55 protein-coding genes are annotated in these 57,671 nt (G+C 45.8%); 31 read left to right on the forward strand and 24 right to left on the reverse strand.

Going from position 1 to position 57,671, the window contains the following annotated elements; genetic code table 11:
* Positions 1-474: 474 nt before the first annotated feature.
* Positions 475-3,345 (reverse strand): diguanylate cyclase domain-containing protein, encoded by a 2,871-nt coding sequence (locus tag QUA24_RS05910; protein WP_333227993.1) that lies wholly within the window; start codon positions 3,343-3,345, stop codon positions 475-477.
* A gap of 516 nt (positions 3,346-3,861) precedes the next feature.
* On the opposite strand from QUA24_RS05910, the gene QUA24_RS05915 reads away from it, so the two are divergent.
* The 14 genes from QUA24_RS05915 to gmk all read left to right on the forward strand — a co-directional run bounded on the left by QUA24_RS05915 (position 3,862) and on the right by gmk (position 17,879).
* Positions 3,862-4,545: a methyltransferase domain-containing protein gene (locus QUA24_RS05915; protein ID WP_333227996.1), complete on the forward strand. Its 684-nt coding sequence runs from the start codon at positions 3,862-3,864 to the stop codon at positions 4,543-4,545.
* A 321-nt stretch (positions 4,546-4,866) separates the two neighbouring features.
* Entirely contained in the window at positions 4,867-5,412 is a 546-nt protein-coding gene (locus QUA24_RS05920) for an RNA 2'-phosphotransferase (protein WP_333227998.1), read from the forward strand.
* A gap of 71 nt (positions 5,413-5,483) precedes the next feature.
* Entirely contained in the window at positions 5,484-6,692 is a 1,209-nt protein-coding gene (locus QUA24_RS05925) for an AAA family ATPase (RefSeq protein ID WP_333228000.1), read from the forward strand.
* Positions 6,667-6,852, forward strand: coding sequence for a hypothetical protein (locus QUA24_RS05930; RefSeq protein WP_333228002.1), 186 nt, complete (start codon positions 6,667-6,669; stop codon positions 6,850-6,852). The genes QUA24_RS05925 and QUA24_RS05930 overlap by 26 nt, the downstream gene beginning before the upstream one ends.
* Positions 6,853-7,275: 423 nt before the next feature.
* Positions 7,276-9,486 carry a PAS domain S-box protein gene (locus tag QUA24_RS05935; RefSeq protein ID WP_333228004.1) on the forward strand — a complete coding sequence of 737 codons (2,211 nt, stop codon included), beginning with the start codon at positions 7,276-7,278 and terminating at the stop codon, positions 9,484-9,486.
* A 26-nt stretch (positions 9,487-9,512) separates the two neighbouring features.
* Positions 9,513-9,806, forward strand: coding sequence for a TIGR03792 family protein (locus QUA24_RS05940; protein ID WP_333228006.1), 294 nt, complete (start codon positions 9,513-9,515; stop codon positions 9,804-9,806).
* Positions 9,807-9,968: 162 nt separating this feature from the next.
* Positions 9,969-10,250 (forward strand): hypothetical protein, encoded by a 282-nt coding sequence (locus QUA24_RS05945; RefSeq protein WP_333228008.1) that lies wholly within the window; start codon positions 9,969-9,971, stop codon positions 10,248-10,250.
* A gap of 234 nt (positions 10,251-10,484) precedes the next feature.
* Complete coding sequence (locus QUA24_RS05950; protein ID WP_333228010.1) at positions 10,485-10,805, forward strand: hypothetical protein; 321 nt, start codon at positions 10,485-10,487, stop codon at positions 10,803-10,805.
* Between the two features lie 333 nt (positions 10,806-11,138).
* The gene (locus QUA24_RS05955) at positions 11,139-11,615 is read left to right on the forward strand and encodes a type II toxin-antitoxin system antitoxin SocA domain-containing protein (RefSeq protein WP_333228012.1); all 477 of its coding nucleotides are present in this window, start codon (positions 11,139-11,141) and stop codon (positions 11,613-11,615) included.
* Positions 11,596-11,919, forward strand: coding sequence for a hypothetical protein (locus tag QUA24_RS05960; RefSeq protein ID WP_333228014.1), 324 nt, complete (start codon positions 11,596-11,598; stop codon positions 11,917-11,919). The genes QUA24_RS05955 and QUA24_RS05960 overlap by 20 nt, the downstream gene beginning before the upstream one ends.
* Positions 11,920-12,858: 939 nt before the next feature.
* On the forward strand, positions 12,859-13,695 hold the full coding sequence (locus QUA24_RS05965; protein WP_333228016.1) for a hypothetical protein: 837 nt from the start codon (positions 12,859-12,861) through the stop codon (positions 13,693-13,695).
* A 180-nt stretch (positions 13,696-13,875) separates the two neighbouring features.
* Entirely contained in the window at positions 13,876-15,978 is a 2,103-nt protein-coding gene (locus tag QUA24_RS05970; protein WP_333228018.1) for a M3 family metallopeptidase, read from the forward strand.
* Between the two features lie 986 nt (positions 15,979-16,964).
* Positions 16,965-17,231, forward strand: a complete 267-nt coding sequence (remA, locus tag QUA24_RS05975; RefSeq protein ID WP_333046047.1) for an extracellular matrix/biofilm regulator RemA — start codon at positions 16,965-16,967, stop codon at positions 17,229-17,231.
* Between the two features lie 78 nt (positions 17,232-17,309).
* Positions 17,310-17,879, forward strand: a complete 570-nt coding sequence (gmk, locus tag QUA24_RS05980; protein ID WP_333228020.1) for a guanylate kinase — start codon at positions 17,310-17,312, stop codon at positions 17,877-17,879.
* On the opposite strand, the gene QUA24_RS05985 is transcribed toward gmk, so the two are convergent.
* A complete protein-coding gene (locus tag QUA24_RS05985; protein ID WP_333228022.1) occupies positions 17,876-18,610 on the reverse strand; it encodes a hypothetical protein in 735 nt (244 codons plus the stop codon). The two genes, gmk and QUA24_RS05985, sit on opposite strands and share 4 nt — an antisense overlap.
* A 229-nt stretch (positions 18,611-18,839) precedes the next feature.
* Here QUA24_RS05985 and xseA point away from each other — a divergent pair, with 229 nt between their 5' ends.
* The gene (xseA, locus tag QUA24_RS05990; RefSeq protein ID WP_333228024.1) at positions 18,840-20,009 is read left to right on the forward strand and encodes an exodeoxyribonuclease VII large subunit; all 1,170 of its coding nucleotides are present in this window, start codon (positions 18,840-18,842) and stop codon (positions 20,007-20,009) included.
* Complete coding sequence (gene xseB, locus QUA24_RS05995) at positions 20,006-20,233, forward strand: exodeoxyribonuclease VII small subunit (RefSeq protein WP_333228026.1); 228 nt, start codon at positions 20,006-20,008, stop codon at positions 20,231-20,233. The genes xseA and xseB overlap by 4 nt, the downstream gene beginning before the upstream one ends.
* A 228-nt stretch (positions 20,234-20,461) precedes the next feature.
* Here the strand turns inward: xseB and QUA24_RS06000 are convergent, their stop codons facing one another.
* The 7 genes from QUA24_RS06000 to QUA24_RS06030 all read right to left on the reverse strand — a co-directional run bounded on the left by QUA24_RS06000 (position 20,462) and on the right by QUA24_RS06030 (position 25,455).
* Positions 20,462-20,749, reverse strand: coding sequence for a DUF5615 family PIN-like protein (locus QUA24_RS06000; RefSeq protein ID WP_333228028.1), 288 nt, complete (start codon positions 20,747-20,749; stop codon positions 20,462-20,464).
* Positions 20,750-20,846: 97 nt separating this feature from the next.
* On the reverse strand, positions 20,847-21,107 hold the full coding sequence (locus QUA24_RS06005) for a DUF433 domain-containing protein (RefSeq protein WP_332943370.1): 261 nt from the start codon (positions 21,105-21,107) through the stop codon (positions 20,847-20,849).
* Between the two features lie 237 nt (positions 21,108-21,344).
* Positions 21,345-22,199 (reverse strand): DUF1822 family protein, encoded by an 855-nt coding sequence (locus tag QUA24_RS06010; protein WP_333210978.1) that lies wholly within the window; start codon positions 22,197-22,199, stop codon positions 21,345-21,347.
* Complete coding sequence (locus QUA24_RS06015; RefSeq protein ID WP_333228030.1) at positions 22,199-23,167, reverse strand: hypothetical protein; 969 nt, start codon at positions 23,165-23,167, stop codon at positions 22,199-22,201. Before QUA24_RS06015 ends, QUA24_RS06010 begins: the two co-directional genes overlap by 1 nt.
* A gap of 294 nt (positions 23,168-23,461) precedes the next feature.
* Positions 23,462-23,671 carry a CsbD family protein gene (locus QUA24_RS06020; RefSeq protein ID WP_333164882.1) on the reverse strand — a complete coding sequence of 70 codons (210 nt, stop codon included), beginning with the start codon at positions 23,669-23,671 and terminating at the stop codon, positions 23,462-23,464.
* A 328-nt stretch (positions 23,672-23,999) separates the two neighbouring features.
* Complete coding sequence (locus QUA24_RS06025; protein WP_333228032.1) at positions 24,000-24,827, reverse strand: PHP domain-containing protein; 828 nt, start codon at positions 24,825-24,827, stop codon at positions 24,000-24,002.
* 346 nt (positions 24,828-25,173) lie between these two features.
* Positions 25,174-25,455 carry a hypothetical protein gene (locus QUA24_RS06030; RefSeq protein ID WP_333164886.1) on the reverse strand — a complete coding sequence of 94 codons (282 nt, stop codon included), beginning with the start codon at positions 25,453-25,455 and terminating at the stop codon, positions 25,174-25,176.
* Between the two features lie 472 nt (positions 25,456-25,927).
* Between QUA24_RS06030 and QUA24_RS06035 the strand changes: the two genes are divergently transcribed.
* Positions 25,928-26,254, forward strand: coding sequence for a hypothetical protein (locus tag QUA24_RS06035; protein ID WP_333228034.1), 327 nt, complete (start codon positions 25,928-25,930; stop codon positions 26,252-26,254).
* Positions 26,255-26,400: 146 nt separating this feature from the next.
* On the opposite strand, the gene QUA24_RS06040 is transcribed toward QUA24_RS06035, so the two are convergent.
* Positions 26,401-26,868, reverse strand: a complete 468-nt coding sequence (locus tag QUA24_RS06040; RefSeq protein ID WP_333164894.1) for a hypothetical protein — start codon at positions 26,866-26,868, stop codon at positions 26,401-26,403.
* A gap of 55 nt (positions 26,869-26,923) precedes the next feature.
* Between QUA24_RS06040 and QUA24_RS06045 the strand changes: the two genes are divergently transcribed.
* Positions 26,924-27,544: a histidine phosphatase family protein gene (locus tag QUA24_RS06045; RefSeq protein ID WP_333228036.1), complete on the forward strand. Its 621-nt coding sequence runs from the start codon at positions 26,924-26,926 to the stop codon at positions 27,542-27,544.
* A gap of 60 nt (positions 27,545-27,604) precedes the next feature.
* Positions 27,605-27,988: a VOC family protein gene (locus tag QUA24_RS06050; RefSeq protein WP_333164900.1), complete on the forward strand. Its 384-nt coding sequence runs from the start codon at positions 27,605-27,607 to the stop codon at positions 27,986-27,988.
* 172 nt (positions 27,989-28,160) lie between these two features.
* Here QUA24_RS06050 and QUA24_RS06055 read toward each other — a convergent pair whose 3' ends face one another.
* Together QUA24_RS06055 and QUA24_RS06060 are read right to left on the reverse strand one after the other, a co-directional pair.
* Positions 28,161-28,451 (reverse strand): hypothetical protein, encoded by a 291-nt coding sequence (locus QUA24_RS06055; protein WP_333164903.1) that lies wholly within the window; start codon positions 28,449-28,451, stop codon positions 28,161-28,163.
* A gap of 42 nt (positions 28,452-28,493) precedes the next feature.
* The gene (locus QUA24_RS06060) at positions 28,494-29,165 is read right to left on the reverse strand and encodes a phosphoribosyltransferase family protein (protein ID WP_333062723.1); all 672 of its coding nucleotides are present in this window, start codon (positions 29,163-29,165) and stop codon (positions 28,494-28,496) included.
* Between the two features lie 167 nt (positions 29,166-29,332).
* Here QUA24_RS06060 and QUA24_RS06065 point away from each other — a divergent pair, with 167 nt between their 5' ends.
* Positions 29,333-30,019, forward strand: coding sequence for a uracil-DNA glycosylase (locus QUA24_RS06065; RefSeq protein WP_333228038.1), 687 nt, complete (start codon positions 29,333-29,335; stop codon positions 30,017-30,019).
* Between the two features lie 337 nt (positions 30,020-30,356).
* Entirely contained in the window at positions 30,357-30,803 is a 447-nt protein-coding gene (locus tag QUA24_RS06070; RefSeq protein ID WP_333228040.1) for a hypothetical protein, read from the forward strand.
* 442 nt (positions 30,804-31,245) lie between these two features.
* Here QUA24_RS06070 and QUA24_RS06075 read toward each other — a convergent pair whose 3' ends face one another.
* The 3 genes from QUA24_RS06075 to tyrS are packed head-to-tail and all read right to left on the reverse strand — an operon-like array spanning position 31,246 to position 33,864.
* Positions 31,246-31,842, reverse strand: a complete 597-nt coding sequence (locus QUA24_RS06075; RefSeq protein WP_333228042.1) for a hypothetical protein — start codon at positions 31,840-31,842, stop codon at positions 31,246-31,248.
* 36 nt (positions 31,843-31,878) lie between these two features.
* Positions 31,879-32,589, reverse strand: a complete 711-nt coding sequence (pyrF, locus tag QUA24_RS06080; protein WP_333228045.1) for an orotidine-5'-phosphate decarboxylase — start codon at positions 32,587-32,589, stop codon at positions 31,879-31,881.
* A gap of 42 nt (positions 32,590-32,631) precedes the next feature.
* Positions 32,632-33,864, reverse strand: a complete 1,233-nt coding sequence (gene tyrS / locus QUA24_RS06085) for a tyrosine--tRNA ligase (protein WP_333228211.1) — start codon at positions 33,862-33,864, stop codon at positions 32,632-32,634.
* Positions 33,865-34,164: 300 nt separating this feature from the next.
* Here tyrS and QUA24_RS06090 point away from each other — a divergent pair, with 300 nt between their 5' ends.
* Entirely contained in the window at positions 34,165-36,084 is a 1,920-nt protein-coding gene (locus QUA24_RS06090; RefSeq protein WP_333228047.1) for a transglycosylase domain-containing protein, read from the forward strand.
* 10 nt (positions 36,085-36,094) lie between these two features.
* Here QUA24_RS06090 and QUA24_RS06095 read toward each other — a convergent pair whose 3' ends face one another.
* The 4 genes from QUA24_RS06095 to QUA24_RS06110 form a co-directional block, all read right to left on the reverse strand.
* Positions 36,095-36,226: a hypothetical protein gene (locus tag QUA24_RS06095; RefSeq protein ID WP_333228049.1), complete on the reverse strand. Its 132-nt coding sequence runs from the start codon at positions 36,224-36,226 to the stop codon at positions 36,095-36,097.
* Positions 36,227-36,233: 7 nt separating this feature from the next.
* A complete protein-coding gene (locus QUA24_RS06100; RefSeq protein WP_006632589.1) occupies positions 36,234-36,557 on the reverse strand; it encodes a DUF1825 family protein in 324 nt (107 codons plus the stop codon).
* 224 nt (positions 36,558-36,781) lie between these two features.
* Positions 36,782-37,375, reverse strand: coding sequence for a signal peptidase I (gene lepB / locus QUA24_RS06105; RefSeq protein WP_333228051.1), 594 nt, complete (start codon positions 37,373-37,375; stop codon positions 36,782-36,784).
* A gap of 396 nt (positions 37,376-37,771) precedes the next feature.
* Positions 37,772-40,249, reverse strand: a complete 2,478-nt coding sequence (locus QUA24_RS06110; RefSeq protein WP_190733781.1) for an ATP-dependent Clp protease ATP-binding subunit — start codon at positions 40,247-40,249, stop codon at positions 37,772-37,774.
* Positions 40,250-41,014: 765 nt separating this feature from the next.
* On the opposite strand from QUA24_RS06110, the gene QUA24_RS06115 reads away from it, so the two are divergent.
* The 6 genes from QUA24_RS06115 (at position 41,015) to QUA24_RS06140 (ending at position 48,531) form a co-directional block, all read left to right on the forward strand.
* Entirely contained in the window at positions 41,015-42,409 is a 1,395-nt protein-coding gene (locus tag QUA24_RS06115) for a hypothetical protein (protein ID WP_333228053.1), read from the forward strand.
* A gap of 56 nt (positions 42,410-42,465) precedes the next feature.
* Positions 42,466-43,455 carry a DMT family transporter gene (locus QUA24_RS06120; protein WP_333228055.1) on the forward strand — a complete coding sequence of 330 codons (990 nt, stop codon included), beginning with the start codon at positions 42,466-42,468 and terminating at the stop codon, positions 43,453-43,455.
* A 51-nt stretch (positions 43,456-43,506) separates the two neighbouring features.
* Entirely contained in the window at positions 43,507-44,652 is a 1,146-nt protein-coding gene (locus tag QUA24_RS06125) for a mechanosensitive ion channel domain-containing protein (RefSeq protein WP_333228057.1), read from the forward strand.
* Positions 44,653-44,884: 232 nt separating this feature from the next.
* Positions 44,885-45,826, forward strand: coding sequence for a bestrophin family ion channel (locus tag QUA24_RS06130; protein ID WP_333228059.1), 942 nt, complete (start codon positions 44,885-44,887; stop codon positions 45,824-45,826).
* Positions 45,827-46,034: 208 nt separating this feature from the next.
* Positions 46,035-46,352 carry a hypothetical protein gene (locus QUA24_RS06135; protein ID WP_333228061.1) on the forward strand — a complete coding sequence of 106 codons (318 nt, stop codon included), beginning with the start codon at positions 46,035-46,037 and terminating at the stop codon, positions 46,350-46,352.
* Positions 46,353-46,611: 259 nt separating this feature from the next.
* Positions 46,612-48,531, forward strand: coding sequence for a pentapeptide repeat-containing protein (locus QUA24_RS06140; protein ID WP_333228063.1), 1,920 nt, complete (start codon positions 46,612-46,614; stop codon positions 48,529-48,531).
* Positions 48,532-49,696: 1,165 nt separating this feature from the next.
* Here the strand turns inward: QUA24_RS06140 and rimI are convergent.
* Positions 49,697-50,377 carry a ribosomal protein S18-alanine N-acetyltransferase gene (rimI, locus tag QUA24_RS06145; RefSeq protein ID WP_333228065.1) on the reverse strand — a complete coding sequence of 227 codons (681 nt, stop codon included), beginning with the start codon at positions 50,375-50,377 and terminating at the stop codon, positions 49,697-49,699.
* 176 nt (positions 50,378-50,553) lie between these two features.
* Between rimI and lysA the strand changes: the two genes are divergently transcribed.
* From lysA to QUA24_RS06160, 3 genes are all read left to right on the forward strand, one after another.
* Positions 50,554-51,972, forward strand: coding sequence for a diaminopimelate decarboxylase (gene lysA, locus QUA24_RS06150; protein WP_333228067.1), 1,419 nt, complete (start codon positions 50,554-50,556; stop codon positions 51,970-51,972).
* A 223-nt stretch (positions 51,973-52,195) separates the two neighbouring features.
* A complete protein-coding gene (cdaA, locus tag QUA24_RS06155; RefSeq protein WP_333055496.1) occupies positions 52,196-53,089 on the forward strand; it encodes a diadenylate cyclase CdaA in 894 nt (297 codons plus the stop codon).
* Positions 53,090-53,109: 20 nt separating this feature from the next.
* Complete coding sequence (locus QUA24_RS06160) at positions 53,110-53,856, forward strand: isoprenyl transferase (protein ID WP_333228069.1); 747 nt, start codon at positions 53,110-53,112, stop codon at positions 53,854-53,856.
* Between the two features lie 138 nt (positions 53,857-53,994).
* Here QUA24_RS06160 and QUA24_RS06165 read toward each other — a convergent pair whose 3' ends face one another.
* The 4 genes from QUA24_RS06165 to QUA24_RS06180 all read right to left on the reverse strand — a co-directional run bounded on the left by QUA24_RS06165 (position 53,995) and on the right by QUA24_RS06180 (position 57,475).
* Positions 53,995-54,267: a DUF3143 domain-containing protein gene (locus tag QUA24_RS06165; protein ID WP_333228071.1), complete on the reverse strand. Its 273-nt coding sequence runs from the start codon at positions 54,265-54,267 to the stop codon at positions 53,995-53,997.
* A 90-nt stretch (positions 54,268-54,357) separates the two neighbouring features.
* The gene (locus QUA24_RS06170) at positions 54,358-54,837 is read right to left on the reverse strand and encodes a J domain-containing protein (protein ID WP_333228073.1); all 480 of its coding nucleotides are present in this window, start codon (positions 54,835-54,837) and stop codon (positions 54,358-54,360) included.
* Between the two features lie 128 nt (positions 54,838-54,965).
* The gene (locus QUA24_RS06175; protein ID WP_333164945.1) at positions 54,966-55,829 is read right to left on the reverse strand and encodes an Rpn family recombination-promoting nuclease/putative transposase; all 864 of its coding nucleotides are present in this window, start codon (positions 55,827-55,829) and stop codon (positions 54,966-54,968) included.
* 62 nt (positions 55,830-55,891) lie between these two features.
* Positions 55,892-57,475 (reverse strand): chloride channel protein, encoded by a 1,584-nt coding sequence (locus tag QUA24_RS06180; RefSeq protein ID WP_333228075.1) that lies wholly within the window; start codon positions 57,473-57,475, stop codon positions 55,892-55,894.
* Between the last annotated feature and the right edge of the window lie 196 nt (positions 57,476-57,671).

A 57,671-nucleotide genomic window follows, 5' to 3' on the forward strand; every position in this document is an offset into this window, starting at 1 on the left:
TTTATCTTGCACTTTATTCTCGATTGCGCGCTCGAAACCCAGGGCACGCAATATGCGCTCGATTATTCAGCAAGCCCTAACTATGAACTCAACCTTTCAGAATGACTTTTGCAAGAGGTCTAAAATACGTACCCAGCAACAGGGCGATGACACCGCTGAAGACTTCATGTTCTTGCGAAACTGCCAAGATTCATACCTCACATTTGAAATAAAAAAGTCGGAGGCCGGGGGAGTCAGAAAATTCCTGCTCGATTAGCTTGAATTGTTGCTAATCAATCCCGGAGTGAATTAGGCGCTGGTCTTTTGGTTTGTCTAAGGTTGCTGTCATGGCACGACCTCGTTTAACTATTTTATAGTAATTTGAATTCGCCCAACTTTGGAATCACATTGGTATGGTGCGTCTGACACAAAAAAATTGTTTAAATCGAAACGATAGATTTCTGACGCACCATACAAGTGGATTTAACTATTATATTATCCTTGAAATGTGGCAACCGAAACCCGATCGCGCCCTGCTTCTTTAGCCCGATAAAGCGACTCATCGGCCATCGCAATTAGCTCCCCCGGCTGCGATCTCGCCCCTGGAATGCAGCAAGCTACACCCAAACTCAGCGTCACATATTCGCTGACAGCAGACTTAGCATGAGGTATTTGCAAACCTCGCACCTGTCGTGCGATCATTTCAGCTACGCAAGTCGCACCTTCAATATCCGTATTCGGCAAAACTACTACAAATTCCTCTCCACCGTAACGCGCCACTAAATCTGCCGCTCGCTTTACCGACTGCTGGATCACCGTCGCCACTTGCCGCAAACATTCATCCCCCGCTTGGTGACCATAAGTGTCGTTGTAAAGTTTGAAATAATCAATGTCGCACATAATCAAAGACAGCGGTGCTTCTTCCCTTGCCAAACGCCGCCATTCCGTATCGAGGTATTCATTAAAAGAGTGGCGGTTTCTTACCTCAGTCAAACTGTCGTAATTTGCCAAATACTGCAAGGCTCGATTCACTGTTTCTAACTGCTGTTTCTGCTGCTGCAACTGACGGTTGAGTTCCGCCAACTGCTGTTCGGCTGAGTGCGATCGCAACAAATTTCTCACCCTAGCGAGCAATTCCCTCTCGTCAAAAGGCTTTGAAATATAATCGTCAGCACCTGCATCCAAACTTTCGATTCGAGCTTCCATCCCCGATCGCGCTGTCAAAAAGATTACCGGAGTAGATTTCAATTCTGGCGTGTTCCGAATCTCCTTGAGCAAATCGAGTCCGTTTTGCCGGGGCATGATTTGGTCGCTAACAATCAAATTTGGCTGCAAACTTTTGGCTTTTTCTAAACCTTCAACGCCGTCCATCGCCACAGCGACTCGATAGTACGGAGTTAATAAAGTTTGGAGGTAAGCCAGCAGAAAATTGTTGTCTTCTACTACCAGCAACAAAGGTAATTCTCTACTGTCACTTGTTAATTGTTCCAGATAATTTTTGTCGTCAAAACTGTTAGGTTCCGGCAGCGTGGCCTGGGGTGTGGCCGCCCGGATATTTCCCGAACCCCACTCTCCGGAGCCGAATTCAGTCAGTCCAGCCAATTGGGCGATCGCACTCACCAACTGATTCGCTTCCACCGGCTTCGACAAATGCCTCTGAAACCCCGCCTCCAGCGCTTCGGCCGAATCTTCTTCCTCAATCCCTCCCGTCAGCGCCACGGCCGGCAGCAGTTCCCTGTGCTCGGACATTTCCATTGCTCTGATGCGGCGGATTAAATCGCAGCCGTCGGCTCCCGATACCGTCATATCGCTGACCAACACGTCGGGGCGCGACTGTTGCAACTCCGCCATCGCTTCGGCGGCGCTACCCACCGCTGTTACCTTGGCTCCAAATGCTTCGAGGCCAGTTTTGAGAAATTGCCGGATCTCGGCGCTACTTTCCACCACCAGGACTTGCTTTCCCGCTAGGGGTTTGGAAACCGATCCGGGTCTGCTTTCCCTTTGGGCGATCGCAGCAGTGCGATCGCCGGGTGCATTTTTGTTGGCAATCGGTAGTAGCACCCCAAAGGTCGCCCCCTGACCGATACCGGGACTCGAAGCCCAAACACTTCCCCCGTGCAGTTCCACCAACTGCTGCACAATTGAGAGCCCCAGCCCCAGCCGATTTTGTTCCTTGGTCTGGAAGTTATCTGCGGGGCGGAAGTAGTCAAAAATGTGCGGCAGAAATTTCGGATCGATGCCGCAACCGCTGTCGCTGACCTGAATCAAGACGCCCGACTCAGTAGGCTCGATTCGCACTTGAATTGGGTATGGTGTCGCTTCTGGGGTGAATTTTATGGCGTTTGCAAGGAGGTTCCAGACTACTTGCTGCAAGCGTTCTGCATCTGCCAAAACAGGGCTGATGGTGGGGTCGAAATGTTTTTCTACGCGGAGGTTTTTGGCATCGGCGGCGGGACGGAGGGTGTCAATCGCAGATTCTATGATAGACGGGAGGTGAACTTGGCCGATGTTCAGGCACATTTTCCCTCGCAGCAACCGCGAGAGGTCGAGGAGATTGTCTATTTGTCGGTTTTGTAATTTGGCGTTGCGCTCGATGATTTCCAAAGCGTGGCTGGTGGTGGCTTCGTTTAAATTGCGCGATCGAGCTAGCTGTGCCCATCCCAAAATCGCACTCAGGGGTGATCGCAGTTCGTGGGAGGCGATCGCCAGAAATTCGTCTTTTGCCCGGTTGGCTTCGGCTTGGGCTGCTTCAACGGCTTTGCGATCGGTGATGTCGAATCCGATCGCCAAATACTGACAGGGTTTTCCCTTACAGTCCAACAGTGGAACTACTGCTGCGTACACCCAATAATCACTTCCATTCTTGGCTTTATTCTGAATATCTCCTTGCCAAATTTCACCCTTGGCAACAGTTGATAGCAGATTTTTGATGATTTCCGAAGATTTATATTCCGAATGGAGGATGCCGAAGTGGCAGCCGATTAGTTCGGCTTGCGAATAGTTGGTGATTGAGCAAACTCGTTCGCTGACATAGTTGATAATTCCTCGCGCGTCCGTCCTCACCGCAAGTGTCGATCGGTCGATCGCTCTTTTAAAATCTAAACATTCTTGTAGCGACCAATCTAGTTCTTTTGTCGTAGAAATTTGACCGAGCCGATCGGACGCGTTTTGTTGCTGGCGATCGGGCTTATCCTTACTCCGTTGTTGGATTTCCATTGCTTCTATTTTCCCCTGACGGCTGACACCTAATCTACTCGCATCCTGATTCATTATCACAATTTTCTTTCCCGCATCGGCGGGTGTAATATTTTGTATCTCTTCATCTTCCTGAAAAATTGGCAGGCACCACATCCACTCGGGAGTCACCTTAATTTTTGTTTATAGTTGGCTAAAGTTTGTCAATCTGAGGACTGATTTTTTCATGTCTAGCCGATCGTCGGCTGGTGGCTCATTCCTTTTTATCTGGTATTTTTTATATTTTACTAAGGGGAATCACTGAGAATTTTATGGTGTGGAGCACACACCGACAGTTGCATTCTTGTTTGAAACGGGTATCATAACCGTCAACTTTTTGCTCACAATTACTCCTAGTATCTGGCACCAAGTCTCGTCTTTGGCAGGCTTTCGCGTCTGTGGCATTCTGCCTCATCTGCACTGAATGAGATATATGTGCATGACTAGACAGTTCCCAAATCAGGGGCGGGTTTGGGCGCACAAAGTCCCTATCTGGCGATCGTCCGTAACTTCTTTTAAATTATTTTCTTCAACATCTTGACAGGTTTGTATATTTTTTGTATTATAAAATGTAATATGCCTTCAGAGAAGAGAACCGGCTAACTGCCTTGACGCACTCAACTATTAACAATTTGAGGAAAATCGTCTGTGAATTTAGACGCTGTACGCGAGCAATTTGAACAAAGAGCATTTGATTATGACGGCTTAATTCCCCGCCTCATTCCGCGCTATCGCGAACAACACGATGTAATATTGCAGTTAATCCCTTCTGAAACTAATGCTAACATAAAAGTTCTGGACTTAGGCGCGGGAACTGGCATACTGTCGGCTCTGATTCTGCAAGCATTTCCTCAAGCAAAAGTCCTAGCCTTTGACATGGCCCAAAATATGCTGAAAACTTGCCAAACAAACTTGTCCGCTTTCCGAGAACGGCTGACCTTGCAGCAAGGAAACTTTGCCGAAGATGATTTCGGCAGCGGTTACGATTTGGTAGTTTCAGGCTTGGCAATCCACCACCTCGACAACGCAGGTAAACAACAGCTATTTCACAAACTTTTCCACTCGATGAATCCAGGGGGAATCTTGGTAATTCGAGATATTGTGACAGGTGCTACTCCCCGGCTGACTGAGCAATACGAACAGTTGTGGCGGCAGTACATGAAAGCTAACGGAGAAGACGATGCAGCATGGTTTCAAAAATATCGAGAAGAAGATATTCCCTCCTCTGTTGAAGAGCAGACAAAGTGGCTTGCAGAAGCTGGTTTTGCCGACGTAGGATGTCACTGGCGCTATCTAAATTTTGCTGTTTTTGGCGGATTTATCCCAAGGTAGAAGGCATTCGACAGAATGCAGAGTTTTTTGATAATTATCAAAAGATAAAACTCGTGAAAAATTGCATCCCGAACAGTTTTTGGTCCCCGGACGCAGAACCTAATTATGTAGGTGCTTAAGGGCCCAGATTACCGCTATAATTCGCGCGTAAGACATTTTTAGATCCGGGAATTATTTTCCGAAAACCTGTTGAGTCAGGTTCACTTAAGCGCCCTCTGGCAGTGCAAACAGATTCAACAAACCCGCCTCCCATCAACAAGATAACCCGTTATTGACATTTTGTAAAAGGTGATTTAAAAGCTCAATAAATAAAGTAAAACTATGAACGATTCTCGATTAGTAAAAATCAGCAGATATCTCAGCAAACACCTGCGTCACGCCCCCTCGCGCATCGGCATTGAACTCGCTCCCGGTGGCTGGGTTCCTGTTAGCGAACTCCTCGATGCGTGCCAAAAAAATAACTTTACCCTTCAGCTTGCAGAACTCAAGAAAGTAGTGGCACAAAACGACAAGCAGCGCTTTTCATTTGACTCCACAGGCACTCTAATTCGTGCCAACCAAGGACACAGTGTAGAGGTTGACTTGCAGTTAGAACCCGCGGTTCCCCCGGATATTTTATATCACGGAACAGGTAGCACCGCCGTCGAGTCTATTCTCAGTCAAGGAATTAGGAAAATGTCGCGGCATCATGTTCATTTGTCCGTGAATATCCAGACGGCACGCCAAGTAGGTGCAAGACATGGCATCCCGGCAGTCTTTACTGTAGATGCCGCAGCAATGCAACGCGACGGTCATACATTTTACTGCTCGGTAAACAAAGTTTGGCTAGTAGATTGTGTGCCGCCAGCTTATCTCAAAATAAGTTGATAATTTTCACTTTTTTTGTTGAACGTGTACCACAAAAAATGTAAAATAAGAGTAAGTAGGAGTTTGGCAAAATGAGTGCGGAAGATATGGGCGATCGCGAAAACAATTTTCATCAAAACAATTCTCCAAATAGAGGTCTGCTAGGATCGGGTTGGCGACCTTTTTACCGTCAATTAGATTGGGAACATCTGGTACATTTAGCGTCTAGCGATCCCTTAGAACTAGCTCAAAAAACTTTAGGGGTAGCTAGCGACCTTGCCGACGCAATGGGACGACACCAATATACTTGGTGGGCAAATATGTTAAATGTATTCTCGGAAAATACTCGCTACGAAATTGATGAATTTTGGGATTACATTACTCCGCAGCCAGTTTACCCGGATTACCGCTACAAAGACGTTTTAGTTACCGAAACGCCTGTGGTGCAATTAGTCAGCCGCGCTAGCATTCCCATCGACTACGTTCTCAACAAACTCCAAGAGATTACTGTTTTCAAGGTTCTGGATTTGCTAGGGAAACCGGATGCAATTACCCAGTCTTTTATGGAGCGACATTTTTCTTATCCCCCAGAGCGGTTTGTTAGCTGGGAACGCTTGGAAGTTTTGGGTACTGTTTATGCTTCTTGGGTTCGATTCGGCTGCTGGCTACAAATTGACAGCTACGACAGGGGAAGACGCTGCTACACTCTAATTTGCCAAGATATTGCGCCTCTCGTTAGCAAGGCAACTTACAATTTAGCGGTGATTCTGGGCGGGTACAAAAGCCGCGTCGGACAGGTTCACAGCCAGTTCTCAATTCGCACGTTTTCTGCAGAGGTTCAAAGTTTTACCGATACAGTTCAGCAGGCAATTTTGGATCAAAATCAGTTGGCTGTTTTGGTTAGTGGCGAACCGGGCACGGGCAAAACTGCTTGGACGCAAGCGGTAGCAAAGGAAATTTTAGTGCCGCTGGGTTATGTGATTTTTATCTTAGACCACGATGCTGTGGAAAATTTTGTGCCGCCGAGTTATTTAGAGCGAATTTGTATTATTATCAACGAGGCTGATAATTTGGCTCAAGATCGATCGACTGCAGAAGCACAACGCACTAACAAAACTGAACACATTTTGAGTTTGCTGGATGGAACTTTGTATCAAAGCGTTATCGACGAAAACGGCATTCAATTTCAGCAAAAACTCGTAGTTTTGATGACTTGCAACACCACTGAAAGATTAGATCCTGCAATGTTACGGAAAGGAAGAGTGGATTTTACCAGTGAATTTACGCACAAATTTGTTTGAGCGCTCTCTTGCATTCTCAAGCTATCTGGCGATCGCACTGGCTACACGATCTCATACCATGTTCGATGTGGGATTTTCAATTAAAGAATTGGGAATGACTGAGGAAGCTCATGGTTTGGCTCACGGGCCTACAGTTGCATTCTTTTGGGAACTTGTCTAAAATACCCAACAATCACTAGGAAATCTTCTGACTCTCAAAGTGTGGGGAAAATTTCTTGAGTACCTATAGACCCATTGGTGTCACCAATCGTCTACAACCCTTTTTCTCTCTCGTTTTTTGCCTAGTCTCGCTGCCCTCTTGGGCCCCGGAATAGTCGGGAGAGAGAAGATCTCACTCCAGTCCCTTCCGACTATTTGGGGGGCGCCGGCGTGATCTATGCCTCATCGTCAAACAGCAGGCGGGCACTACCTTTAGCCTTAAGTTGATAGCAATGCCTATAGACATATCCCCATCAAAAATGATATCAATGATGGGTGATACCCTCTAAGGGTATTGTCCGAGAGAGGAAATCAGGGAAAAACAGCATTTTTGGTCTCAAACAGAATTTTTCAAACTTGACAGCTATGGAGGAAATCCCAAACCGTGCAAACTAAGCCAGTTCAGCAAAAAAGTCAGGGACTGGGAAGGTACGTTGACGGGAATGTCCCTATCGCCCAACAACCCGCAGAGGCAACCGTGTCCGAGAGTAAAGAGCGATTTCGGCGGTTTGTGGAGCGCTCCGCCGAAGCCGTGGCAATGGTAGATTGTGAAATGCGCTATCTGTCGGTTTCCCGTCGCTGGGAAACAGATTGCGGGTGGGGCGACGGCGAGGCGCTCGGCCGCTCTCATTGGGAACTGTTCCCGAATCTCCCGGAATATTGGGAGCAAAATGCCCAGGCTTGTTTGACGGGAGTTTTGAAATATAGCGAGTTTGTGGCAGGGCGATCGATCGCATCTGTATCAGGAAAAACCGCAAGCGGCTCTGTCAGCGAGTCGGTAAGATGGGTATTTCAACCTTGGAAAAATAGCGAAGGTGCGATCGGCGGTTTGATTTTGTTTGCATCTAAGATAGGTGAGGCTCCCGCTCAAACCAATTGCTCTAATAAATTTCAGTCCGAGGTCAAATGCAAGCAATTAGAAACAATACCAGAACTAACTCAAATTGCCCTCGAAAATGCTGCTGATACAATCTTTTTTAGTACCTCAGACGGTCAAATTTGCTACGCGAACAAAGCCGCTTCCCATCTTTTTGGTTACTCGGAATCGGAACTGCTAAACATGAGGGTTAGCGACATCGATTCGCAGTTGCCAGCATCGGATTGGCGAGAACACTGGGCTCAACTAAAGCAGCAAACCAACCTGACTTTTGAAACCAGTTACAAAACCAAAGACGGCGCCAGTTTTTCCGTCGAAGTTAAAGTCAATTATTTAGAATACGGCGGCTGCGAATACCGCTGCGCGATCGCTCGCGACATTTCCGCTCGCCAAGTAGCAGAATCAGCACTTGTAGAGGCAAAAGAGCAACTTCAAGCCGTTTTGGACGCGGTGCCGGGATTAGTTTCTTGGGTAAGTTCAGATTTACGCTATTTGGGAGTAAACCGACATTTAGCTAGCGCTTATAAAATGCCATCCGAACTATTTACCGGTCAAAAAGTAGGTTTTTTAGATACAAGTCCCAAATTTAATGATTTAGTATACGATTTCTTTGGCAGCCATAAAAAAAAGACATCTCAAGAAGTAACAGCGAGCATCAGAGGAGAAAATAAAACTTATCTAATAGTAGCTCAAAAATACCATAACAATACGGCGGCGGTATTTGTGGGATTGGATATTACAGAAAGCAAACAGTCTCTTTTAGCTTTGCAAGAATCAGAAGAACGCCTGCGACAACAAGCGGCTAAATTAGAGCAGACGCTGTTAATTTTGCAGCAAACTCAAACTCAACTGATTCAAACAGAAAAGATGTCATCTCTGGGGCAGTTAGTAGCAGGAATCGCGCACGAAATCAACAATCCAGTTAGTTTTATTTCCGGCAATGTCAGCCACGCCACTGGCTATATTCACGAACTGCTGCGAACGATCGACTTTTACCAAAAGTATTATCCGCATCCCGTGCCGGAAATTCAAGATTTCATGGAAGAATTAGACTTAGACTTCATCAAAAAAGACTTGCCAAAACTGCTAAATTCAATGAAAGTCGGTTCGGAAAGGATTCGTGATGTCGTGCGATCGCTCCGCTTGTTCTCGCGTACCGACGAAGCCCAAATGAAGCCTGCTGATATCCACGAGGGTTTGGACAGCACTTTGCTGATCTTGCAAAATCGCCTGCAAGCTAAAGGGGGACGGCCGGGGATTTCTCTAGTTAAAGAGTACGGGGATTTGCCGCGAGTTCACTGCTATGCGGGACACTTAAACCAAGTGTTCATGCACTTGTTGACAAATGCGATCGACGCTTTGGAAGAAGGGGGGAGAAATGCCGAAAATTATGGTAAAATTCAAAATCAGTCTTACTTGTCTTCAGCTAAGCCGAGCTCTGAAATATTCAATCCTGAAATTCGGATTCGGACTTTTGTGGTAGGGGAAAACGAAGTTGCAATCGCCATTAGTGACAATGGCCCTGGCATGACTGAGGAAGTCCTCGACTGCATCTTTGACCCTTTGTTTACCACTAAAGGTCAGGACACGAGCACAGGTTTGGGTCTAGCAATATCCCAGCATTTAGTAGTAGAAAAGCACGGCGGTAAGTTGCACTGTGTTTCGCGTCCGGGAGAGGGAACGGAGTTGATCATTAAAATTGCGATCGGCAACGATTAATTAGCTATTTACAAATAGGAAATAAGATGGTAATTGAGTGGCTGAAATTTAAAGTACCTCAAGAAAAGTGGGAGCAGTTTATTCAGCGAGATCAGGAAGTTTGGACGGAGGGACTAAAAAGTTGGGACGGTTTTTTAGGCAAAGAAATTTGGGTAGATCCGGTGGAAAATGAGGTGGTGATGTTGATTCGCTGGGAAACTAGGGAGAAGTGGAAATCGGTTCCGCAAAGCACAATAGATGAGTTGGATGGGAAAATGGGCGATTTGCAAATTGCGATCGCCGAAAGTCGCGAATATCAAGTTCGCAAGTTTTTGCATTAGTTAATCAGCAGTCAGTTGATCGTGTTAATTTTTGAAAGATTAATCATACGTTTTACCTTGATTGTACCGCAGACATCGATTTGGTATTTGGTGTGAAGGGCGATCGCTCTCGGTACAATCATTGCAGTGTTGGGTATTTGGTGTTAGGGGCGATCGGTCTTTATGCGTGAGGGGCGCTCGCTCTTAGTAGAATCATCGCAGTGTTGGGTATTTGGTGTGAAGGGCGATCGCTCTTTATGCGTGTTCGGGCGCTCGATCTCGGTAGAATTATTGCAGTGTTGGGTATTTGGTGTGAAGGGCGATCGCTCTTTATGCGTGTTCGGGCGATCGCTCTGGGTACAATCATCGTACTGTTTGGTATTTGGTGTGAGGGGCGATCGCTCTTTATGCGTGTTCGGGCGATCGCTCTCAGTAAAATCGTCGCAGTGGAAGGGTTGCTATTGATAAGATTGTGATGAGAAAAAGAGATGGGATTTTGGCGTTGCTGAATACAGCTAGGAATTCAGATTTCCCAATTGCTATAAGCCCAGTCTGGTGAGTTTTGTAACTTCCGATAAAAGTTGATTCATACGGTGAATCAGCAACGCCGAAATTCTCAGATATAAAAGATTAACAGAAATAGATAACTGCGAAATACTCATTCACCGCTACCAAGGCAATCCGTTATGGTTAAAAAGCGTGGCGACTTTGATTCAAGAGTTGGGAATCGGCGCGACTGAGTTATTAATAGATGATATCATAGTGTTACCCGAAGATTTAAAAAATGTTTTACAGCAGCAGTACGATCGCACTTCCGAACTAGAAAAACAAGTCATGTCATTGTTGGCGACAGCAAACCAGCCAGTCAACTTCGCCAAATTGCTACTACAAAATGCACAAATATCATCATCCGATTTGCTAAACGCATTGCAATCTCTATCGCGGCGCTGCTTGATCGAAAAAGAAGCAAGTCTTTACACTTTGTCACCTGTACTGAAGCAATATATCAAAGGATTGTAACGGAGATATGGCACAATTCTCGATAAATCTTTTAGGAACAGGCATCTTGCCTGTTCCACAATAAAATTCATCTTTTGTGGAACGGGCCGGAGAGCCCGTTCTTGAGAATGATGCGAGATTGTGGGTTTTAGGCAATTATTGTTGGTGAACCCGACCCTACAATTTTTTGACAGAGGGTAAGATTTCAGTTATACCCAATCCGGCTTAAATACCTCCTTTATTTCTTAGTCTGCAGAGGCAGACTTTGTTTAACAAGAAGCGGTTTCAACCGCCCCATCATAAAGAGTGGTGACTGTGCTATCATAGAATACAAAACTTATTGAGTCGAGTTATATGACCACAATAACTACAGTCACAACAGCCTCAAAACTCGCTGATTACTACATCTGGTTTGCGAATGATGTAGGCTCCTATCTCAGCAACCACAAGCTACAAAAACTCTTGTACTACGCCCAAGCATGGTATTTAGCCTTTGAAGATACACCGCTTTTTGATGAAGATTTTGAAGCTTGGGTGCACGGGCCGACTATCCCGGCTTTATTTTATGAATACAAAGAACAATTTGACTGGAAGCCAATTCTGAAAGAAGTCGAAAAACCAGATTTTCTCGAAGAAGTACAAGAGTTTTTAGACGAGTTAGCTGACGATTATTTCTTCCGGGACGCTTATGAGTTAGAATTGATGGTTCGACGTGAAGACCCTTGGATTAATGCTAGAGGTGAGTTGCCAAGAGATGAACCTTCTCATGCTATTATTACGAAGGAATCAATGCGAGAATTTTACAAAACCCGTGTCATCGAAGAAGCATAAAAAAAGACAATATACAGATATTCGTCGTCAGCCATCTTCCGCACCAAGAGAGGTTGTGAAAATACAAATATCGGAAGGAGTTAGTTTTTCTTTCAGGTATTATCAGGATGATAAAGATAAGTTTTCAATTGGCGGTAGAGATGCTAAGTATCTAGCGTCTTTACTGAGAAGGCTGCGCGATTTGTCACAATTGAACGCTCAAGAAATTATCAATAATCAAAGTAAAAGTCTGCGCTGTCATGGCATAGTTTGGAAAATACTACTGAACCTAATGGCTTTGGGATTCCCAATGAAGATATCCTAATCAATATCCCCTACCAGTTTCAAATATCTGCTAATGAATACGGCAGGGTGCATGGCTTTTTTAGTGAAAATGTTTTTTATATTGTCTGGCTAGACCCCGACCACAATCTTTACAGTTGAAATTATAGCCGAAGGAAGAAGGAAGAAGGAAGAAGGAAGAAGGAAAAAGGAAGAATGCAATTCAAACCAATGAGTTCGTGCTTAAGATTCGAGACTTCTTGAAGCAGTTGGGAATCTCAAACAGTCTGGGACTCACTCCGACTAAAGAAACCGGGTTTTTTACCTAATCTGCAGGCTGCGACGCAAGTATTTTTGTAAAAAAAACGGGTTTGTTAACCCATGCGTAAGCCCTAATTTTAAGAAAATTTTGCATACAGAGCGGAAATAAAATTAACGCTTAAAAAGCCTACTCCTAGTACAAGAAGGATAAAGATGGCGATACTGAAAATAGACTTTAGCCGATCGCCAATTCCGGGTTTTTCTGAGTTCATTGGTCAATTTTTGCAGTAAATTTGAGAGGGGCAATTGAGAAAGAGTAGATTATACCAATGCGCGAACAAAAAGGCAACTTCCGACAAGCTCCAAACCACGATCGCCCTCAGTAGGTCGCATTTTTTTAACTTTTAATCTAAAATCTCAAATCTCAAATAGTCTTAGGCATTGTTCGGTTAGCCTGGACAGCTATTGTCGATCGCCCGAACCCGATCGCGCTAACTCCTGTAAAATAGAGAGCGCGTTGGGGCCAACCTTTTAACAGCCGGAATTGGGCGCGATCGTCACAGGCTCCCAAATACATAATAATATGGCAGTCATCCTTAACTTACTCACAAAGGTAAAAATAGAAGAGTGCCAAGAAATAATCTAAAACATATAACTGAAAAAAGGATAGAAATCGATGCTCCACCCAATCTCGCAACCTTACCAACAACGAGTAAATACTATGACCCAAAGAGCCGTGCGGAAGCCAAAACCCTCTGTTGCAAACCACTTGAGACCAAGTTTTCCTCAAAGGCACTGGCTGGAGATGGCAGAGTACGCCTCTCTGGCGGCCTCTGGTGTGGGTTCCCTGGCGGTGGCAGTGTCGGGCCAAGCTTTTTACGGGGTGGCTCCCCTAACTTTGGCTTTGTCGCTGAATGTTGCTAACCGATATCGCTTCGAGCAGCAAGTGCGGGTGCATCAAAATTCGGAAATGGCCCAAGTCCAAAAGTCTGTCAATAAAGTCGAAAAAACGGCGGTGACGGTAATTGTTAAATTACGCAAGCAGTTGTCTGCAGATATTGCAGCGCTGCGTCAGCAAATGGCTGCAATGCCTAGGGCTGAGGGCTTTGAGGAGTCGATCGATATCCAGCGGCAGTTGCTGAGTTTAGGAGAGTCGGTAGCTTCTTTGCAAGAAATCGTGGCCTCTGCTGTGCTCGATGTCCGCCAGCAGGTGAGCCAACAACTGCAAGATTTATCGGTTGGCCAATCGGCGAATCTCCAAGCTGTGGAACAGGCTATAGAGCAACTGCAAATCGCCACGCAAGGCTTGGCAGAAACCTCTATCAGCCGAGACGACTGGGAAGTAGTAAATACTCGATTTTTGGAAATCCAGAAAGTCATGGCGAATTTGCAAAGCCAACTGCTAGCTCCTGCACACCAATCGAGTGCGGATTTGTCTCTGGTCCAAGCTCAAATCCACCGTTTGGAACACGAGCAGCAAGAAGTTGTCAAACCTCACCTCAAGCGCTTAATCTCAGTTGTCAAGGAGTTGCAGCACACACCAGAGAATCGTCAGTAGTCATTAGTCAGCAGTCATTAGTCATCAGTCATAAGGAATACTTTTCCCCTGAGACACTGAGACACTCTCCGACTCTCCGACTCACGCCCGATCGAGTCCTACTTTTTCGACAACTGTGTTAAAAGATTAAAAGCTAATCTGTCTAGTTCACCTGTTTTCAACCTGTTACAAGAAAATTAAATGACTGCAACCGTAACTATTGCTGATAACCCGTTACTAATCGGTCAAGGATTGCCTCCATTTGACGCGATCGAACCACAACACGTAGTCCCCGCTGTTACTCAACTGCTGACCGAACTAGAAGCCTCGCTAGCTGACTTAGAATCGTCTGTAGAACCGACTTGGAGCGGCTTAGTAGAACCATTGCAGCGACTCGGAGAGCGTTTAAATTGGAGCTGGAGCATTGTCGGACATTTGATGGGCGTAAAAAATAGCCCGGAACTGCGATCGGCTCACGAAACAGTGCAGCCGGAAGTAGTAAAATTTTGGAGCAAGCTCAGTCAAAGCAAACCGCTTTATGAAGCTTTTAAAGCACTGCGGGCTAGTGAAAATTGGGACAGCTTAGAGTCAGCTCAAAAGCGAATTGTCGAAGCCGCTCTCCGAGACGCCCAACTTTCCGGCGTCGGTTTAGAAGGCGAGCAAAAAGAGCGTTTTAATGCCATTCAATTAGAATTGGCCGAAATTACTACCCAATTTTCCAATCACGTCCTCGACGCTACCAAAGCATTCAGCATCACCCTCACAAACAAAGACGAAATTGACGGTTTGCCACCGAGTTTGTTGAGTTTAGCAGCTCAAGCCGCTCGCAGCGCGGGCGAAGAAAATGCGGATGCCGAAAACGGCCCTTGGCGGATTACTTTAGACTTTCCGAGTTACGGCCCTTTCATGCAGCACAGCACCCGCAGTGACTTGCGCGAAAAGTTGTACAAAGCTTTTATCGGCAGAGCAAGTAGCGGAGAATTGAATAACTGGCCGTTGACCGATCGCATTTTGGCTTTGCGTCAGGAAAAAGCTGCTTTGGTCGGGTTTAGCAGTTATGCCGAATTGAGCTTGGCGAGCAAAATGGCTCCCGACGTGACAGCAGTGGAAGCTTTGTTAGAAGAATTGCGTCAGGCTAGTTATGATGCTGCTGTCAAAGATTTAGAAGAATTAAAAGCTTTTGCTGCCAAAAAAGGCGCGGCGGAAGGTGGAGATTTGAAGCACTGGGATATTGGTTTTTGGTCGGAACGGCGTCGGGAAGAAAAGTTTGCTTTTAGTGCCGAAGAATTGCGACCTTATTTTGCTTTGCCACAGGTATTAGAGGGGTTATTTGGATTAGTAAAACGCCTGTTCGGCGTGACAGTAACTGCGGCGGACGGTCAAACTCCTGTGTGGCACAAAGATGTGCGCTATTTCCAAATAAATGACGAAACAGGAAATACGATCGCCAATTTCTATTTAGACCCCTACAGTCGCCCCGAGGAAAAGCGCGGCGGTGCTTGGATGGACGAGTGCGTAGTGCGCGCTAAATTTGTGGAAGCGTCCAAGACAACCACGCGGTTGCCGGTGGCTTATTTGGTGTGCAACCAAAGTCCTCCGGTTGACGGCAAACCGAGTTTAATGACTTTCTTGGAAGTCGAAACTTTGTTTCACGAATTCGGTCACGGTTTGCAGCATATGCTGACAACGGTAGACTATCCGGGGGCTTCGGGCATCAATAATGTTGAGTGGGATGCGGTGGAATTGCCCAGTCAATTTATGGAAAATTGGTGTTACGACCGCGCTACTTTGTTCGGGATGGCAAAGCATTACGAAACCGGGGAAACTTTGCCGGAACACTACTACCAAAAACTGCTAGCAGCGCGCCACTACATGAGCGGCACCGTCATGCTCAGGCAAGTACATTTTAGCAGCGTTGACATCGAATTGCACCACCGCTATCGATCGGGCGGCAGCGAAACTGTGGCCGATGTCCGCAACCGCATCGCTAAAACTACCACCGTTTTGCCTCCTCTGGAAGAAGACGCATTTTTGTGCGCTTTCGGACACATTTTTGCGGGTGGCTATGCGGCGGGGTATTACAGTTACAAATGGGCGGAAGTGCTCAGCGCCGATGCTTTTGCGGCGTTTGAGGAAGCGGGTTTGGAAGATGAAAGTGCGATCGCATCTACAGGCAAGCGCTTCCGAGATACAGTGTTAGGATTGGGCGGCAGTTTGCACCCGATGGAAGTGTTTAAAACTTTCCGGGGACGCGAACCGAGCACTAAAGCTTTGTTGAGACACAGCGGTTTAGTTGCAGCTTAATTTAAGTGTGGAATAACTGGGGATTAATGCGGGTAAATTTATCTGCATTAATCCCAGTTTTTTGTTAACCAAAATTTACGCATATCCTGTATGTTTAGGGTGCGGTGTGAATGAAGTCTTACCGCTAGAATTTATATCAAATCAGGTAGCATCGGAATTATTCATCTCTCTGTTCTCTGACTCTGTCCTCTGCGGTTTAATCATTCCAGTTCAACCGGAATTCATCTCATGCGTAAAACCCCTTTCTGCCTAACTTTTGCTAAATTCAAAATTTTTGTAGTAAAAACTAAAGTACTCAGATTTTTCTACTAATCCCCCCAATTATTGCAACATATAATCCTGCGACCATCTGTAGGGAAACGGCAGTGCCGTGTCCGGCGCGAGACTCTGCAACTTTTCAGATTTGTTATAAAATTGATAATTGTAGCCACACTTTTTTATTGGTATTAATAAAACTCAAATTTTCACTACAAACCCATTTTATTGTAGAACATCATGCAATAAAAATCTGTAGTTTGGCACATCATCCCCCATCTTTTGGGAAAAAATCGGGCAAAAAGTGCGTTAGCGAAGCCCTCGAAGAGGATCGCCAGCGGCTTTTAGTTGAGCTTGGAAAGCTCATAAAACCAGCATTTGCGAATAGTTACTGTTATTGATCACTGATTATACTTAAGTTTCCCTCTCCCGGAAATCAAGTTTATATTTCGCAACATTTATCGGGTTTGGTCTGGATACAGGTAATGCTTTTATTAGCAACTAAAAATTGAGGAGTTTACCGAATCTTTAAGATAGAGCGGCAAGAGCGAGTCTTTTTTAAATTTTTGATAAAGAACCGGGTACTCGGCGTCAGAAGGGTAAAAAATTTAGGCAGAAACTAAAAAACTTAGTTGGGATTAATTTGAGGATTGTCATAAAAAATCTTTGTATATTATATGATCAAAAGTAAGGATTGATAGTTAGTCGTTCACCCATAGATTAAGATTTTCATGGATATTCAATTAATTAATATCGGTTTTGGTAACATTGTGTCTGCTAATCGAGTGATTGCCATTGTCAGTCCAGAGTCAGCGCCAATTAAGCGGATTATTACTGATGCGCGGGAGCGGGGACAACTGGTTGACGCAACTTACGGTCGCCGCACGAGAGCGGTAATTATTACAGATTCGAGTCACGTCATCCTCTCGGCGATTCAGCCGGAAACGGTTGCTAATCGTTTTGTGGTGAGTAAAGACGGTCAAGGTCGGGATGATTGAGGTTTGTCAGTTGCAATTTGAGCGTTTACAGTCTAAAGTAAGCAGAAACTTAAATTGTTACACGTTTCTATTCTAAAGATGAAATCTGGTAAATTAATTGTTCTGACGGGGCCTAGCGGTGTGGGGAAAGGCACCTTAGTACGATCGCTCCTCAATCGCCATTCCGAATTGTATCTTTCGGTATCGGTGACAACTCGATCGCCCCGTGAGGGAGAAATTGAGGGAAAGCATTACTATTTTGTCAGCCACAGCCGTTTTGAACAAATGGTTGAGGCTGGAGATTTGGCGGAATGGGCCGAGTTTGCCGGCAATTTTTACGGTACTCCCTATTTTGCTCTCCAGCAGGGTACCAGTGAGGGAAAATGGGTATTGCTCGAAATTGAACTCGAAGGAGCAAGGCAAATTAGAAATAAGTTTCCAGAGGCGCTGCGAATTTTTATTTTACCTCCTTCTTGGGAAGAATTGGAGCGCAGGCTGCGGAGTCGGGGTCAAGATTCCGAAACTGCGATCGCCCGTCGGTTGGTGCGGGCTAAAGAGGAAATTGAAGCGGCGGGGGAATTCGATTTCCAAGTTGTTAATGACGATTTGGAAGTTGCTTTGAAAAAGCTAGAATCAATACTTAATTTGGTTGAGCTTTCAGGTAACTAATGACTAATTACCCATTTCTCCGTCCTGGCTAAAACTTCGCTACTTTGTTTGATAGCAACACAAACTTTTAAATTCAATTCCAGAATATTAGATGAAGGCGAAATTTTTCTCAACGGTTCAATTTCGCGAGCAGAACAGCCTAACATTTCCATATAAGCTAGCGTCCAGCCAATAGCTGCAATGTCCCCTACATTGCCTTCTCCGGCGCAAAGGTAACAATCCAATTCGCCCTGCGGCCCACACTCAGGACAAACCCAATTGCCCAGTTGTGAATGGGGCAGATTTATGCGGGAGGCGGATGCAATTGTTAATGCTTTAATATGATTTTGAACTACTTGTTTAAAACCTCGGTTTTGGTTGCTGCTGTGGTCGGAATGTGTGTGCGATCGCCCGATTGCTACTGGTTGCTGTTGTGGGGAAGCAAGAGAGGCTGTTTGGTTCTCCCTGGTTACTCTAGATTCGCCTAGGTTCGCCGTTAGCTGAATACCATAGTCTTTCGACTCTTCAGTCTGAGAGTGGTTGAGTGCGCTGGAGGAATCGGGTTCGGAAGTTGTGAAGGATTGTTCTATGCGATCGGCAAAATCTTGCATTGAGAGGTGATGTTCGATCGCCAAAGACCAAGTTCTTTTATGTCGGAGGTCGCCATATTTTCTGGCTTCTTCCTCAGTAATGCCGATCGCCGCAGCCTCTTGGCGCAGCACATTCATCGAAGTCATTGTATCTGATATCATGAGTTTGTTTGCAGTTAAATTTACGATTGCCCGCTCAGCCTACAAATAAATTACCTTAGATATACTACAATAGTCCGGACTATTTTGAGATCCTAGTGGGAAACCCTTGATTTTCCGTTAGGAAGTCGATTCGGCAATCGCCCTGAAACCCTTATTTTACGCTTGGTAATCGCACACTGCCGGAAGTATTGATAGTAGCCTAAATCGAAAATCGAAAATCTAAAATTGGATGACTTCAATTCTTCCCGATACAGCTTTATCTGTTGCCGGACTAACATCATACCTGCAAGACTTGTTGGAGGGCGATCGCAACCTGCAATCAGTTTGGCTGACAGGCGAGGTGTCGAACGTTTCGCACCACCCTAGCGGCTGCTTTTTCACTCTGTGCGACACCGACAAAAGCGCTGCGATTCGCTGCGTGGTGTGGAATTCTCAGCGGCAAAAATTGGTGCAAATCCCGGAAAAAGGCGAACAGTTGCTGGTTTTGGGAAGCATCCGGGTTTACAAAAATCGCGGCGAGTACCAGTTGACTGTGGTGCAATCGCTACCGGCTGGGGCTGGATTGCAGGCTTTGCGGTTGCAGCAATTGCGATCGCGCTTGGATGCTGAGGGTTTCTTCGATCCCGCCAGAAAGCGCCCGATTCCCGCACACCCGCAAATTGTGGCCGTGGTGACATCAGATACAGGCGCTGCTTGGGGAGACATTCAGCGCACTCTAGCCCAAAGATATCCGGGTTTGCGGGTGTTGCTGTCGCCGACAGGAGTGCAGGGAGAATTGGCTGCTGCTGCCATTGCTAGGGCGATCGCCCGCGTAGAATTGGACGGTAGGGCCGATGTGATCATTTTAGGGCGCGGCGGCGGTTCTGCGGAAGATTTAGCTTGTTTTAATGATGAGAGAGTTGTCAGGGCGATCGCGAATTGTGCGATTCCAATTATCACAGGCATTGGGCACGAAAGAGACGAATCTCTCGCCGATTTAGTAGCAGATAAACGAGCCCACACTCCAACAGCGGCGGCCGCTCAAGCGGTACCAATTTTAGCAGATCTTTACTTTGAACACAAGCAGCGAATGGTCAATTTAGCAAACGCTGTGCGGGCCAGATTTCAGGCAGAAGAAGAGCACTTGCAACTGTTACAAAATCGATTAAAACGTTTGCCTGCGACATCCCGAACTTTGCGGCAAGCAACTGGTAAACTGGAGGTATTGCAAGAAAAGTTATCCGCACTGAATCCGGCTGCCGTTTTGCAAAGGGGTTATGCGGCGGTAATCCAAAGTGACGGTACGATCGTCCGCACAACTGACGGTTTGGAATTGGGAGAGGAATTGACTGTGAGGTTGAGTCGCGGCGTGCTGAAAGTTAAGATTGTAGAAGTATTGGATGCGGAAGAAAAGTTATGATTGATTCGCAGTTGCGCCAGTCTGACTGGAATTATGAGGAAACGGTCGATCGTATTGAAGCGATTATCGATCGGGTGGAATCGGGAGATTTGCCTCTAGAAGAGGTTTTCGAGCAGTTTGGGGTGGCTGTGGAGTGTTGGCAGGAGTGCGAAAGGTTTTTGGCGCGGGGGAAGGAACAGATGGATTTGTCGATCGAGCTTTTGGCTGCGGAACCCGATTTTTAAGCGCAGATTAACGGGGATTAATGTGGATGAAATAGCGCGTTTTGTCGAAAGTCCGACAGCGGATTAATTCCCTGTCTAATAGCGAAAGTCCTCGCTATTAGGAGTGTTAAACTCATGATACTAAATCTGGGTTGGCTACCCCCTTTCTCCTTACCAAACGCCGAATCAGCATCGACATTCTTTGCCTAGAAACCGGGTTACTTTGCATAACTCTTTTATTTGAATCTTTTAGTCAGATTCATCTTCCGATATTGCTTGATACTCCAAAAGCTGTTCCCCTCGGATAATCCACAATTTACCCGTAACTTCTGCCGCCTCCAATCCGCGAATTAATATTTCTACTGCCGCTTGCAAATCTTGCGGTTTCGCTTGAGAAGGCAGACGCAGTAACACAACCCCAGAATAATCAGAAGGATTGTAGCGGAGGCGATTGCCAAACTCCCTATCCAAAGTCACCAAACATCTACCTTCCCTCCGACAGATATCAATCAACAATCCATCCGCTGTTGAACTCAAATTTTGTTCCCTTCCCGTACAGTCGCAACATCGTGGCCAGCTAAACGTAACAGCGAAACAACGCGGATGCTGCCCAAATTTTCATCAAGTTTTAACTTCACTTTAAAACTACCTTTTTTTCACCCACAGGAATTTCGACATAACAATCTCTTGCCAACTCAGCCCCATAAGCAATACAAGCCAAAACGTCTTCTCGTTCAATTCCCGGATATTCCTCAAGCAATTCTTCAAAAGTCATTCCACTAGCGAGAAAGTCAAGAATCAGAGAAACCCAGATGCGATGACCGCGAATACAGGGTTTGCCAAAGCAGATATTCGAGTCGATTGAGATGCGAGACAGTAAATTATTTTGAGTCATGTCTTTTCAATTACATATTTTCCATTGATTCATTTTAATGAATTTTACGATTGAGTTGCGGGGGCCCATAAACCGGGTTTGATGGACGACAATATTTCGTTTCAACCCGCAGATGTGGCCAAAAACCCGGTTTCTTCTGTCGGTGGGAATTCATAAACCGGGTTTGATGGACGAAAATATTTCGTTTCAACCCGCAGATGTGGTCAAAAACCCGGTTTCTTCAGTCGATGGGAACCCCTACAAGTCATCACCATCTCCCCAAATCTCCGCTAACTTCTCCAACAAATCTTCAGCAATCAGATTCAGTTCCGCTTTCACATCCTCCTCAATATCTGAAGCTTTCTCAACAGGTGAAGATTTATCACGAGAGAAAGATATATCTCTATTTCCCAAACCTCCACTGCTAGAACCACTTCCCGCTAAAGCCTTCCCCCCTTCATATCCCCAGTCAGATTTCTCACTACTGTGCAAAACTTTATTCAAAATTGCCACAATTTCAGAAATAGATTTGTTTTGCAAATTCTCCCGAACTTGTGCTTGTACGGGGTCATCTTCTCCCAAATCAGATAGCAACTCTTCAATTTCACCTTGCAACAGCGGAATTGCCAACTCAATCCGATCCAAATAATCCCACAATTCCTCAACTGGTTTGAGATTAGTTAGATAAATTTCTTCATTTCCCTCCTGAATTTCCACAGCCGGAATAAAGCCCAAAACTTTCACCTTATCGAAAGGTTCGGCAAACTGAACGACGATATATGCAATGCGGTTTCCTCGCACTTCCGGCAGAGAAATCGCCGATTCTCCAAGCTGAACCGGACAGCATTCTATCTTGCCAATCCCCGGCAAAACCAAATCGCCGACATCCAAAACCGCCCGCATTGCTGGATTCCAACTATCACCGCCATCAATATCGGTTTCCATTTCCATCCATTCCAAAAAATAGTTAACCGCCCAAACCGCCAGGGTGTTGAAATAAACCCGCTTGCCTTTTTGCGGATTAGCTTGCTCAGAAGCAAATTGCAGAGCTAAATTGCGGGCAGTTTGCTCCAGAGGAATTTGTAACAAATAAGTATCCATGCTATTCACCATTATTCCTCCGGTTGATATCCACATTCTTTAGCAATTCTATTGCCAATCTCTTTGACGAGTTCAAAACCTGTTCTTTTCCAGTGAGAGTTGAGAGTTTGATAGTCAATATTTAACTCTCTGGCAATTACCGATAATTTATCAGGAGGGTCTTTCAGCAGCAATCGCACTGCCAGTATGTGACAATTGGCATCCGGTCGAGGGCGACGATTTTCGGGAGTATTTGGCTGAGTCTTATCTATTTTTTCATTGGGATAACTGTTTCGCAGTTCTCCCGTCGGATCGTCTTCAATACACTGCCATAGTTTGCGGCCGATGCGCTGCTTATTTTGAGCTTGTTCTCTCTCGATGAGTTGCTCAATCCCATTTTTTGTGGTATCGTCTATCGGTTGTTGAGCCTCAAATTCTTCACCTGGGTTGCTCGTAATCGGAGTATCAAAACTAACAGTAAAAATCTGTTGCTGCATCCGGCGATATTGGTCATAGACCTTGTTCTTGAGAGTTTTATTGAACCGCTGAACTACTCGGGTTCGCAACACATCAACAGCGAGATTGTCGAGGTCAATTGCCCGCAAAAATACCGAAAGCGTTTTGATAAAACCGCAATAAGCTTCCTGCATCATTTCCTCTAAATCAATATTAGGATAAGGATGCTTGCGAATTCCGGGCAAATCGGGAATGAGTTGGCACAATTGATTTTTGAGTCTTTCTTTTTCCTTACTCCCCTCTTGCGAGTCTTTCAAGAGTTGTAGAAGTTGGCGTAACTGTTCGTCGGTGTTCACAGGCACGTTCGGATGACATCGAGATAATTCGATTTTCCCAGGGAAAATAGCGCTGTAACGTGCCAACAGTAACAAAGTCAACGAAATCGGTTTGAGTTCCCAACCCGTGGGTGGAAGCAACAAGCTGAAACTTGCCACTACAGGAACTAAACCTGCTAAGGGTTCGACGGGGGTATCATGTCTCGTCATAGTCCAGTTTTTGCGTGTTGATACTCTGATATCGCAGGTTTTGGCGGCTTTATGCAGAATTGAGCAAAAATTTTTCGTAAAGGCAATGCGATAAGGACTGAAGTCCTTACTACGAAATTAATCCGGTGTAAAATTAACAATCGTAGGGACTTCTCCACTGCGCTTTTGAAGAGATGTCGCAGGAGTCACCCAGTTTATGCACATTCCAAAAATAAATCATATCAAACCCTATTGATACCAAAGGATTTGATATGAAGCGAATTCTATTAGCCAGGATTTGGTATAACGCAGTTTCTACAATTTGTCGATCGACTTTTTGGCTTTATCTGCCAGATTTTTCACCGCATTTTTTGCATCTTCTGCTGCGTGGCGGGCGGAGGCTTCGGCTTGTTTGGCTTTACCTTCAACCTGGTCTTTTCTGTTGCCCGTAATATTACCGAAAATTTCCTGAGCTTTGCCTTCTAAATTTTTGCCGATCGCCTTAGCTCTGTCTTCTGTACTCATAATAAGCTCCGTTTGGCAAGTTGCTTTAGTAACATTGTAAAATCAACTCGCCTGCAATTGCCTTTAACTTCATATTAATTTATATTCTGCTTGACCTCGGTCTTCTTCTGATGACTTACTTAGTGCAAATTACTCACTCAAAAAGCGAAGGATTCCTTTTTTTTTACCACTGAATACGTCGGCAAAATTCGTCATAACTGAGATGTTGCACCATTCTCCAGAACGGGCAAGATGCTCGTTCCACAAAATATAAATTTTCTTGTGGAACAGGCATCTTGCCTGTTCATAAAAGCCTAATTGAGAATGGTGCAAAATTCGTCCTAAAAAACTATTTCAAACTCGCCGCAGCAACTTTAATCGGTTCGAGCAATTCTAACGGCAAATGCAGCATATTCAATTGGGTGCTATCTGCTGCTTTCCTTTCCGGATCGGGGCCGTGATAATCGCTGCCACCAGTGGCCAGCAAACCGTAATGAAGACACAAATCTTTCAACTTTTGGATTTGGCTAGAACTGTGGGTGGGATGGTATACTTCAACTCCCATTAAACCCGCATCTACTAATTCTTGTAAAACTTCCTCAACACCGCCGCCGCGAAATAAATAAGGGTGAGCCCACACCGGTACTGCGCCGCAACTTTTCAGTAAATCAATGCCTTCGACGATCGAGAATTTCTCGTAATGAACATAAGCCGGGCCGTCATCTCCCAGCCAGCGATCGAATGCTTCCCGCGATGATTTCGCGTGACCCGCTTTTACAAGTGCAGAGGCAATGTGAGGCCGTCCCGGTGCCATTCCTGGGGATGTTTTTGGCAGTTTGATCGCGTATCCCATTGCTGCTAATTTTTCGACCATTTCCTGCGATCGGCGAAACCTTCCTTCCAGGCGATCGTTCAAAGGAACTCGCAACTTATTTGCATCGGGATAAAAACCTAAAATGTGCAGCGATCGGCCGTTGTGAACGGTGCTGAGTTCGAGTCCGGGGACTATTTCGATACCGTGCAAAGCAGCAGCAGCGAAGGCTTCATCCCAACCCGACATGGTATCGTGATCCGTGACAGCCAAGGCGCGAACCCCCGAAGACGCGGCGGCGGCTACGAGTTCGGCAGGGGTGAGAGTGCCGTCGGAATAAGTAGTGTGACAGTGGAGTTCTAGCATTTTTTCGGTAAGTTAAAGTCTGTAAAACCTGCAATTATTCCCCTCACTCATGTGAGATATAACGTCATACTATTTTAGATTTTAGATTTTAGATTTTAGACTTCGGCGCGAGCGCTATAGGAGAACGATTTTAGATTGAATTAGTGATGCTATAACGGTTGGCTGTTATCGACAATTGCCTTTTTTTTCGTAACTAATTTCACTGCAAGCAAAAGTTTTTTGTAATTTAAATCTGTTAGCTGTAATAATTTTTCCTGCCTTAATTTTGTACCTTTCTGTTTACTAAAACTTTGCGTATGTTGAGCATCCTGTTCGCATTTTCAGTTGAATTCAAATGCAGAACACCTTATTTCTTGATTTCTCGCATTGGGTGAATGACCCCCTCTGGCAATTTGGGAGGAACCGGCGATATTTCCATACTTTGTATGTTGTGAACTGGGATAACTACCAGTTTATCTGCCAATTCGAGAATTATCGGGTCTGCTGTCAACATTTTGTGTAGGCGAGTGCCTAAAGTTGCTTGCTCTCCTACTGTTCCCTCTGGCGCAATGAACTGGAAGTGTTGCTGTTTGCCGTTGGTATAGTGGATTGTCAGATTGATAATTCCTTCTTGGTTGGTTGCTTGCATAATTTTTTTTCCCTAACAGTCGATCGGGACTTGGCAAAATTAACAATAAATCAAAACTGGCGATCGCACCACCGTTGGAAAGCTCGTTGGAAAGCTTTTGACAAGACCAGGCTGTCGGTACGAAAGTCCGGTTACTGCTAATTTTATCACAAAAACTGTACGGAAACTCGCCAACTTACCCAGTATACAATTGCCAGTCAGGCTGTCTTTGCTCCTTAATGCGCTATCGCCCTCGCCAGCAATATTTGGTCGATTGGGCTTTCTTCTATGCCAGTTGGCAAAGTGGCTCAATTTAGCCTCTGTAGCCACTTGACTCAAAGCGGTCTCAAGTCATACAGCAGAGGCATTTGAGCGCTTTGGGTGTCAAGGTTTTTCGAGGTGGGAACTGTGGAGGTTAGGATAGTGGCATTCTGCTGTCACTGCCGTAGAGGATTTTTTTATAAATTAATAACATAACATTCAGGTACAGCTTATGAAATCCACACTTTGTTTTCCCGAAACTTCTCTTCACTCTAACGCAGTCACTGTTAATAATAATGCTATTGACTCTTGTATCTTTGCAGCTTGGATTGACTTAGTAGGAGGAGATTTTGAGAGCTTGGGAGGAGATGATTGGCTTCCCTTGTGCGGCGACATTGATGACGGCGAAATTTACCGGGAATGGTTTTTTTGGCAAGACAGCGAAGTGACTCAAGAGTGGGAAGCTTACGATCCAATTACTAATTATCGAGTTGTGGCATCTAGCCGAGAAATGTTGATTTCTAAAATTGACAAAATAGAAGATGCTAGAAAAGTTTAACTGTTAGGGACAACGTTAAATCTTGATGTTCAACTTTAATAAAATTTCTGTAAACTAACCCGGTTTCTTTAAGGCCTTAAAGAAACCGGGTTTTTAAGACCAAAGCTCTAGGTTTGGGTTTAGTTCCACGGGCAGAAAATAATAATTTATCTCGCTACTGCTTTTTGTTTTTCTCGTTCTAATTTGCGCTGCTTCAATGCGGCCAGATTTTGTTTAATTGTGTCGATCGCAAATCCAGCCTCCTGCTGTTGGTATAATTCGCTGGCACGGATCAAATCTGCAACAGCCTCGTCATCCGATCGCAAATTTGCACAAGCCAAGGCGCGATTGTGGTAAGCTTCTGCCAAAGTTGAAACTTGTTCTACAGCGCTGGTAAATTTATCTTTGGCTTTGCGGTACTTTCCCGACTGATAAGCCTCAATTCCTTGTTGAAAATAAACGGAAGCTTTGCTGCCGCTGTCGGTATCGGGAAATTCTGGGTAAGTTAAAATTGGTTCTTTAAAGAGTACAGAAATGCTGCCCTTGCCGAAGTAAGCCCAAGTCATTGTTCCAAACCCAATCCCCAGCACGAGGGCAACAATGACAGACAGAGCAATAAAATTGGTGAGTTCCATAGAGCAATATTTGTTGTATTATAATATGATAAGTTAATTCCTAACTTCTGTACCAATGGCTGCACGGATTTACCTTAACTGGAAATGGTTTTTCCGGTCGCTAGCTTTAGTATTGTCGATCGGCTTAATGATTGCAACTGCAAGTTCTGACGCAGCAACCAACGCGCAAACTCAAGCAGGGTGGCAATTGTTGCAGCGGGGTGAGACAGGGTTGGTGGTAGCAATGCGACACGCGATCGCCCCAGGCACGGGAGATCCTGCTAACTTTAAGTTGGGTGACTGTTCCACCCAGCGGAATTTATCAGCACAGGGAAGAACCCAAGCCAACCAAATTGGAGCAGAATTTCGCAACCGCAACATCAAAGTTGCCAGAGTTTTATCGAGTCAGTGGTGTAGGTGTTTGGAAACAGCCAAATTGATAAATTTAGGCAAAGTCGAACCGTTTCCAGCGCTGAGCTCGTTCTTTAGGGACAGCAGCAAAGAAGCCAGACAAACAGCGACTATTCGCAAATTAATTGTTGACAACCGCAACACAAAAGGCGCGATTATTATGGTAACTCATCAAGTAAATATTACCGCGATCACTGATATTGTACCGCAAAGTGGCGAAGCTGTTATTCTCAAAAGTGATCGACAAGGTAAAATTCAAATAGTCGGACGAATTGGAGGATTTTAAATAGATAGAAAGTTATAATATTATCAATTTTCCCTTACAAATTCCCCATTACCAATTTATATGAGTTTCCAATACAGCGCCGCCCTAGTGACTTTAGCAGACCTTGATAAAGAAGTTCTCGTTAAATTTTACACAAAATTTCTCGACATAGAACCAAACCCTTATATTCCCAATACTTATGCTGAGTTTCAACTCCCAGGCTTAAGACTCGGCATATTCAAACCCAAAGATTCCCACAAATCGGAATTTGCAAATCGAGCAAAAACAGGCATGAGTTTGTGTCTGGAAGTCAGCGATATCGAAACTGCGATCGCCCGAATTTGGGCTTTAGGTTATCCGCCCAGTGGAGAAATTATCAAAGCTTCTCACGGTCTAGAAATCTATGCCTTTGATCCTGCCGGGAACCGCATAATTTTACATCAATCTAATGAGAATATAGGATGATGGCTAATTATTGATGAACTCTCGATCTTCTCTTCCTTCGCCTCTTCGCGGTTAGTTCAAAAAAACATCTAGTTCACAACCCGCTGAGGATTGCTATATAAGTTATGCAATTGCTTCACCACCTTCGCAATCACATTGTCAAACCCGCCTCTACAACTCAAAACGGCCTTAACTACCTAATCAGTTCAGCAAAACTATAAAAACTGATGATTAATAACAGCAACGCTGTCAGATGAGTTAGCTGAAATTGAGGCCGTGGGCCGATGGATTCCCGCACCAAAATTGAAAAAGACGAACCAATTATATAACTCAAAGACAACGTTAAATACTGCCACTGCAATGTTACACTCCACAGCCCCAGCAACATCATCGCCAAAGTCAACATCACCAACTCAACAAAGCGAGGCGGATTGTGCTGAGTAGACAGAATCAAAGTGTCCAACCAATATTGCCAAGGTCTCATGTGTTAGCGATCGAGCTTTTAGATTTAGCCTTCTAGCTTAACCTACGATCGCCATTCAGTTTGTTGCTGCAAACACCTTAAAGCCTCCGCCGTCTCAACCTGCGGAAATTGCCCGTAAAAGCGACTGACACTGTAAAAAGGGTGAGGAGTCTCCAGAACGATCAACTTATCGCCCATCTGGGCCAAAAATCCCATCAAATCTGCGGGGGCGACAGGCGCGCAAATCCACAAAGCCAGCGGTTGCTGCGACTCCAAAGCCTTAGCCGCCACAGCCATCGTCATCCCCGTAGCAATGCCGTCATCTACCAAAATCGCCAAAGCCCCAGCCGCGCTGATATTTGGGCGTCCAGGAGACAAATCTGCCAGCAGAGATTGAGCATTATTTTGAGCCAGGGGCAGTGCTGATTTTTGCAAGCGTAGATTGTGCTGCTTTTGCTTTTCCCAGAGGACGTGACCATCAGCAGTTGCAGCCCCGATCGCCAATTCTAAATTATCGGGGCGAGTAATTTTCTTCGCAACAACCACATCCAAAGGACAGCCCAAGCGGCGCGCAATCGGCACAGCAACGGGCAAACCCCCGCGCGGCAAGGCGTAAACAATCGGTTTCACCGCCTTCTGTGTCATTAAACTCAACTTGCCGAACTCGTCCACAACTGCCTCGGCCAGTTTTTCGCCTGCATCGGCGCGATCGTCAAAAAACGGGTTAGAGAACATATTTTTGCCTGTACGAGCTCAACGAAATAATGTGAGACTTGCGAGTATTAATTTGAGATTGTGCGATCGACAGCATCCCATACAAGCTTCTAGCCAAACTCAAATCACCAAACCCGATCTAAACTATAAACTCTAGACTCAAAAAAATCTCCCTAATTGTAAAATTTATGTCCAGCGACTTGCAACTGAGCCTTTTTGACAACAATCAAAGTGCCACTTTCCAAACTGACTCAATACCAGCAAATGCCAAAATTCCCATTCCTCCCGGCACTTATCAAAATATGGAACAAATCGGCGAGCACTGCAACCGCTGTCACCGCTGCGAATTGGGCAACAGCCGCACTCACGCCGTCATCGGGCGCGGCAATCCTCAAGCCTCAATTTTGATTGTGGGAGAAGCGCCCGGACAAAACGAAGATGAAACCGGATTGCCCTTCGTCGGGCGATCGGGCAAACTGTTAGATAAGATTTTAGAATCCGTGGGACTGAGTGCAGAAACCGACGTATTCATTGCCAACGTCATCAAATGTCGCCCTCCCAACAACCGCCCTCCGACAGCAAAAGAAATCGAAGCTTGCAAACCTTACTTGCTCGAACAAATTCGCATCTTAGACCCCAAAATTATTTTATTAACCGGTGCAACAGCCCTCAAAGCTTTGCTAAGCGACAAGCGGCCGATAAGTAAAATTAGAGGTCAATGGATTGACTGGGAAAATCGTTTGTGTATGCCAATTTTTCACCCATCATACTTGTTGCGAAATCCCTCCCGTGAACCGGAGACTCCGAAATGGTTTATGTGGCAAGATATGCAGGCTATCAAGGCTAAACTAGACGAATTCAAAGAGCAATTGTAATAATTTTTTGTTTGTGCTTTGTCTGGACGGGTTTCACGAACAATAATTGCCTAAAACAGATAATCTCGTAAACCCACCCCCCACGGTAAATCCCTCAACCGAAAATTCGTGGATTTTCTGAGACCTCTGTCAGGAACAGGCAAGATGCCTGTTCCACAATAAAATTATTTCATGTGGGGGGTACGAGTGGGGCGTCTCGCCCGCCCGCAAGATGGGGAGCGTGTTACTTTTGCTATAAGTATAAATACTGTGAACCCCACCATGACTTTTTTGCCGCTCAGCCGATCATCAGTATAATAGGGAATAATTATCATCTCTTCCCGCTTGATATATAATCATGACAAACTTTATTGAAGCTATTGGTGGACTAATAGGAATCCTAGCTTTTGTGAAAGGCATTCTTGAGTTCGTAGAACTCAATAGGATAAGTAGATATGAGAAGTTTCATGAGATGAGCAAAAGATTCGATGAGAACGAGTCAATCCAGAAAGTCTGTGAGCTTTTACATGATAGCTCTAGCAGCATATTAGTCACAAAACAGGAAAAAGAGGTATTTATCTGCTTTTTGGAAGAGATTTACTTTATGATTATGTCTGGTATAATGAAAAAGGAAATTGCACTGTACACATTTGGCTATTATGCAAGAGAAGCAATGCACAGCCAAAGATTTTGGCACGATCTTGATAGGGGGGAAGAGTATTACACAGTATTCCATAAATTCTGTCGAATGATCTCTGTCTTTGAGCCAAGCAAACTCGGAGTCAAGGAAACGCTGAAATACTGAGCACCATGAAGATACATTCTTAGGTCACAATGTACTTTTGACGGGTTATCCTTTGATTTAGAATTGAATATTTCCTAATTTAGAAGGTCAAAAATCTTCTGAATTTCCAACTTATCTATTTCCACCTCGTGATTTATTAACAACGGACATTATACTAGATATTATAAAAAAAGGTGTTATTAAAAAAAGAGCTACAAGAAATGACACAGGTATAAGTCCTACAACCATCGGCACTCCAACCCAATGGTTAGAACTAACAAAAGACATGAAGCGGCTCCAATCCAGACTGTTAATCAGACCTCAACCAACAACCAACCGGAAGAGGTCTGTTCCACAATAAAATTATTTTCTGTCAGGAACACGCAAGACGCCTGTTCCACAATAAAAATTATTTCATGTGGGGAGTAGGGGTTGGGTGTCTCGCCCGCCCAAAAAATACAATTTAGTTGCGAGACAACTTATTTTTTGCCTGACAATCGCGCAACCACAAACGAATAGCCTCAGCAATTTCGCTTTCACTATCCTGTCCGAATAAAGGACGCACTTCCGCCACCGTACCATACCTAGAAACAATTTTTACTAACTCCCAGCCGTTCTTGGTTTTAGTGAAAAATAACCAATGATATTGTTCAATCTCGACTGGTTTTTCCGCGCGATACTGCCGTTCCAAAGTAGTAATGAAAACTTGAATGGCATTTTCAGGAAGTGCATCTTCAAAAGTTAAAGGTAACGGTTCAAACTCCGGGCGGCCGGCTAAAATTATTTGAGGCAGCGCGTAACCGGATGGTGTGTTTTTGTTAGGAGAAAAGTGCGATCGCACAATGACGCGATTAGCATAACTTGGCAAATCTTGCAACAGGCGATCGACCAAAGTTTCTAAATCAGCGGGACAGGGCGATCTGGCTAATAAACTATACCGATTTCCATTTAGACTGTTAGCATCATCGGTCGCAAGATCAACCGCCAGAGTCGGATATCCCACTGTAGATATTAGCAGATAAACACAGATAAACGCTGATGAAATTTTATCTGTGTTCATCTGTATTTACCTGCGCTTTAAAAAACCTTCATATTGTTATTCAATCTCTTCACAAATACGCGCAAAAGCCGCCACCGGATCCTCCGCAGCAGTAATTGGTCGCCCAATCACCAGATAATCCGCACCAGCTTTTAAAGCAGCCTTTGGAGTCATCGATCGTTTTTGATCGCCTCCATCGGCCCATTTCGGACGCACACCAGGGCAAACTAACAGAAAATCATCCCCGCAACTCATTCTTAACTGTTCCACCTCTTGCGGAGAACAAACAGCACCAGCTAAACCCGTTTCCTTAGCCAACAATGCCATGTGCAAAGCATATTCCGGCAACTCCAAAGGTATTTTTAACTCAAAAGCCAACTGTCGCGAATTCAAACTCGTCAACAGAGTAATTGCAATCAACTTAGGACTCGGTTGATCCACAGCCGCCGCCCCTTCAGTCAAAGCCAACTGTGCCGCTTTCAAAGCATCTTTACCACAAGTAGAATGGATAGTCAATAAATCCACATTATACTTAGCAGCAGCCCGACAAGCACCAGCCACAGTATTCGGGATATCGTGAAACTTCAAATCGAGAAAAATCCGCTTTTCCCGCTGTTTTAAAATCTCCAAAATCCCCGGCCCGGAACTCACAAACAGTTCCAAACCCACTTTCCAGAAAGATACTTGCGGCAGTTTGTCCAGAAGTGCGATCGCCTCTTCTTGACTCGAAACATCCAAAGCAACAATAATTCGATTATCAGCGTTCATCAGCGTTCATCTTCAGTATTCATCTGCGGTTAAAAAAGAGATTCAAGACACCAATCGCACAAACTTATTCTTCCCAACCTGCAAAACCTTACCGCATAAATCAGCCGGTGATTCAAAAGTAAGATTAACATCAGAAACCCGATCGCCCTCCAACTTCACCCCGCCCCCCTGCATCAACTTCCGCGCATCACCGCTGCTTTTACAAAGCCCGCTAGCACTGAGAATATAGAACAACTTAGCCGGAAACTGCACACTTGCCAAAGAAAACTCTGCCACAGCATCAGCTTGTCCCGCAGCACCTTTAACCAGCACAATTGCATCTTGTTGTGCGCGTTCCGCCGCCTCCGAACCGCGATACTGGCGCACCACATCCACAGCCAAAAGTTTCTGTTTTTCTCGCGGATTTTCGGGCAATTCATTAAGTGGCAAATCTGTCAATAGTTCAAAATATTGCGCGATCGAACTATCAGCAATTTTCTCCAACTTAGAATACATCGTCAGCGGGTCTTCCGACAAACCCACATAATTGTTCAAAGACTTCGACATCTTCTGCACCCCGTCAGTCCCGATCAAAATCGGCATCAGCAAACCAAACTGCGGTTTCATCCCAAAATGCCGCTGCAAATCTCTCCCCACCGCAATATTAAACTTTTGGTCAGTTCCCCCCAACTCAAGATCAGCTTCCAAAGCCACCGAGTCGTAACCCTGCATTAGTGGATACAGAAACTCATGCAGATAAATCGCATTTTCCTGCTGCATCCTGTTATCAAATCCCTCTTTAGCGAGCATCTGCTGCACCGTCATCGTGCCTAGCAGTTCCAAAATCTTCGCCATGTCCAATTTTGACAACCACTCGGAGTTATAGCGAATTTCCAAACGTCCGGGCGTCTCAAAATCTAGAATCGGACGCACTTGGTCTAAATAAGTCTTGGCATTTTCCGCCACTTGTTCGGCCGTCAACTGGCTTCGCATCTCGGACTTTCCTGTCGGATCGCCAATTCTTGCGGTAAAATCTCCGATGACCAGTACCGCTGTGTGACCAGCATCCTGAAAAGCTCGCAGCTTGCGGAAGCAAATGCTGTGTCCCAAGTGAATGTCGGCCCCTGTGGCGTCGATTCCCAGTTTGACTCGCAAAGGTCGATCGACTTTTGCCAGCAGTTGGGCTAAATTTTCGTCAGGGTTGCTAGAATCAGGTCGATCTGGAAAAATCTCGCTGACGCCGCGGTAAAGCGCTGAAAGGTTAGGAGTTATCATCGGGGAGCGATCGTCCATCATATTTTGCCAAAGTGCAGCAGAATTAGTTACACTCACTGGTTGACGCATAAAAACATAACTATCACGCTACTATAATCCGAAAGCTGACCGGCTTTCATTAGCTGACCCCGCCCAAAAACGGATACCAGCCCCCGACAACAGTCGTGGAGATCCCCAAATTTTAGACTCTTGTTCAAACTCCCAGATTCATCTGTGGAATAAATCTAAAATCTAAAATCTAAAATCGACTGACAGTCTCTAGGGTTCGCATCTAAAATTAAAAGTCTTAAACCCCAAATCGAGTGAGGAAGTGAAATCCACGTGTCAACCAACGCAGTCCGCAATAACACGGAAAACTCAGCCCCCGTATTCGAGTTTGTTCAGTCAGTCAGTAAAGTGACTGCCGGAACCATACTCAGCATGACAATGCTTGCCAGTTCCGTAGTCGCTGGTGGACTGGTTGGCTTAGCGATCAGCTTCCGCAATTTGCCAGATGTTCGGATCTTGCAAACCTACTCTCCCACAGAAACTACCCACATTTACGACATCAACGGCAAGCCGCTAGCCAGCATCCACGATGAAGCCAACCGGGATGTCGTACCCCTTGACCAAATCTCTCCGAACCTGAAACGAGCTGTTCTGGCGATCGAAGATAGCAACTTTTTCACCCACAAAGGCATCAACCCAGGCGGGATAGCCCGAGCTCTTCTAGTCAACCTAGAGAAAGGTAGAACCGTTGAAGGGGGCTCGACTATGACTATGCAGCTAGTCAAGAACCTGTTTCTTTCTCCCCAGTCAAAATTTAGTCGCAAGGTAGCTGAAGCGGTAATGTCTATCCGCTTGGAGCAAATTCTCAACAAAGACCAAATTCTGCAACTATACCTGAATCAAATCTACTTAGGTCACAACTTGTATGGCGTAGAGACAGCCTCTCGAAGCTATTTCAACAAGTCAGCAAGTAATTTGACTCTTTCAGAAGCAGCGATGCTGGCCGGCTTAATTTCTGCCCCCGAAGAATACAGTCCTTTCGTCAATTACAAGTTGGCAAAAGAGCGGCAAACAATCGTTTTAGGCCGCATGAAGGATCTTAAATGGATTACGCCCGCCCAAGAGACTGCTGCCCGCCAGGAAAAAATTAAGCTAGGCAAAATTACCTCTTTTGGTGGCTCTCAAGTTCCTTACGTAACACAAGCCGTAGTCCAGGAACTGACGAGGCGTTTCGGGCGAGATGCCGTGGTTAAGGGAGGAATGCGCGTTCAAACCACGATCGACCTCAAAATGCAGCGCATAGCCGAAGAAACCGTCAAAGCGTGGCACAATCGGCTTTACTACCAAGGGCTGTTTTACGATCGCGAGGAAGGTCAAATTGCCCTAGCCGCCGTCGATCCACGCACCCACTTCGTCAAAGCAATGGTGGGCGGCGTCGATTACGAAAAGAGTCAGTTCAACCGCGCCATTCAAGCACGTCGCCAGCCCGGATCTTCTTTTAAACCTTTTATCTACTACGCTGCCTTTGCTAGCGGCAAATACAGCCCCGATTCAGTTGTCTACGACTCCCCTGTCGGCTACCGCGACGGCGACGGCTATTACTACCCTCAAAACTACGGCGGCGGCTTCTCCGGTGCAGTCAGCATCCGCAGAGCTTTGGAAGTATCTCTCAACATTCCCGCTGTCAAGCTTGGCCAAGAAGTCGGATTGAATAAAGTGATTGAGATTTGCCGCGTACTCGGCATCAGAAGTCCGATGGAACCGGTGATTTCTTTGCCCTTGGGTGCCGTTGACCTCACTCCTTTAGAAATGGCCGGAGCTTTTGCTACCTTCGCGAACAACGGCTGGCATTCTGACACCACATTTATCGTGCAAGTTACTGACAGCAGCGGCAACGTATTGCTCGACAATACCCCCAAACCCAAATTAGTTCTCAACTCCTGGGCGGCCGCATCTGTCAACAGCGCCCTGCAAGGAGTAATTAGCAGCGGAACGGCAAGGGCGGCTCAACTTGGGCGGCCGGCTGCTGGGAAAACTGGTACAACTTCCTCAGAACGGGATATCTGGTTTGTGGGTTACGTGCCGCAGTTGTCGGTGGCTGTTTGGATGGGCAACGACAATTATAGACCGATGAGCTACGGTGCTACTGGTGGTACTATTGTCGCCCCTGTTTGGCGTGATTTTATGAGCCAAGCTTTGGAAGGTGTTCCCGCAGAAAGTTTCAAACCTGCTTCATCTTTTGAGCGGCCTTAATTATCAGTCATTAGTAATTGGGCATTGGGCATTGGGCATTGGGCATTGGGAATACTTTCTTTTTCTTCCTTCTTCCTTCTTCCTTCTTCCTGACATCCGTTACATCCGTCGAGCGAATCCGTTGCCGACTTTCCTTCTTCATTCTGACACTAGGATTGTTTTTCCAGCTCAGATTTCATCCGCTCCAGCGTTGAGTTCATTTGCTCAAACATCTGCTGGGGCGTGATGCCAAATTGATTGAGCTGTGTTTTTAACTGCTCTACAGTCATCTGAGCCATGAAGTCCTCAGAAAGCTCAAAGCGCTTCATAAAAATACGGTAGCGCTCCATCATAGATTCCATCTGAGCGATGAACATTTTCTTGCCTTCGCGATCGAATTTGCCGTAATTGCCACCTAGTTTGATGAGAGATTGATAGTCTTCAAACAACAGTTTGGCTTCTTGCTGAACAATTTCTGAATCAAAAAATCCCATAGCTTTCCTAATTTTTTAATATTCTACTAATTTTGATCTAGGCGAGAAATCCCGCTGCTTTTTCTAGTATTTTATCAGTTTCCGGAGGAAGTCCCTACCCCTTAAGGCGCAAGAATAAGTAGAAATTTCCGTACAGCATAAGGCATGGGAATGGGGCATTGGGCATTGGGCTTGCGATAACAACAGTCAACTGTCAACAGTCAACTGTCAACAGTCAACTGACTTCAAACTTCCCCGATGCGTTCTAGAGGCCAAAACCGCACTACAGCGCGGCCGATGATATTCTGCTTAGGTAAAAATCCCCACCTGCTGGAGTCGTTGCTGTTGTTACGGTTGTCTCCCATCACAAAGTATTCATTTTCTGGGACACGATAAGGCCCCCACTGGTATTTAGGAGGTTCGGCAATATATTTTTCGAGGAGGGGTTGGTCGTTGAGATAAACTAAACCTTTTTTAACGGCGACGGTTTGACCAGGTAAGCCAATTACCCGCTTGATGAATGCTTGGTCTTGGGTAAAGCCTTGTTCTTGCAACTTTTCCGGGGGAGTAAAGACTACGATGTCGCCAGTTTTTGGAGGTTCGAGGTAGTAGGAGATTTTTTCGACTACGACGCGATCGCCCACGTGCAAAGTGGGTACCATAGAATCTGAGGGTATGTAGCGCGGTTCGGCGACCAAGGCTCGAATCACTATGGCTAAGCTCAAAGCAATAATCACTATCTGAAGATTTTCTCGCTGCGACTTCCACGCTTTTTGCCACCAGCTTTCAGGCGGATTTTCTGCTACTTCTGTACCCAAATTCTTTTTTTCAGATGTCATGAAAATCCTCGCTATATAGTTGCCACTAATTATCTGATTAAGCTCATCAGCATTTAAATTGCATCTCAATAAATAATTCAACAATGAGCGATTTGGGCACGCGAACCCGCCCCAAATATACAATTTAAATGCTGATTAGCTTACCTTGAAGAAGGTTGCTGTTAATTACTAGACTTGAAGTGCAGGCATTGGCAAAAAATCTACAAATGCTTCTGCGTTGCATCTACGGTTTCCCTATCAATCAAAGATTTATGCAATAAGTCTACTCTTGATATTAACTCATAAAAAAGGCAGAGAATTTAAATTCTCTACCTTTTTTATGTGAGGTTTTTGAGTTTTTTGCGATCGCGAGATTGGTTATTTCCCAACTTAACTCGCGATCGCACTTACTCAAACTTACTCAGCGCCTTGGGGGAGCAATTCCCGCTTTTGACCTTGCAGCACCTTAACAATTCCGTCCTCGCCCACATCCACAACAGCGGTGTCGCCGTCTTTGATGCGGCCAGAAAGGATTTCCTCAGCCAAGCTGTCTTCCAGCAAGCGCATAATGGCGCGGCGCAGGGGTCGAGCTCCGTAGCTGGGGTTGTAGCCTTCTTCTACCAAGCGTTCTTTGAATTTTTCGGTCACTTCCAGGGTGATGCCCTGTTCTGTCAAACGACCGAACACTTCTTTGAGCATGATGACCGCAATTTCCTTGACTTCTTCCTTGTTCAACTGGCGGAAGACGATAATTTCGTCGAGTCGGTTGAGGAATTCGGGGCGGAAGTAGTTTTTGAGTTCTTCGTTAACCAAAGAACGAATGCGGTTGTAATTAGCATCGGCTTGGTTGTCGCTGAACTCGAAACCGAGACCGCCGCCGCCTTTTTCAATCACCTTAGAACCGATGTTTGAGGTCATAATCAGCAGCGTATTTTTGAAGTCTACGGTGCGACCTTTGGCATCTGTTAAGCGGCCGTCTTCCAATATTTGCAACAGCATATTGAAGACATCGGGGTGGGCTTTTTCGATTTCGTCGAACAGCACGACGGTGTAAGGACGGCGGCGGACTGCTTCTGTGAGTTGGCCGCCTTCGTTGTAGCCGACGTAGCCCGGAGGGGAACCGATGAGTTTGGAGACGGTGTGCCGTTCCATGTACTCCGACATATCCAGCCGAATCATCGCATCTTCGGAACCGAAGAAGTAGCCGGCTAGGGCTTTGGTGAGTTCGGTTTTGCCGACGCCGGTAGGCCCGGAGAAGATGAAACTGGCGATCGGGCGATTGGGATTTTTCAAGCCAACGCGAGCGCGACGGATGGCGCGGGAAACGGCTTTCACTGCTTCTTCCTGGCCGATCAAGCGCTGGTGCAAGGTATCTTCCATGTGCAGTAGCTTTTCGGATTCGGATTCGGTCAGTTTGTTGACCGGGACTCCCGTCCAGCTTGCCACGATTTGAGCGATATCTTCTTCGGTGACTACTGGCGATGGGTCGGTTTCGCCGGTGCGGGCCGAGTCGGTTTTTTTGGCTTGGGAAATAGCGCGAATTTCGGCTTTGATGGTCATTTCCCGATCGCGCAATTCGCCGGCTTTGTCAAAGTCTTGAGAACGCACCGCTTCGTCTTTATCTTTGAGGACTTGGCGGAGTTCTTTGTCAAGTTCTTTAGCTGCGGGGGGCAGTTGGGAGTTGATCAAGCGGACTCTAGAACCAGCTTCGTCTACCAAGTCAATTGCTTTGTCTGGGAGGAAGCGATCGGAGATGTATCGGTGAGAGAGTTTGGCTGCGGCTTCCAGGGCCGTGTCCAAGATTTTCAGCTTGTGGTGCTGTTCGTAGCGTTCTCGCAGACCGAAGAGAATCTCGATCGTCTCGTCAACGGTGGGTTCGCCGACCATGACGGGCTGGAAGCGCCGTTCTAGGGCTGCATCGCGCTCGATGTGCTTGCGGTACTCGTCGAGGGTCGTAGCGCCGATACATTGGAGTTCGCCTCTTGCCAGAGCCGGCTTGAGGATGTTCGCTGCGTCGATCGCCCCTTCCGCCGCACCTGCACCGATCAAAGTGTGCACTTCGTCAATCACCAAAATCACGTTACCCGCCGTCCGGATTTCGTCCATGATTTTTTTGAGGCGTTCTTCAAATTCGCCCCGGTATTTCGTACCGGCAACCAGCAAGCCGATGTCGAGGGTGACGACGCGCTTGTCTTCGAGGATATCTGGGATGTCGTTGTTAGCGATGCGCTGGGCCAGGCCTTCGGCGATCGCGGTTTTGCCGACTCCGGGTTCCCCGATGAGCACCGGGTTATTTTTGGTGCGGCGACCGAGGATTTGAATTACCCGTTCAATTTCTTTTTGGCGTCCGACTACTGGGTCTAGTTTGCCATCGACCGCCATTTGAGTGAGGTTGGCTCCAAATTCATCGAGGGTTGGGGTTTTGGTGCGAGCGCCGCCGCCAGTGGCTGCGACTTCTGCGGTTTCTCCCAGCATCCGAATCACTTGGGTGCGGACTTTCGACAAGTCTACTCCCAGGTTTTCTAAGACTCTGGCCGCTACTCCTTCACCTTCGCGGATCAGGCCGAGCAGCAGGTGTTCAGTACCTATATAGTTGTGTCCGAGTTGGCGAGCTTCTTCTAGGGATAGTTCTAGAACCCGCTTGGCGCGGGGGGTGAACGGAATTTCTACTGCTACGAAGCCGGAACCGCGCCCGATGATTTTTTCCACTTCAATCCGAGCGTCTTTGAGGTTGACCCCCATTGATTTGAGGACTTTAGCTGCAACCCCGGTTCCTTCACCGATCAGACCCAGGAGGATCTGTTCTGTCCCTACGAAGTTGTGACCCAGGCGGCGAGCTTCTTCCTGGGCCAACATGATTACTTTTATTGCTTTTTCTGTGAAGCGTTCAAACATGATTTATTCCCATCACCTGCTGCTATGTGCCCGTTTCGAGGTCACGCTCGCACGACGAGCGTTTGTGTTCGAGTGTTAACTCGTACTGCTTATTCTAGCGCGACACTCCCAACCTATCTGCCGCACTCGGCTGCGGTTGCAGATTCCAGGCTCATGTTGCAGGGTGGCTTTCAACTGGGAAGACCCAAATGGTGGCTGACCTACAACCTCCCCTAGACTGCAAGAAGATTGCTCTTCTCGGCCCGTGCCCAACCTACGACTGCGTATTGATGGATTCTAGCATAATCTTTTTGGCTGTCATGTAGGTGCAAAAGTGATAATTCTCGAAGTACAGGCCGGGTTTTGCACAAAACTTATTAGTTTGATGGGCGATCGATCCCCTAAACTCATCCTTAAGCAGCAGCCCATCTCCCGAATATGTTGGTTTGGGAGGGCGACAGCGAGCTGGGCTTTTTTTATCTAAAATTTTGCCCCCGATTCATTGAAGATTTGGGTAGTCTTCATGTTGTCAGTTGTGCGATCGCTCCTGAGCAATTAGTGAGTGTTACTACACTCCGAGGAGTTTGGCTCAGACTATACTCAGCATGGTTCAAGACCTTGCTTTCGTAGCAGAGTGCTGTGGTCGTTAACTCCTGTGACTTAAAAGTCTGAAACTTCAATTTTGGAAAAGAATTGAAATCCTGGTTAAAATCCCAAGAACATGGGATAAAGACATAATCAAACTAATCAACTTATTATTTTAGGATTATAAATTGTAGATATCAAATGGTAGAAGCTATCAAACTTAACAATAATCAAACCACCACAGCCGATTGGCGACTAACTCCTGGCTACTTGCATGAAGGTCGATCGGATTTTGAATCAGCACATATTTTGTTAGGTCGTTTCTTAGCCGACAGAACCTCAGAAGACCCGTTGGTAGAAAAACAACTATTTGCTAGCGATGGCATTTTTGAGTGGGGACACGCCAAGCCTTTAGAAAAAGTGATTAATTCACAGTCAGACTTGGAGTTTCTACTGTTGCATCCCAATTTGTTACGCAACTGTATTACTATTATCGAACCTTGGGAACACGTAGGCGTTAACGCTAAGGGCGAAGATGTTCGGGCTTCCAAAAATGTCGCCTACATTGCTCAGAAAGTCGCCGATATGGACTCAGTATTACTACCTGTTTGGTCAACAGGAGTCCTCGATCCAGAAATAGTTGTTCCCGCAATTAACTCTGGTTATGCAGTGGTAGTCGAAGGCGGCGATCCATCGACATACGATGCCTCCACTTGGACAAGTCCGGCCTGTCCGCGAGAGGATATGTTTGCATTAGTGGAAAAATTGCTGATTTCGCGATCGCCCACCAGTGCCCCCGCAATATTCATTTGTGTGGGACACCAGTTAGCTGCTGAATGTCATATACGGCTCATCCGTCGTGCAGTCAAACAAGTCCTCAATATGACATCTTTAGAACGCGATAAGGAGAATAAAGCACTGCGATCGTTGCAAGAAGTCTGCCAGCGCATCGAAGCAATGGGCAAGACATTGCCAGTCAAAAAGCGTGATGGACGAGTTGTTGCGAATGGCTGGAATGACGAGCATTTTGCCGTGACGCTCAATGAATTAAAAGAAGTAGGCGATTGCGTGTTGTTGCCTTATCAGTCTCCCGACGGCGATGCCTTGGGTATTCCTTGGGAACTCATTCATGCCCACGATGTAACGGCTGATGCACATGAAGGTGTGATTGACACAACGATTCAATACGAGCGTGAAGTATCAATTTCGATGTTTCATTCGGATGAAGTCAACGAAGAAGCAATATTGTTTGCAAACTGGGCTTACCGCAGTATTCATGACGCTATTGTTCCCTATCGGCACATCATCGCTGGAAGCGCTATGTCATGGCTGATACAACTGCCCGATTCCCTGGAAATCCTCTGTTCTACAGCAGCGGATGGCACCATACTTACGGAATGTTCGGCTACCTGCATCAACTACAAAGACTTTGAAACTAAGAAAATTAGACGCTCGTTTACTTGCCAGTTCCATCCAGAACTGCTCTCCGATTTGCGTGCGATCGGTAACAGTGAAGCTCCTTCCTATTCAACTTTAAAAAATGATGATGGTGTGCGCTTATTTGTCCGGCTGCTGTATGCGGGAATGCAAGAGTAATGCTATTAGCTTGCGCCACCTTTTGCTTGGCGCAATTACTACTTTGAAGGGTGAAGATGACAATTGAACTGAAACCACCACAGCAACAGATAGAGCAGAGACCAGGTGCGATCACGCAGGAACCCCAAGAGAGTATCGGACTAACTTCATTATTTCTGGCGATCCTTGCCTTATCCTTTGCCGCCATCTTCATCAGATTGAGCGAACGGGAACTCGGTCCGGTTGCGACGATATTCAATCGCTTCTGGGTAGGTACTGTGATCTTAGGATTAGGGAATCTGTTCAAGACATTGAGCGAAAGACACTCCCACGACTCCTTCCTCCAAAAGCAACATTACACCAGCATCGATCTAGTCTTGTTGCTGGCAATGAGTGTTTTTTTCTCAAGCACCTTAATCAGTTGGGCTTGGTCTCTAACTCAGACCAGTGTGGCAAACTCTAATCTATTACATAACGTAACCCCCCTTTTCACCACGCTGATAGGATGGCTATTTCTCAGTCAATCTTTTGATGGCAGATTCCTCATTGGCATGGTAGTCGCCATCACCGGATCAATCTTAATTGGACTAGGTGATTTGCATATAGGGAGTGATAATTTTACAGGTGACTCACTTGCCATCCTATCTGCAGTCTTTTCTGCCGCCAATCTGCTGACTGTAGAAAAACTTCGAGCCAAGTTTTCAGCGACAACGATACTTTTGTGGTGTTCCTTTTTCGGGGCAGTATTAACTTTCCCCATCGTTTTGCTAACGGAAGATGTATTTTTTCCCTCTTCTTGGGCTGGGTGGTTGGCAATAATTGCCCAAGCCTTGGTCTGCCAAGTTTTGGGTCAAAGCCTTCAGGCTTATAACCTCAAAGGATTTTCTTCTGGCTTCGTTGCCGTCTTCCTGTTGCTAGATCCAGTGATTACTGCCATACTTGCTTGGATAATCTTTTCGGAACAGTTAAGTCCTCTAAACTGGTTGGCGTTTTCTGTAGTTTTGGCAGGCATATACCTGGCAAAGTCTAGCCAAGGAAGCGACAAAGTTACCCCTTTGGAAAGTTAAAAGCCAAAAAAATATTTCTTCTGTGTTTAAGTAATGGAGGTTTTTAGTTAGATGGAAATCATTTGGAAACAAATTAAGGAAAAGCTACTTGATTCACACATAACTGTTGCACACATACCGCTGACTAAAATAGTTCTAGTCGTCATTATTATCACGCTCACACAACTGTTGAGAGGATTGTTCTTTTCGATTGCCATCAAGAGAATCAAGCTTCTTACTAACGGAACGGAGACCACACTGGACGATGAGTTAGTTGAGATTCTAGAGCAACCATCAGGGTGGCTAATTTTCATCGCTGGACTTTGGATAGTGCAGGTGATTTTGGTAGAGAATATCAAGCCTCAAGTAAGCGAGACGCTAGCTAAGATTCTCAGTCTGAGCGCTATTGTTACGGTTGCATATATTGTTTACCGCGCCTCTCCACTGTTGGGAGAGATACTGAGAAAACTGACGCTGAACACCAAAACCGAACTAGACGACTTGCTCGTACCCTACGTGCCTCGTCTGTTTCAGACGGTGGCACTCGCTGTTGTAGTGTTAAAGGCTAGCGAGTTGTTGTTAGGAGCATCTGCAAGTGCGCTCATTGGTCTATTAGGTGGAGCGGGAATCACGTTCGGTTTGTTGGTTAAAGACATTATTTATGACTGGTTTTGTACCATCATTATTTATACAGATAATCTATATCGACCTGGTGACTGGGTGATGGTGGAGGGAATAGATGGTAGTGTTCAAGTTTTAGAGATTGGCATCAGAACTACAAAGCTTCGTCTAGCAAAATGGGATTCTATCAAAAAGATACCTAATTCCAAAATGATTACGGGAATTGTCGAGAATTGGTCGCAAAATCCAGCGTCAGAAAAATCATTTGGCATTAATTTGAGTCTCAAAATTGACAGTGTTTCTGCAGAAAAAACTGCGATAATTTGCGAGGCAATTCAGAAAGTACCTACCTCTATTAATTCCTTACATGAAAGGTGTTTTGTTTGGCTAGACAGACTTGAACAGAATGCTCGAGTCATAAATATTCGAGCCTTTAATAACAATCTGGATTTATACTTTGACGCTTGTCACGAATTGAATTTAGCCATCTTATCACTACTGGAAAAAGAGGGTATAGATACCCTGCATCTGGAATTTAGAACATACCTCGGAAGTTATAAGCCAACTTTGGAAATAGCTTGTAAAGTGATAAGTTGACGTTGCACTTTCCCAGGGATAAGGGAGCGCGATCACTACCTGTGTTGCCAACTGAAGTATCGATTTCAAGGCTCCACTCGGAGGAAGTCAACGAATAAGCAATCTTGTTTGCAAATTGCACTTACCCCAGTATTCATGATGCGATTGTTCCCTATTGGCACATCATAGCTGGCAGCGCTCTATCATTGCCGATCCAAATGCCCGATGCCAAAGATCAATTATTCAATTAAGAATGAAAACAAAAACTAAAAACTGGTTTAAACTTGCTTTTCAGTTCAGAGGCTCAGTTATTTTAGCCATTTATCAACGAGTTATTGGGTTTGGTCTGTTTAGTTTTTTTGTGTCTGTACTTTACTATTTCAAACTCCCTGTATCTCAACCTATTTTGGGAAGTATTATTCCCAGCATTGTCTTAGGCTTATTACTGGTTTTTCGTACTAATACCGCTTACGAAAGGTTTTGGGAAGGTCGTAGATTATGGGGAAATTTAGTCAACGACGCCCGTAACATGGTTTGGCAAATTGGGGCAATGATGAACGATATTGAACCAGAAGATCGAGCCAAAAGAATTGGAGTCATTCGCATAGTAGCTGCTTTACCTGTGGCCTGTAAATTGTATCTTAGGTCAGAACCTGTAAATAGCGAATTAGAAGAATTGATGTCTCGATCTCAGTATTTGCAGCTAAAGACAATCAATAATCCACCGCTACAAATAGTCTTTTGGATAGGAGATTATCTACAACAGCAGTATCAACGTGGTAACGCTGTCTTACATTACGGTCATGTAGTTTTTCTGCAAGCTACTCTGAAGAGTATGATGGAGTCTTTAGGACACTGCGAACGCATTTTAAGAACGCCCCTCCCCCTAGCTTATTCCATTCATCTCAAGCAACTACTATTAATTTACTGCCTGTTATTGCCTTTCCAGCTAGTTAAAGATTTGGGCTGGGGGACAGGCTTGTTTGTTAGTTTGATTAGTTTTACGTTACTTGGCATTGAAGAAATTGGTCTGGAAATAGAAAACCCGTTTGGTTATGATACCAACGACTTGCCTCTTGATGCTATTTGCAACACAATCAAATACGACATTGAAGAGTTTCTCACTTGTAACCCCCACCTCAAACTTAATCCCGATAAAATTTACCAAGAAGATTGGTCTGATAAACAATTGTAACAATTTGATGCCTAAAAAAACAATGAATTTTGAGGTAATATAAATTGTGAGGACTTACCCACAAACTATACTTGTAGTGTGCGCATAAAGCACCTTACTACTATAGATAGTAGAATAAGAGAAGGAATGCAGCGTAAGTCCTGTTGGTTTCATTGCTAAAAAAAAATACTTAGGTGAGTACCTAAAACTAGGAACAGGAAAATATCCAATGAAATTAGACAAGTTTGTACTAGCACAAAATATGGCATTTCTAATAGCCATTCCACCAGAAAGTAATTTGGCGAAATTGCTCTCCTTTTGCTTAGCGACAAAGGCTAGAAAAAAGACGACCGGAACAGACATCTTAAAAATAACCTGTGACCTAATGGAAAACCCATCTAATTTGCCCTATTGGACTCAAGACGTGATGGGGCTAGATTTAGATTACACCAGTGAAGAGTGGAAAGCTTTAGGAGAAATGGGCATCAACGATGCAGAGGAGTTTATGGCTGCCCTCTTGCAAGAGTTGGAAAATTTGACTTTGTAATATTTGGTCCTGGCGTCACCAAAGAAACTCTCAAATTCCAAAAACTATATCAAAAGCACTCATCAGAGCCACATAAGTAGGTAGGCGGCATTAAACAGAGCCATGTAACAGTATGTAAACAGCGCTGACTTAGCCACGCTTAGGGCTAAGGATATTTTACAATCGCTTACATAATTGCGTTTTATAGCGCCTACCTACTTAGTTAAAAAACCCTGTCTTTAGACAAGGGATGGTCAACTTTCAAGAGAACAACAAAAATATGTCTTTAAATGTTGAACTTTTAGAGCAAAGTTTCGAGAAAATAAAACCTAGTGCTGATGAATTTGCCGCTAGCTTCTACGAAAAATTGTTTACAGCTCACCCCGAGTTGAAACCGCTTTTTGCCAAAACTGATATGGAAAAGCAACAGAAAAAGCTCCTAAGTGCTCTGGTTTTAGTAGTAGAAAATCTCCGTTCTCCAGAGGCTTTAGGGCCAGTTCTCAATGCACTGGGAGGCAGACACATCGGTTATGGAGTAATTCCCAAATATTATGGTCCAGTTGGAGACGCACTACTAAGTGCTTTTGAGCAGTCTCTCCAGCAAGATTGGACAACCGAAGTAAAGCTGGCGTGGACAGATGCTTACATAGCAATTACTGGTTTGATGTTAAAAGGCGCAGGTGTAGAAACTACACCTGAAGAAGTTCAATTAGAAACAGAGATAATTCCAGAGAAACAGGTGACTATAGCAGCTAATCACCAACTAGAATCAGTTCAAGAAGAAGAGCCAAAGTTAGCCGTAGATATACTGGCAAGCAGTTTTGAGAAAATCAAACCTCGTGCTGATGAATTTGCCGCAAGCTTCTACGGAAACCTCTTCATCGCGCACCCAGAATTTAAACCGCTGTTTGCTAATATCGATTTAGAAAAGCAACAGAAAAAGCTCATAAATGCTTTGGTATTGGTAGTAGAAAATCTCCGCTCTCCAGAAGCTTTAGTGCCTGTTCTCAATGCCTTGGGAGGCAGACACATCGGCTATGGGGTAATTCCCAAATATTATGGGCCTGTTGGAGACGCACTGCTGATGGCTTTTGAGCAGTATCTCGAAGAAGATTGGACTCCCGAAGTCAAGCTGGCGTGGACAGATGCTTACAGAGCAATTACTGGTTTGATGTTAAAAGGCGCAGGTGCAGATTCTTCACCAAATGTTGTCGCCGATAAAAAAGATGTCACCCACCATCAGCCACAAGAATCACAGACACAATTAGTGAACGAATCTAAGGCGATTGCGCTACCAACCGAGGAACAGAAAAAGCCTTTAGTATCTATTCAGTTGGATGCTGAAATTATCCAAAAAATGCTCTCGAAAATAACTGATAGTTATCAGCAATTTCAGGGTCAATCACTCATTCAGCGCTTGGGTGAAGTTCTCAAAGGAATTGTAGGAAAACTCATTGATAATTTTTGGGCACAACCTGCCTGGTTAGTGGCTATTGTTTCAGCCGTTCTGTTCATCATAATTTATGTGGCGGCAGACGATAATTCTTTGATTGGAGAGATTTTGCAGAGTGTTGATGCTCTTAGTATGGTCGTTGCTTTAATTTTATTCATTAAGGAAGCTCCGGATCGCAGGAAGCAATTTCATTACCAAGCTTGGAGTACAGTTGATGCAGCGCACGGCGTAAAAGTTAGCTATGCAAGAGTTCTGGCACTCCAAGATTTGAATGAAGATGGTGTTTCTCTCAGAGGTGTAGATGCTATTGGTGCAGAGTTAGTAGCTATTAATCTCTCTAGGGCCAATCTAAGTGAAACCAAATTGAGTGAAGCGGACCTCAGTAATGCCAACCTGAGCCACGCTAACCTCAATAATGCTAACCTCAGTCAGGCTAAATTGAGTGGTGCTAATCTCAGTCATGCCAACCTGAGTTTTGCTCGCTTGAGTCAGGTTAATTTCAGTAGTGCCAACCTCAGTGGCGCTAATTTAATTTGTGCAGACTTGAGTAACGCAAATATGAGCGGCGTCAATTTGACGAATGCTAGTTTGAGTGGTGCTAACCTGAAGAGTGCCTACCTAACTGGTGCAAATCTCAAAGGTGCTAAAGTTAGCATTTCTGAGCTGAGCGGTGCTTTGCTCACAGGTGCTGTTATGCCTGATGGGTCGAAGTATAAGTCTCTGGAAGATGGGGGCACAAATAAATAAAGTGATGCCAGCTTTGTTATGACTTTGAGGTCAGCTTTTTTACTAAAATGGTGAGGATTCCTTGGGGAGAAAAGCTTTGGCTTACTGAAATGCGATCGCTATTAATAGTGAGAGATTACGTCTTGGGGCGCTTGTCTCCCCCTTAAATTTCTACCCCAATCCGCCGTCAGCAGGTCTTTTGACAGGGTTGTCACCCCGTCATGTCAAGAAATCTAAATGCTTTCCCGGTTGCGATCGCAACTCTTCCAAAGTCCCTTGAATTTTTAACTGCCCATTTTCCAGAATCACAATCCAGTCTGCTCGATCGATCTAGGGCGATGGCTAATGATAATGGTAGTTTGACCTTGCCTGTGAGCGAATAGCTGGTCTAAAACTTCCGTTCCACTCACAGGCTCTAGAGATCTCGTGGATTCATCTAAGATGAGTACATTGTATTAAACCCACTTACCAAAATAACTGACGCACGCTCAGTTTATTCTACTAATAATCTAACTTAACCTGCTACAACAGCGAGAAACAAGTGAGATTAAAACGGAGCGCACGGGTATTTACATATCCAATTACAACCGAAAGTCGCCGTCGCCACTTGCAACAATTTCTATCCTGTACCTCAATTAACGATCGCGCTAATTTTCTCTTCATAACTTATTGGTTAATAAGTTACATGGAGACCCGTGGGTAAATTATCTAGCTCAATATTCATTAGATATGCAAGAGTTGATGAAGTTAACTCGTAATCAACGTCCAGGGTAAGCGCATCTTAAGTGGTTACTTACGATACAGACAAATTGCCTTTACTGCTAAAATAGGTCAAAGATATTAATTTTTTGGCAAGGAGCAGAGCTAAAATCAACTTATTTTTGCGTTCTCAAACATTCTCTAATTTTAGTGAGTTGGCAAAATGTAGTTTTAAATACTGCTTTTTGCAACTAATAATGCAAGAGAAGGAAATTAAGTTCAGTTAGGACAATTTTTTGAGTTTTTTCTATATCAAGTGCAAAAAATTTGTCAAATTTTATACAACATTAGATGCGCTTACCCTGAATCAACGTCGCTTTTATAAACGTAGTTGCAGGGCTGCAACCCCTATTCGGTCGAGTTCCTCGACCTGTTGACCACCCTCCCAGCAATCTCAGTTAAAGGCGCAATAAATTACATTATCAACTCAAAATTTATCGATCGCCAAATGCCAGTTTTTCTGATGCAGCCGATCGCACATCTGCACTTTCTCATCCGCCAAATATCGCTGAAATTCCGGTTTTTCCAGACCGCTGCGCCACATCACCAGAGCATCTTCCCCAGTGTCTTCGTAGTATCGCTTGCGCCGTCCAGCCTCTTTAAAACCAAACTTTTTGTACAGGGAAACTGCGGCTAAATTCGAGTCCCGCACTTCTAAAGTTGCCCGTTCTAATTGTCGGTCACAAGCCGATTTTAGCAAAGCCAAAAGCAGAGCTTGTCCCAAACCCTGACCTTGAAACTGAGGATGAATTGCCAGCATTATAATGTGAGCTTCTTCTAAAATCGCCCACAAACAACCGATACCAATGAGAGTTGGCGGAATCTGTAGGGGCGGTGTCTCCGTGCCCGCCCGAATCTGTAGGGGCGGTGCCCCCGTGCTCGCCCGAATCTGTAGGGGCGGTGCCCCCGTGCCCGCCCGAATCTGTAGGGGCGGTGTCCCCGTGCCCGCCCCCTCCCATGTCCAAAGACCTAATAAATCGCTGTTAGGACTGTCTAACTCGCGCCTGTAGCCTTCGATCGCCCAAATTCCGCCAAAACAAAGTCGATCGAGTTCGACTGCACTGTTGAGGTCTTCTGTGGCGAGATGTTTAATTTGTAGAAAACGCACAGTCGATTTTAAATTTTAGATTTGAGATTTTAGATTGGATAATTACTCACTGCAAGGATGCTCCAGTTCGATCGAGTCTCAGTCAGCCTGCTTGCGGAATGAATCTGGGGGCAACTGACCCAATTGCTTGCCGTCAATTGTACACTGGGAAAGACCGTAAGGATAGTTATTGCGCGATGGTATCAACTCAATCTTTCGGGGTGGAATCGGGACTTAAGTATCTGTCTGAGTCTCAACAAGCCCTGCAAACTCGATCGCCCAATCAAGAACTGTTACCGCTGACAGCCAGTGTTAACAGCAGCGATCGGTTAGAAATCGGAGGCTGCGAGGTGACAGCTTTGGTGGAGCAATTTGGCTCGCCGTTGTATATTTTAGACGAAGAAACGTTGCGGGCGGCTTGTACCCAGTACCGGGATGCTTTTAAGCGTTACTATCCGGGCGAATCTCAAGTGCTCTATGCTTCTAAAGCTTGGAGTTGTTTGGCAGTTTGCGCGATCGCAGCGGACGAAGGTTTAGGGATAGATGTCGTATCCGCCGGAGAAATCTACACTGCACTGCAAGCCGGTGTCAGTCCCGACAAAATCTACTTCCACGGTAACAACAAGTCCCGCGAGGAACTGCGGCTAGCTGTCGAAAGCGGCTGCATTACCGTAGCCGACAATTGGCGGGATTTAGAGACTCTAGCAGAGTTGGGAGAATCGGGTGTCAGCAGCCTCACAGGTGGGCCGACACGAGTTATGGTGCGGTTTACTCCTGGAATTGAGTGTCACACCCACGAGTACATTCAGACGGGTCAAATCGATAGTAAATTTGGCTTTGATCCCAACTCGCTCGATCGAGTATTTAAATTCATCAGCCAACAATCGTCGTTATTTTGCGTGGGAGTGCACGCTCACATCGGCTCTCAGATTTTTGAACTGCAACCCCATGACGATTTAGCCGAAGTCATAGTTCAGGCCTTGACTAAAGCACAGAGTTATGGTTTACCAGCAACAGAAATTAATATTGGTGGCGGGTTGGGCATTCGCTATACTGAAGCGGACGATCCTCCCAGCATTGAAGATTGGGCTCGTACAATTTGCTCTGCAGTGGTAGCAGCTTGCGAACGGCAGAAATTGCCATTACCGAAATTGCTATGCGAACCGGGTCGATCGCTCGTCGGTACAGCCTGCGTTACAGCTTACACCGTTGGCTCTCAAAAAGTCATTCCGGGAATGCGGACTTATTTAGCTGTGGATGGAGGTATGTCGGACAATCCGCGTCCTATTACCTATCAATCAGTTTATCGAGTCCTCGCAGCCGGTAAAATGTCTGCTCCCTTAACGGAAACAGTGACAATTGCTGGGAAACACTGCGAGTCAGGGGATGTTCTGATTAAAGATGCCAAATTGCCAGAGTGTCAGGCCGGAGATGTCCTCGCGGTTACGGCCACAGGGGCATACAATTACAGTATGGCTTCTAACTATAACCGAGTACCCCGACCGGCAGCGGTTTTAGTGAGGAATGGGGAAGTTAACGCGATTATACAGCGGGAAACTTACCAGGATTTGCTGAGGCTTGACCGCCTTCCTGAACGACTCGGAGCTCCAAAGTAAAAACTTAGAAGTTAAAAGTTAAAAGAAAGACAATCCATGTTTACTTAGTGATGATTGCTTTTTCACTTTTAACTTTTGCCTTGTTCAGTCACGCGATTGGATTGACACTTCCCGGTCTAAAAATACGGGGATTTTCAGCATATTCCTTATAACAACTGTTCATGGTTCATGGGTTCGAGTGCATCACGGTTCGCGGTTCACAGGCGGTAGCGTTCGATGAACCATGAACAATCAACAATCTGGCTTTGACTTGGCCCTGGTTCAGTCCTTATTGATTCAAGGGATCGATATTGGACTGGTTTTTGCCCTTGCGTATTTGGTGCTCGTCATTGTTGGCGAGCGCAGAACGCTGTGGATGGTACGGGGATTTATCATTTTGATGCTGGCGGCGGCGGTGAGCAACTGGGCTGGATTGAGGCTGTTGCACGTTGCCCTCAACAGCTTGGTAACTGGTTCGGCTGTGGCAATGGCGGTAATATTGCAGTCGGAGTTTCGCCGATTTCTGGAACAATTGGGTCGGGGGGAATTTCGGCAATTGTTTGGACGAGATCGCCGACCTACTCCCGAACCGGACAGCGTAATAGATGAAATTGTGGACGCCGTAAAAGAACTTTCGCAAAACCGCACGGGCGCTTTACTAATTATAGAAACAGATTCTCCGATCGACGATCGGGATTTTTCTGTGCCGGGATTAAAGCTAAATGCTGAAGTTTCTAAAGAATTGTTGCAGACTATCTTTCAGCCACAAACTTTGCTGCACGACGGAGCTGTTTTGATTCGAGGTTCGCGGATCGTGTCGGCGGGGGTAATTTTGCCTTTGTCCGATCGCACTGCGTCGCGGCAGTTGGGAACCCGCCACCGGGCGGCGATGGGGATTACGGAACGGGTGCAAGCTTGCGTGTGCGTGGTGGTGTCCGAGGAAACGGGTTCTATTTCTTTAGCCCAGATGGGACTTTTAAATCGACCTTTGACTAGCAACAAACTTAAGGAATTGCTGGAAGCAAAGCTGTTTCCGTCCGAGGGAGAAAGAGTTGTGGCTCCAATTCCGATCGGCAATCTCGGACGCCAGATAGGATTGAAGGGAGTGACGCTATTAAAACGGATACTGCGCCGTTAGTCGGGTAATCGGGAGAAACCATGAGTCAAGGAATTTGCTTGGAAAAGTTGCCGGAGGATCTGCAACAGGAACTACTGCCTAAGCACATAGCAGTGATTATGGACGGGAACGGGCGCTGGGCTAAGAAGAGGGGGTTGCCGCGGATTGCGGGACACCGCCGAGGAGCTAGCACTCTGAAGGAACTGCTGCGCTGCTGCAAAGATTGGGGGATTCCAGCTTTAACGGCCTATGCTTTTTCGACGGAGAATTGGGGGCGGCCGGCCGGGGAAGTGGATTTTTTAATGAGTTTGTTTGAGGGTAAGCTGCGGCAAGAATTGCGGGAGATGGTGGACGAGGACGTGCAAATTCAATTTATGGGGAATTTGCAGGCTTTGCCGAAGTCTTTGCAGGCGCAAATCGAGCGTTCTGTGACGGCAACTCAGCACAATCAGGGGATTTTGTTTACGGTGGCGACGAATTACGGGGGGCGTCAGGAGATTGTACAAGCTTGTCGGGCGATCGCGACTCAGGTGCAAGAGGGCAAGTTGCAGCCGGAGGAGATTGATGAGGTTTTATTTAAACGCTATTTGTATACTGCTGATGTTTGTGACCCGGATTTGCTGATCCGGACGAGTGGGGAAATGCGGTTGAGCAATTTTCTACTATGGCAAATGGCTTATTCGGAAATTTACATTACTGAGACGCTGTGGCCGGATTTTGATCGATCGGAGTTTCACCGGGCTTTGTCTGATTATCAGAAGCGCAGCCGCCGATTTGGCAAAGTGTAACGCTTTTGGATTTGGGATTTTAGATTTTTTGGTTGATTTTTCAGTTTCCAAGTAGGTCATCTCCTGCTCAACATAACGATTTTAGATTTTAGATTGGAGGACAAATCTAAAATCTAAAATCTAAAATCTAAAATCAAATTAGGGGCCGGAGAAAACGGCAGCTTCAATGTCCTGACGTGAGAGGGAGTATTTGAATGCTCGTTGAATGTCTTGGCCGTCGGCTCCAGAATCGATGTAGCGGACGGTGAGTTGGTCGATATCGAGGGAGAGTTCTGCTTTCCATGTAAGTTGCTCGATCTGCCAGCAGTGGAGTTCTCGCTGATCTTGCTGGCAGCCGTGGCTTTTTAGCCACTGCTCGATTTCCGGGAGTGGATGGTTGTACAAAGGAGTGTCAGCGGAAGGAAGAGTCATGGGATTTTAGATTTTAGATTTTAGATTTTAGATTGGGGATTTCGGATTGAGGATTTCCGATTTTAGATTGGAGATTTGGGATTTGAGGGTTTAATTGCCGCGAATTAAGCCGATCGCGATCGCCAGTACCAAACATCCGATTAAGCTAGCTCCCATGATAAACAGGGCGAACATTTCTCCGGGGGAAAGAGGTCGATCCGTGGGATCTAGGTAAGCGGAGTTGTAAGTTTTTTTGCCGGAACCCGAAACCGGAGTATTGAAGCCTGGGGGTGGCCCAATCACGTTCAGGCGAGAATAGCCTATTTTGAGGTCGTAGGCGAGGCGACGTTCTGGGTTGCTGAGGGTGGCGTAGGCGTTGTTGAGCTGCTGAAATTTGGCGGTGGCGACCGAGGGCGGCAGCTCGGTGGTATCGGGATGGTAGAGTTTGCTCAGTTCCCGGTACGAGCGCCGAATTTCGATCGGCGATGCGGAAGGATGCAGCCCTAACAAGCCGTAGTAACTAGAACCCAAGGGGGTTTTGCCGGGTATTTTCTGACTTTTGCTGTTTGCCGTTCCCTCGTTAGGAGTCACCTCAGCGCCTCTGGGCTTGTTTATAATTTTTGATTATTTTAAAGCAGATTTGAGGGTAGCGCCACTGTCTGCGATGTCGAGGGGTTGAGGGTGGGCGATCGGCTCAAGGTACGATCGCCGACTTTAAACTATGAATTGGTCGAGCGCAAATTCTGCACATCCTCAACGCTAAGCCCGGTAACTTGGGCGATCGTGGCATTATCTAGCTGTGAAAGTAATTGTCGGGCGATCGCTAGCGTTTCTTTTCGTATTCTTTCCTGTCTTGCTGCCTGTCTTGCTTCTTCAACAGCTTTAATAATTACCCCCTGTTGATCGTGAATAAACTGTTCCCTGCGTTCCAAAACTTCTACTTCTTCCCGACTTAACCGGGCTTGATTGGCAAGATCGAATGCTTTGTGGATTTCCGGTACGCTATCGATTGTTTCGGGAACTTCTGAGAGAATTCTGGCATATTTCATGAAATATATCCATTTATCTGTCAAAGTTTCTAGTTGACTTGCTTCTTTATGGAATTTAGGTAATTCTATAAAGACTAAATTCATGGCATCTTCGGGATAGTTTAAATTGCTTTTAACTTCTTTATACACAAATCTCGAAATTAAGTTAGGGCTGTTGCGAAACATTTCAAAATCTGTAATGGTTAAAGCTATTAATGGCTTGAGCATTCGATAGCCTTCTCCTCTTTGCAATTGAAATGCGTAGGTTGTGGCTGCATTGTACAACACCCGATTGCCAGAATATTGAACGTTGAGAACTAGAATTTCAATAATGACTAAAGTGCCATCGTCTAGTTTGGCTGTGACATCGAGGTAAGTATCTTTTAAACTTTCAAGTTGCCTCGGCAGATTCTGGTTGATAATTTCTAAGTCTTGAATGGTGGGATTTCCTTCATAAATCAAGGCGTTGAGAAAGCTAATTAGAATCTCTTTGCTTTCTGAGGAAGCGAATATTTTTTTGAAGGCATAATCCGTTTTAGGGTTGATAAATATCATGGTTGTCAGATTTAGCTTTAAGGCGATCTGTTTGGTGGCGAAGCAACGGGAGTTGAGATTGGTCAAACGGCTGATTTTGTTTCAGGCAATGGTTTGACATTTTCCGGCAAATGTGCATTGGCGATCGCCAGCACAGGCTCATCGTCCCTGTGTTCGCCCTCGGTGGGGAGTTGGCAAGAAATCAGTTCTGTGACGATGCGATCGCCCAGAACATCTTCCCAATCCTGCAACTGTTCTCTGGCTTTGATCGGTGTATTGACAGCCACGTCTACGCCCATTTGCTGAAGGTTGAGGCTGTGGGCTGTCGATCGGCGGTTGACCCACTCCACCAACCAAACGCTCAATCCGACTGCGGCCATCAAAGGCAAGACAATCCGGTAATCGCGGGTTAATTCAAACATCAATAGGATGGCTGTCAGCGGTGCTCTGGCGCTGCCGGCGAGGACGGCGGCCATTCCCACCATTGCGTAGGCGGCAGGGCCGGCGACTCGATCGCTCATTGTCGGCAGCATTTCCAAAAAGAGTCCGTAAGCCGAACCCAGGGAAGCTCCCAAAAACATCGCCGGAGCGAAGATGCCGCCCACTAAACCGCTGCCGAGGCTGATTGCGGTCATCGCCAGTTTGACAAACAGCAGCAGCAACAGCAAAGGCAAGGAAAATTTAACATCTTGGAGCATTGCTTGGACTGTTTCGTAGCCGACACCCAAAATTTGAGGCAATTGTAGGGCGACTAAGCCGACGCAGGCCCCGCCGATGATGGGGTGAAGCGGCCGGGGCATTCGTCCCAGCCAAGCAAATCCTCGGACTTTTCCTTGAAAACAGCGATCGGCTAATTGAATTGCTTCTGTGTAGACTAGGGAGACTCCGCTCGCCAAAAGGCCCAATCCCATGTACAAAGGTAGTTCTAGGGGGCTGCGGACATCGTAAACCGGCAAAGCAAAAGCCGGCTGAGCTCCCAAGCAGATTTGAGCGATGAGCGCCGAAACTACGGCGGAGAGCAAGACAACGCTGACTGACGAAGTGGCGAAGGTGCTGCCGAGCACGACTTCTAAGGCAAAGAACACTCCGGCGATGGGAGAGTTAAACCCGGCAGATAAACCTGCAGCAGCTCCGGCGCCGAGGAGCAAGCGCTGCCGTTCTGGGGAGAGCTGCAAGACTTGAGCCAGCAGCATTCCAAAATTAGCGCCGATTTCGACGCTGGGGGCTTCCGGGCCGAGGGAGGCGCCGGTGCCGAGGGAAACTGAGGCTGCCATCATTTTGGTGATGGGTTTGAGGGGGGAGAGTTCTTGCAGCCCGCGGGTGGCTGCAATTAAGGAAGACATATTCGGGCCAAAATCTCGAAACCGCCAGCGCATCAGCCCGATGATGACTCCGCCAAGGGTGGGAATGCAGGCTAGTGTCCAAGAGCCTTTCGAGGCGATCGCCCCCATGAAGTCTTCCAGCATCAGGCTGTGGATGAAGTGGATGAGGTAGTGAAAGGTGACGACGCCTGCGCCCGTAACTCCCCCGATGACTAGGGAGAGGATAAGCAGGAGGGTTTCTGGGCTGGGGTGCAGGCGGTTGAATAGCGGGCTTAGTCGGGAGGCTTGGGGAGTTGCTGCGGTTGGCCCGGGTGGCGGCAGATCCACAGGAGGGATGGCTCTCATTTAGCGGTTAATTCTTCGGTGAGAAGTTATATAATATTACAATTTATTTCTTATTTTCATTTTGAGTGATTTTAGGGGAATTGACAACTTAATTAAGGCGTATTTTAGGGTAAATTTTTTGGGTGGGTCGCTGGGGTGGAATAACTGATTCTGAGGAGCCGCGGATTTGGCGTGATTGTATGCTCAGTTACATTCA

Origin of the sequence: Microcoleus sp. Pol12B5, assembly GCF_036701335.1 — a bacterium.
GTDB lineage: Bacteria > Cyanobacteriota > Cyanobacteriia > Cyanobacteriales > Microcoleaceae > Microcoleus.

Excerpts from the sequence above, each read along its gene's own strand:
- xseB (WP_333228026.1), top strand. The coding sequence starts at position 20,006 with ATGATTGATTCGCAGTTGCGCCAGTCTGACTGGAATTATGAGGAAACG.
- QUA24_RS06030 (WP_333164886.1), bottom strand. The coding sequence starts at position 25,455 with ATGCAAGCAACCAACCAAGAAGGAATTATCAATCTGACAATCCACTAT.
- QUA24_RS06100 (WP_006632589.1), bottom strand. The coding sequence starts at position 36,557 with ATGGGATTTTTTGATTCAGAAATTGTTCAGCAAGAAGCCAAACTGTTG.
- QUA24_RS06160 (WP_333228069.1), top strand. The coding sequence starts at position 53,110 with ATGAGTCAAGGAATTTGCTTGGAAAAGTTGCCGGAGGATCTGCAACAG.
- QUA24_RS06125 (WP_333228057.1), top strand. The coding sequence starts at position 43,507 with ATGGAAATCATTTGGAAACAAATTAAGGAAAAGCTACTTGATTCACAC.
- remA (WP_333046047.1), top strand. The coding sequence starts at position 16,965 with ATGGATATTCAATTAATTAATATCGGTTTTGGTAACATTGTGTCTGCT.
- QUA24_RS06005 (WP_332943370.1), bottom strand. The coding sequence starts at position 21,107 with ATGACTCAAAATAATTTACTGTCTCGCATCTCAATCGACTCGAATATC.
- QUA24_RS06065 (WP_333228038.1), top strand. The coding sequence starts at position 29,333 with ATGTCCAGCGACTTGCAACTGAGCCTTTTTGACAACAATCAAAGTGCC.
- QUA24_RS06055 (WP_333164903.1), bottom strand. The coding sequence starts at position 28,451 with ATGAGACCTTGGCAATATTGGTTGGACACTTTGATTCTGTCTACTCAG.
- QUA24_RS05985 (WP_333228022.1), bottom strand. The coding sequence starts at position 18,610 with ATGATATCAGATACAATGACTTCGATGAATGTGCTGCGCCAAGAGGCT.
- QUA24_RS06140 (WP_333228063.1), top strand. The coding sequence starts at position 46,612 with ATGTCTTTAAATGTTGAACTTTTAGAGCAAAGTTTCGAGAAAATAAAA.
- QUA24_RS06015 (WP_333228030.1), bottom strand. The coding sequence starts at position 23,167 with ATGACGAGACATGATACCCCCGTCGAACCCTTAGCAGGTTTAGTTCCT.
- QUA24_RS05955 (WP_333228012.1), top strand. The coding sequence starts at position 11,139 with ATGACCACAATAACTACAGTCACAACAGCCTCAAAACTCGCTGATTAC.
- QUA24_RS06175 (WP_333164945.1), bottom strand. The coding sequence starts at position 55,829 with ATGATATTTATCAACCCTAAAACGGATTATGCCTTCAAAAAAATATTC.
- tyrS (WP_333228211.1), bottom strand. The coding sequence starts at position 33,864 with ATGATGGACGATCGCTCCCCGATGATAACTCCTAACCTTTCAGCGCTT.
- QUA24_RS06110 (WP_190733781.1), bottom strand. The coding sequence starts at position 40,249 with ATGTTTGAACGCTTCACAGAAAAAGCAATAAAAGTAATCATGTTGGCC.
- QUA24_RS06025 (WP_333228032.1), bottom strand. The coding sequence starts at position 24,827 with ATGCTAGAACTCCACTGTCACACTACTTATTCCGACGGCACTCTCACC.
- QUA24_RS05965 (WP_333228016.1), top strand. The coding sequence starts at position 12,859 with ATGACCCAAAGAGCCGTGCGGAAGCCAAAACCCTCTGTTGCAAACCAC.
- QUA24_RS06050 (WP_333164900.1), top strand. The coding sequence starts at position 27,605 with ATGAGTTTCCAATACAGCGCCGCCCTAGTGACTTTAGCAGACCTTGAT.
- QUA24_RS06040 (WP_333164894.1), bottom strand. The coding sequence starts at position 26,868 with ATGGAACTCACCAATTTTATTGCTCTGTCTGTCATTGTTGCCCTCGTG.
- QUA24_RS05940 (WP_333228006.1), top strand. The coding sequence starts at position 9,513 with ATGGTAATTGAGTGGCTGAAATTTAAAGTACCTCAAGAAAAGTGGGAG.
- QUA24_RS06180 (WP_333228075.1), bottom strand. The coding sequence starts at position 57,475 with ATGAGAGCCATCCCTCCTGTGGATCTGCCGCCACCCGGGCCAACCGCA.
- QUA24_RS06095 (WP_333228049.1), bottom strand. The coding sequence starts at position 36,226 with ATGAAGAAGGAAAGTCGGCAACGGATTCGCTCGACGGATGTAACGGAT.
- QUA24_RS06165 (WP_333228071.1), bottom strand. The coding sequence starts at position 54,267 with ATGACTCTTCCTTCCGCTGACACTCCTTTGTACAACCATCCACTCCCG.
- QUA24_RS06010 (WP_333210978.1), bottom strand. The coding sequence starts at position 22,199 with ATGGTGAATAGCATGGATACTTATTTGTTACAAATTCCTCTGGAGCAA.
- QUA24_RS05945 (WP_333228008.1), top strand. The coding sequence starts at position 9,969 with ATGCGTGAGGGGCGCTCGCTCTTAGTAGAATCATCGCAGTGTTGGGTA.
- cdaA (WP_333055496.1), top strand. The coding sequence starts at position 52,196 with ATGAACAATCAACAATCTGGCTTTGACTTGGCCCTGGTTCAGTCCTTA.
- QUA24_RS06075 (WP_333228042.1), bottom strand. The coding sequence starts at position 31,842 with ATGAACACAGATAAAATTTCATCAGCGTTTATCTGTGTTTATCTGCTA.
- QUA24_RS06035 (WP_333228034.1), top strand. The coding sequence starts at position 25,928 with ATGAAATCCACACTTTGTTTTCCCGAAACTTCTCTTCACTCTAACGCA.
- lepB (WP_333228051.1), bottom strand. The coding sequence starts at position 37,375 with ATGACATCTGAAAAAAAGAATTTGGGTACAGAAGTAGCAGAAAATCCG.
- QUA24_RS05920 (WP_333227998.1), top strand. The coding sequence starts at position 4,867 with ATGAACGATTCTCGATTAGTAAAAATCAGCAGATATCTCAGCAAACAC.
- gmk (WP_333228020.1), top strand. The coding sequence starts at position 17,310 with ATGAAATCTGGTAAATTAATTGTTCTGACGGGGCCTAGCGGTGTGGGG.
- QUA24_RS06020 (WP_333164882.1), bottom strand. The coding sequence starts at position 23,671 with ATGAGTACAGAAGACAGAGCTAAGGCGATCGGCAAAAATTTAGAAGGC.
- QUA24_RS06070 (WP_333228040.1), top strand. The coding sequence starts at position 30,357 with ATGACAAACTTTATTGAAGCTATTGGTGGACTAATAGGAATCCTAGCT.
- lysA (WP_333228067.1), top strand. The coding sequence starts at position 50,554 with ATGGTATCAACTCAATCTTTCGGGGTGGAATCGGGACTTAAGTATCTG.
- pyrF (WP_333228045.1), bottom strand. The coding sequence starts at position 32,589 with ATGAACGCTGATAATCGAATTATTGTTGCTTTGGATGTTTCGAGTCAA.
- xseA (WP_333228024.1), top strand. The coding sequence starts at position 18,840 with ATGACTTCAATTCTTCCCGATACAGCTTTATCTGTTGCCGGACTAACA.
- QUA24_RS05925 (WP_333228000.1), top strand. The coding sequence starts at position 5,484 with ATGAGTGCGGAAGATATGGGCGATCGCGAAAACAATTTTCATCAAAAC.
- QUA24_RS06045 (WP_333228036.1), top strand. The coding sequence starts at position 26,924 with ATGGCTGCACGGATTTACCTTAACTGGAAATGGTTTTTCCGGTCGCTA.
- QUA24_RS06120 (WP_333228055.1), top strand. The coding sequence starts at position 42,466 with ATGACAATTGAACTGAAACCACCACAGCAACAGATAGAGCAGAGACCA.
- QUA24_RS06130 (WP_333228059.1), top strand. The coding sequence starts at position 44,885 with ATGAAAACAAAAACTAAAAACTGGTTTAAACTTGCTTTTCAGTTCAGA.
- QUA24_RS06060 (WP_333062723.1), bottom strand. The coding sequence starts at position 29,165 with ATGTTCTCTAACCCGTTTTTTGACGATCGCGCCGATGCAGGCGAAAAA.
- QUA24_RS06115 (WP_333228053.1), top strand. The coding sequence starts at position 41,015 with ATGGTAGAAGCTATCAAACTTAACAATAATCAAACCACCACAGCCGAT.
- QUA24_RS06135 (WP_333228061.1), top strand. The coding sequence starts at position 46,035 with ATGAAATTAGACAAGTTTGTACTAGCACAAAATATGGCATTTCTAATA.
- QUA24_RS05970 (WP_333228018.1), top strand. The coding sequence starts at position 13,876 with ATGACTGCAACCGTAACTATTGCTGATAACCCGTTACTAATCGGTCAA.